Source organism: Bariatricus sp. HCP28S3_A4 (assembly GCF_052066395.1).
In the GTDB taxonomy this organism is placed as follows: Bacteria; Bacillota; Clostridia; order Lachnospirales; family Lachnospiraceae; genus Allocoprococcus.
Genome location: NZ_JBQHSE010000023.1, coordinates 1 through 57,290 on the forward strand (window position 1 = coordinate 1; position 57,290 = coordinate 57,290).

60 protein-coding genes, 1 pseudogene and 1 riboswitch are annotated in these 57,290 nt (G+C 45.9%); of the genes and pseudogenes, 54 read left to right on the top strand and 7 right to left on the bottom strand.

Annotation, left to right across the window (positions count from 1 at the left end; translation table 11 throughout):
- Window positions 1–212 precede the first annotated feature (212 nt).
- Window positions 213–569, top strand: a pseudogene (locus ACTNBF_RS11550) (DapH/DapD/GlmU-related protein); the annotation flags it as partial.
- Between the two features lie 43 nt (window positions 570–612).
- Here the strand turns inward: ACTNBF_RS11550 and truA are convergent.
- Window positions 613–1,356, bottom strand: coding sequence for a tRNA pseudouridine(38-40) synthase TruA (truA, locus tag ACTNBF_RS11555; RefSeq protein ID WP_441024814.1), 744 nt, complete (start codon window positions 1,354–1,356; stop codon window positions 613–615).
- Window positions 1,357–1,550: 194 nt separating this feature from the next.
- On the opposite strand from truA, the gene ACTNBF_RS11560 reads away from it, so the two are divergent.
- The 6 genes from ACTNBF_RS11560 to ACTNBF_RS11585 all read left to right on the top strand — a co-directional run bounded on the left by ACTNBF_RS11560 (window position 1,551) and on the right by ACTNBF_RS11585 (window position 7,887).
- Window positions 1,551–2,885, top strand: coding sequence for an MATE family efflux transporter (locus ACTNBF_RS11560; RefSeq protein WP_441089309.1), 1,335 nt, complete (start codon window positions 1,551–1,553; stop codon window positions 2,883–2,885).
- An 81-nt stretch (window positions 2,886–2,966) separates the two neighbouring features.
- Window positions 2,967–3,584: a flavodoxin family protein gene (locus ACTNBF_RS11565; RefSeq protein WP_427807108.1), complete on the top strand. Its 618-nt coding sequence runs from the start codon at window positions 2,967–2,969 to the stop codon at window positions 3,582–3,584.
- 192 nt (window positions 3,585–3,776) lie between these two features.
- Window positions 3,777–4,049, top strand: a complete 273-nt coding sequence (locus tag ACTNBF_RS11570) for a co-chaperone GroES (protein WP_427807107.1) — start codon at window positions 3,777–3,779, stop codon at window positions 4,047–4,049.
- 53 nt (window positions 4,050–4,102) lie between these two features.
- Complete coding sequence (groL, locus tag ACTNBF_RS11575) at window positions 4,103–5,716, top strand: chaperonin GroEL (RefSeq protein ID WP_441089310.1); 1,614 nt, start codon at window positions 4,103–4,105, stop codon at window positions 5,714–5,716.
- 223 nt (window positions 5,717–5,939) lie between these two features.
- Window positions 5,940–7,058, top strand: coding sequence for a hypothetical protein (locus ACTNBF_RS11580; protein WP_441024823.1), 1,119 nt, complete (start codon window positions 5,940–5,942; stop codon window positions 7,056–7,058).
- Window positions 7,059–7,074: 16 nt separating this feature from the next.
- Window positions 7,075–7,887 carry a TPM domain-containing protein gene (locus ACTNBF_RS11585; protein ID WP_441089311.1) on the top strand — a complete coding sequence of 271 codons (813 nt, stop codon included), beginning with the start codon at window positions 7,075–7,077 and terminating at the stop codon, window positions 7,885–7,887.
- A gap of 126 nt (window positions 7,888–8,013) precedes the next feature.
- Here ACTNBF_RS11585 and ACTNBF_RS11590 read toward each other — a convergent pair whose 3' ends face one another.
- The gene (locus ACTNBF_RS11590; protein WP_441024824.1) at window positions 8,014–8,598 is read right to left on the bottom strand and encodes a manganese efflux pump MntP; all 585 of its coding nucleotides are present in this window, start codon (window positions 8,596–8,598) and stop codon (window positions 8,014–8,016) included.
- A gap of 667 nt (window positions 8,599–9,265) precedes the next feature.
- Between ACTNBF_RS11590 and hdhA the strand changes: the two genes are divergently transcribed.
- The 23 genes from hdhA to ACTNBF_RS11705 all read left to right on the top strand — a co-directional run bounded on the left by hdhA (window position 9,266) and on the right by ACTNBF_RS11705 (window position 28,228).
- Window positions 9,266–10,063 carry a 7alpha-hydroxysteroid dehydrogenase gene (gene hdhA / locus ACTNBF_RS11595; RefSeq protein ID WP_427807101.1) on the top strand — a complete coding sequence of 266 codons (798 nt, stop codon included), beginning with the start codon at window positions 9,266–9,268 and terminating at the stop codon, window positions 10,061–10,063.
- A 317-nt stretch (window positions 10,064–10,380) separates the two neighbouring features.
- Window positions 10,381–11,496, top strand: coding sequence for a helix-turn-helix domain-containing protein (locus ACTNBF_RS11600; RefSeq protein WP_441089312.1), 1,116 nt, complete (start codon window positions 10,381–10,383; stop codon window positions 11,494–11,496).
- Window positions 11,497–11,522: 26 nt separating this feature from the next.
- Entirely contained in the window at window positions 11,523–11,726 is a 204-nt protein-coding gene (locus tag ACTNBF_RS11605; protein WP_441017345.1) for a PLDc N-terminal domain-containing protein, read from the top strand.
- A complete protein-coding gene (locus ACTNBF_RS11610; RefSeq protein ID WP_441024828.1) occupies window positions 11,727–12,629 on the top strand; it encodes an ATP-binding cassette domain-containing protein in 903 nt (300 codons plus the stop codon). It begins immediately after the preceding gene.
- Complete coding sequence (locus tag ACTNBF_RS11615; protein WP_427807099.1) at window positions 12,626–13,396, top strand: ABC transporter permease; 771 nt, start codon at window positions 12,626–12,628, stop codon at window positions 13,394–13,396. The genes ACTNBF_RS11610 and ACTNBF_RS11615 overlap by 4 nt, the downstream gene beginning before the upstream one ends.
- A gap of 99 nt (window positions 13,397–13,495) precedes the next feature.
- Window positions 13,496–13,663: a hypothetical protein gene (locus ACTNBF_RS11620; RefSeq protein ID WP_427807098.1), complete on the top strand. Its 168-nt coding sequence runs from the start codon at window positions 13,496–13,498 to the stop codon at window positions 13,661–13,663.
- Window positions 13,664–13,817: 154 nt separating this feature from the next.
- Window positions 13,818–14,594, top strand: a complete 777-nt coding sequence (locus tag ACTNBF_RS11625; RefSeq protein ID WP_427807097.1) for a GTP pyrophosphokinase — start codon at window positions 13,818–13,820, stop codon at window positions 14,592–14,594.
- Window positions 14,595–14,628: 34 nt separating this feature from the next.
- Window positions 14,629–15,312 carry a tRNA (N6-threonylcarbamoyladenosine(37)-N6)-methyltransferase TrmO gene (gene tsaA / locus ACTNBF_RS11630; protein ID WP_427819759.1) on the top strand — a complete coding sequence of 228 codons (684 nt, stop codon included), beginning with the start codon at window positions 14,629–14,631 and terminating at the stop codon, window positions 15,310–15,312.
- Window positions 15,309–16,250: a tRNA dihydrouridine synthase gene (locus ACTNBF_RS11635; protein WP_427819760.1), complete on the top strand. Its 942-nt coding sequence runs from the start codon at window positions 15,309–15,311 to the stop codon at window positions 16,248–16,250. The genes tsaA and ACTNBF_RS11635 overlap by 4 nt, the downstream gene beginning before the upstream one ends.
- A gap of 131 nt (window positions 16,251–16,381) precedes the next feature.
- Window positions 16,382–17,140 (top strand): amino acid kinase family protein, encoded by a 759-nt coding sequence (locus ACTNBF_RS11640; protein WP_427819761.1) that lies wholly within the window; start codon window positions 16,382–16,384, stop codon window positions 17,138–17,140.
- Between the two features lie 53 nt (window positions 17,141–17,193).
- Window positions 17,194–18,108, top strand: a complete 915-nt coding sequence (locus ACTNBF_RS11645; protein WP_427807092.1) for a DMT family transporter — start codon at window positions 17,194–17,196, stop codon at window positions 18,106–18,108.
- Window positions 18,109–18,234: 126 nt separating this feature from the next.
- The gene (gene pyrH, locus ACTNBF_RS11650; protein ID WP_427807091.1) at window positions 18,235–18,930 is read left to right on the top strand and encodes a UMP kinase; all 696 of its coding nucleotides are present in this window, start codon (window positions 18,235–18,237) and stop codon (window positions 18,928–18,930) included.
- Between the two features lie 28 nt (window positions 18,931–18,958).
- Window positions 18,959–19,510 (top strand): ribosome recycling factor, encoded by a 552-nt coding sequence (frr, locus tag ACTNBF_RS11655; RefSeq protein ID WP_427807090.1) that lies wholly within the window; start codon window positions 18,959–18,961, stop codon window positions 19,508–19,510.
- Between the two features lie 112 nt (window positions 19,511–19,622).
- Window positions 19,623–20,339, top strand: coding sequence for an isoprenyl transferase (locus ACTNBF_RS11660; RefSeq protein ID WP_427819763.1), 717 nt, complete (start codon window positions 19,623–19,625; stop codon window positions 20,337–20,339).
- Window positions 20,332–21,135: a phosphatidate cytidylyltransferase gene (locus ACTNBF_RS11665; RefSeq protein ID WP_427807088.1), complete on the top strand. Its 804-nt coding sequence runs from the start codon at window positions 20,332–20,334 to the stop codon at window positions 21,133–21,135. The genes ACTNBF_RS11660 and ACTNBF_RS11665 overlap by 8 nt, the downstream gene beginning before the upstream one ends.
- Window positions 21,136–21,195: 60 nt before the next feature.
- Complete coding sequence (gene dxr / locus ACTNBF_RS11670) at window positions 21,196–22,338, top strand: 1-deoxy-D-xylulose-5-phosphate reductoisomerase (protein WP_427807087.1); 1,143 nt, start codon at window positions 21,196–21,198, stop codon at window positions 22,336–22,338.
- 3 nt (window positions 22,339–22,341) lie between these two features.
- The gene (rseP, locus tag ACTNBF_RS11675; protein WP_427819766.1) at window positions 22,342–23,370 is read left to right on the top strand and encodes an RIP metalloprotease RseP; all 1,029 of its coding nucleotides are present in this window, start codon (window positions 22,342–22,344) and stop codon (window positions 23,368–23,370) included.
- Window positions 23,371–23,521: 151 nt separating this feature from the next.
- The gene (gene greA, locus ACTNBF_RS11680) at window positions 23,522–24,025 is read left to right on the top strand and encodes a transcription elongation factor GreA (protein ID WP_427819767.1); all 504 of its coding nucleotides are present in this window, start codon (window positions 23,522–23,524) and stop codon (window positions 24,023–24,025) included.
- Between the two features lie 75 nt (window positions 24,026–24,100).
- Window positions 24,101–24,505, top strand: a complete 405-nt coding sequence (locus ACTNBF_RS11685; RefSeq protein ID WP_427819768.1) for a hypothetical protein — start codon at window positions 24,101–24,103, stop codon at window positions 24,503–24,505.
- Between the two features lie 131 nt (window positions 24,506–24,636).
- Window positions 24,637–24,681, top strand: a riboswitch (PreQ1 riboswitch).
- Window positions 24,682–24,805: 124 nt separating this feature from the next.
- Window positions 24,806–25,780, top strand: a complete 975-nt coding sequence (locus ACTNBF_RS11690) for a nucleoside hydrolase (protein ID WP_441049753.1) — start codon at window positions 24,806–24,808, stop codon at window positions 25,778–25,780.
- 13 nt (window positions 25,781–25,793) lie between these two features.
- The gene (locus tag ACTNBF_RS11695; protein ID WP_441024836.1) at window positions 25,794–26,354 is read left to right on the top strand and encodes an ECF transporter S component; all 561 of its coding nucleotides are present in this window, start codon (window positions 25,794–25,796) and stop codon (window positions 26,352–26,354) included.
- A 2-nt stretch (window positions 26,355–26,356) separates the two neighbouring features.
- Window positions 26,357–27,010, top strand: a complete 654-nt coding sequence (locus tag ACTNBF_RS11700) for an SDR family NAD(P)-dependent oxidoreductase (protein ID WP_441089313.1) — start codon at window positions 26,357–26,359, stop codon at window positions 27,008–27,010.
- Between the two features lie 129 nt (window positions 27,011–27,139).
- Window positions 27,140–28,228, top strand: coding sequence for a phosphotransferase enzyme family protein (locus ACTNBF_RS11705; protein ID WP_441089314.1), 1,089 nt, complete (start codon window positions 27,140–27,142; stop codon window positions 28,226–28,228).
- Window positions 28,229–28,230: 2 nt separating this feature from the next.
- On the opposite strand, the gene ACTNBF_RS11710 is transcribed toward ACTNBF_RS11705, so the two are convergent.
- Window positions 28,231–29,298 carry an AAA family ATPase gene (locus ACTNBF_RS11710; RefSeq protein ID WP_441089315.1) on the bottom strand — a complete coding sequence of 356 codons (1,068 nt, stop codon included), beginning with the start codon at window positions 29,296–29,298 and terminating at the stop codon, window positions 28,231–28,233.
- 38 nt (window positions 29,299–29,336) lie between these two features.
- Between ACTNBF_RS11710 and ACTNBF_RS11715 the strand changes: the two genes are divergently transcribed.
- Window positions 29,337–29,549 (top strand): hypothetical protein, encoded by a 213-nt coding sequence (locus ACTNBF_RS11715; protein ID WP_441089316.1) that lies wholly within the window; start codon window positions 29,337–29,339, stop codon window positions 29,547–29,549.
- On the top strand, window positions 29,531–29,872 hold the full coding sequence (locus ACTNBF_RS11720) for a hypothetical protein (RefSeq protein ID WP_441089317.1): 342 nt from the start codon (window positions 29,531–29,533) through the stop codon (window positions 29,870–29,872). Before ACTNBF_RS11715 ends, ACTNBF_RS11720 begins: the two co-directional genes overlap by 19 nt.
- Window positions 29,873–29,918: 46 nt before the next feature.
- Here ACTNBF_RS11720 and ACTNBF_RS11725 read toward each other — a convergent pair whose 3' ends face one another.
- Complete coding sequence (locus tag ACTNBF_RS11725; protein ID WP_427819775.1) at window positions 29,919–30,716, bottom strand: ABC transporter permease; 798 nt, start codon at window positions 30,714–30,716, stop codon at window positions 29,919–29,921.
- Window positions 30,709–31,476, bottom strand: coding sequence for an ABC transporter ATP-binding protein (locus ACTNBF_RS11730; RefSeq protein ID WP_427807074.1), 768 nt, complete (start codon window positions 31,474–31,476; stop codon window positions 30,709–30,711). Before ACTNBF_RS11730 ends, ACTNBF_RS11725 begins: the two co-directional genes overlap by 8 nt.
- A gap of 179 nt (window positions 31,477–31,655) precedes the next feature.
- Between ACTNBF_RS11730 and ACTNBF_RS11735 the strand changes: the two genes are divergently transcribed.
- From ACTNBF_RS11735 to ACTNBF_RS11800, 14 genes are all read left to right on the top strand, one after another.
- Entirely contained in the window at window positions 31,656–32,261 is a 606-nt protein-coding gene (locus tag ACTNBF_RS11735) for an epoxyqueuosine reductase QueH (RefSeq protein WP_427819833.1), read from the top strand.
- 63 nt (window positions 32,262–32,324) lie between these two features.
- On the top strand, window positions 32,325–33,704 hold the full coding sequence (argH, locus tag ACTNBF_RS11740; protein ID WP_427807072.1) for an argininosuccinate lyase: 1,380 nt from the start codon (window positions 32,325–32,327) through the stop codon (window positions 33,702–33,704).
- 183 nt (window positions 33,705–33,887) lie between these two features.
- Window positions 33,888–34,973, top strand: a complete 1,086-nt coding sequence (gene asd / locus ACTNBF_RS11745; protein WP_427807071.1) for an aspartate-semialdehyde dehydrogenase — start codon at window positions 33,888–33,890, stop codon at window positions 34,971–34,973.
- Between the two features lie 109 nt (window positions 34,974–35,082).
- Window positions 35,083–37,197 (top strand): polyphosphate kinase 1, encoded by a 2,115-nt coding sequence (gene ppk1, locus ACTNBF_RS11750; RefSeq protein WP_441049749.1) that lies wholly within the window; start codon window positions 35,083–35,085, stop codon window positions 37,195–37,197.
- Window positions 37,198–37,224: 27 nt separating this feature from the next.
- Window positions 37,225–39,303, top strand: a complete 2,079-nt coding sequence (locus ACTNBF_RS11755; RefSeq protein WP_427819778.1) for a DNA topoisomerase — start codon at window positions 37,225–37,227, stop codon at window positions 39,301–39,303.
- Window positions 39,300–39,965, top strand: coding sequence for a UDP-N-acetylglucosamine pyrophosphorylase (locus ACTNBF_RS11760; RefSeq protein WP_427807068.1), 666 nt, complete (start codon window positions 39,300–39,302; stop codon window positions 39,963–39,965). The genes ACTNBF_RS11755 and ACTNBF_RS11760 overlap by 4 nt, the downstream gene beginning before the upstream one ends.
- 34 nt (window positions 39,966–39,999) lie before the next feature.
- Window positions 40,000–40,875, top strand: coding sequence for an HAD family hydrolase (locus tag ACTNBF_RS11765; RefSeq protein WP_441024847.1), 876 nt, complete (start codon window positions 40,000–40,002; stop codon window positions 40,873–40,875).
- Window positions 40,872–41,747: an NAD(P)-dependent oxidoreductase gene (locus tag ACTNBF_RS11770; RefSeq protein ID WP_441024849.1), complete on the top strand. Its 876-nt coding sequence runs from the start codon at window positions 40,872–40,874 to the stop codon at window positions 41,745–41,747. The genes ACTNBF_RS11765 and ACTNBF_RS11770 overlap by 4 nt, the downstream gene beginning before the upstream one ends.
- Window positions 41,748–41,749: 2 nt before the next feature.
- On the top strand, window positions 41,750–42,550 hold the full coding sequence (locus ACTNBF_RS11775; RefSeq protein WP_427807065.1) for an MBL fold metallo-hydrolase: 801 nt from the start codon (window positions 41,750–41,752) through the stop codon (window positions 42,548–42,550).
- 452 nt (window positions 42,551–43,002) lie between these two features.
- The gene (gene recA / locus ACTNBF_RS11780) at window positions 43,003–44,025 is read left to right on the top strand and encodes a recombinase RecA (RefSeq protein ID WP_441017398.1); all 1,023 of its coding nucleotides are present in this window, start codon (window positions 43,003–43,005) and stop codon (window positions 44,023–44,025) included.
- 18 nt (window positions 44,026–44,043) lie between these two features.
- Complete coding sequence (locus ACTNBF_RS11785; protein ID WP_441089318.1) at window positions 44,044–44,643, top strand: regulatory protein RecX; 600 nt, start codon at window positions 44,044–44,046, stop codon at window positions 44,641–44,643.
- 118 nt (window positions 44,644–44,761) lie between these two features.
- Window positions 44,762–46,306, top strand: coding sequence for a ribonuclease Y (rny, locus tag ACTNBF_RS11790; protein WP_427807063.1), 1,545 nt, complete (start codon window positions 44,762–44,764; stop codon window positions 46,304–46,306).
- Window positions 46,307–46,440: 134 nt separating this feature from the next.
- A complete protein-coding gene (locus ACTNBF_RS11795) occupies window positions 46,441–46,983 on the top strand; it encodes an NUDIX hydrolase (RefSeq protein WP_427807062.1) in 543 nt (180 codons plus the stop codon).
- Window positions 46,984–47,056: 73 nt separating this feature from the next.
- Window positions 47,057–47,599 (top strand): stage II sporulation protein M, encoded by a 543-nt coding sequence (locus tag ACTNBF_RS11800; protein WP_427819783.1) that lies wholly within the window; start codon window positions 47,057–47,059, stop codon window positions 47,597–47,599.
- A 15-nt stretch (window positions 47,600–47,614) separates the two neighbouring features.
- On the opposite strand, the gene ACTNBF_RS11805 is transcribed toward ACTNBF_RS11800, so the two are convergent.
- Window positions 47,615–48,937 (bottom strand): oligosaccharide flippase family protein, encoded by a 1,323-nt coding sequence (locus ACTNBF_RS11805; protein WP_441089319.1) that lies wholly within the window; start codon window positions 48,935–48,937, stop codon window positions 47,615–47,617.
- A 148-nt stretch (window positions 48,938–49,085) separates the two neighbouring features.
- On the opposite strand from ACTNBF_RS11805, the gene ACTNBF_RS11810 reads away from it, so the two are divergent.
- The 8 genes from ACTNBF_RS11810 (at window position 49,086) to tpiA (ending at window position 56,432) form a co-directional block, all read left to right on the top strand.
- Window positions 49,086–49,544, top strand: coding sequence for an RrF2 family transcriptional regulator (locus ACTNBF_RS11810; RefSeq protein WP_441024850.1), 459 nt, complete (start codon window positions 49,086–49,088; stop codon window positions 49,542–49,544).
- A 36-nt stretch (window positions 49,545–49,580) separates the two neighbouring features.
- Window positions 49,581–50,765, top strand: a complete 1,185-nt coding sequence (nifS, locus tag ACTNBF_RS11815; protein ID WP_427807058.1) for a cysteine desulfurase NifS — start codon at window positions 49,581–49,583, stop codon at window positions 50,763–50,765.
- A 16-nt stretch (window positions 50,766–50,781) separates the two neighbouring features.
- Window positions 50,782–51,225 carry a Fe-S cluster assembly scaffold protein NifU gene (gene nifU, locus ACTNBF_RS11820; RefSeq protein WP_427807057.1) on the top strand — a complete coding sequence of 148 codons (444 nt, stop codon included), beginning with the start codon at window positions 50,782–50,784 and terminating at the stop codon, window positions 51,223–51,225.
- A 29-nt stretch (window positions 51,226–51,254) separates the two neighbouring features.
- The gene (gene mnmA, locus ACTNBF_RS11825; RefSeq protein ID WP_441024853.1) at window positions 51,255–52,352 is read left to right on the top strand and encodes a tRNA 2-thiouridine(34) synthase MnmA; all 1,098 of its coding nucleotides are present in this window, start codon (window positions 51,255–51,257) and stop codon (window positions 52,350–52,352) included.
- Between the two features lie 32 nt (window positions 52,353–52,384).
- Entirely contained in the window at window positions 52,385–53,188 is an 804-nt protein-coding gene (locus ACTNBF_RS11830; RefSeq protein ID WP_427807055.1) for a histidinol-phosphatase HisJ family protein, read from the top strand.
- 161 nt (window positions 53,189–53,349) lie between these two features.
- Window positions 53,350–54,363, top strand: coding sequence for a type I glyceraldehyde-3-phosphate dehydrogenase (gene gap / locus ACTNBF_RS11835; RefSeq protein ID WP_427807053.1), 1,014 nt, complete (start codon window positions 53,350–53,352; stop codon window positions 54,361–54,363).
- 113 nt (window positions 54,364–54,476) lie between these two features.
- Window positions 54,477–55,670: a phosphoglycerate kinase gene (locus tag ACTNBF_RS11840; protein WP_427807051.1), complete on the top strand. Its 1,194-nt coding sequence runs from the start codon at window positions 54,477–54,479 to the stop codon at window positions 55,668–55,670.
- Window positions 55,671–55,682: 12 nt separating this feature from the next.
- A complete protein-coding gene (tpiA, locus tag ACTNBF_RS11845) occupies window positions 55,683–56,432 on the top strand; it encodes a triose-phosphate isomerase (protein ID WP_427807050.1) in 750 nt (249 codons plus the stop codon).
- A gap of 92 nt (window positions 56,433–56,524) precedes the next feature.
- Here tpiA and ACTNBF_RS11850 read toward each other — a convergent pair whose 3' ends face one another.
- Window positions 56,525–57,166, bottom strand: a complete 642-nt coding sequence (locus ACTNBF_RS11850; RefSeq protein WP_427807049.1) for a flavin reductase — start codon at window positions 57,164–57,166, stop codon at window positions 56,525–56,527.
- Between the last annotated feature and the right edge of the window lie 124 nt (window positions 57,167–57,290).

Genomic DNA, 57,290 nt, shown 5'->3' on the forward strand with positions numbered 1-57,290 from the left:
CTCATCGTCAGAGTAATCAAACAATTCTTTGATGATGCATGCTCCGATGATTACGTTAACAGGAGTGTTTGGCCGTGAAGCTTTATCACTATATAAAACAGCAAAAGGTTTTTCATCAATTTTAGGGAACACTTCTTCAGCGAAAACTTTTGCCCAGGAATTTTCTAACGCTTTTTGCTCACGTGCAGTGAGGTTTAAAAAACTATCGAACAGAGGTTAAGATCGGAGACAATTGCATGATGGCTTCGAATGTGGCGATCTATACTGCCGGGCACCCAATCCATCCGGATACCAGAAATACGGCATACGAATACGGGATTGAGGTGAACATCGGAAATAATGTCTGGATCGGCGGAAATTCCGTGATTTGTCCGGGTGTCACAATCGGGGATAATGTCGTGATCGGAGCGGGAAGCGTGGTCACGAAAGACATTCCGGATTGGTCCGTTGCGGCCGGGAACCCGTGCAGAGTCATCCGAAAGATCACCGAAGCGGACAGAAAACTCTATTTCAAGGACAGAGAATTCGATGAGGAAGCCTGGGAGCAGGTCACCGGGCAGGAAAGATAATAAATTCAAATACGATTCGGCGTACTTGCTCCAAAGCGGCAATCTACTGATAATCCACTTTAACCAGGCATAGTCCGCAGGCCGGTGCCATAAATCCGGCTGCTTTGCGGCTGGCGGCATCCAGCACGTCGTTCATGTTTTCCGGCTGTCGCATTCCGAAACCCACTTCCAGAAGGGTTCCGGTCAGAATGCGGACCATGTTCTGGAGGAATCCGTCGCCGTGGTAAGTAAATATAATATAAGGTCCTTTCTGGACGATCTGAATAGAATCAACCGTGCGAACGGTTGATTTTTTAAATCTGGGATTTCCACAAAAGCTTTTGAAATTATGCTGACCGGTCAGATATGCGGCAGCCTTCTGCATGCTTCGAATATCCGGATTCCGGTCGAGTATATAGACATAGTTCCGGTCAAATACCGGCTTGGCAGGTCCGGCATAGCAGGTGTATTCATATGTTTTCCCGACAGCCATGTAGCGGCTGTGGAAGCGCGGTGATGCTTCATGGACTTCCAGTATACTGATGTCGGCGGGCAAATACTGATTCATGTATTTCCGAATCTGCGCAGTCGATAGATCCGTGTCCAATACAGCATTTGCGGTCATTTCTTTTGCGTGCACACCGGCATCGGTACGGCCTGCACCCGTTACTTCCACGGACGAGCCGGTCATTCTGGAAAGCACGGCTTCCAGCTTTCTCTGGATCGTTGCATCGGTATTGCCCTGACTCTGCCAGCCCGAATAGCGGGTCCCGTCGTAGGCTATGGTAAATTTATAATTCTGATTCATAAAAAATGTCTCCTATAACTTATTCTGAACAGACTAATTATACCAAAAAGAAGAATTTAGGAAAAGACTGTAAACCAAAGTTAATTGCAACAGTCTGGCAATAAGGAACGGAAGAAAGCTAAAATACGCAGTTCACAAATGGTATCAAAGCGTTTATAATCGTTTTGTATGATTACGAATGTGAGGTGTCCGAAATGGAAAAGAACTTGACAAACGGAAGCGTATTTAAAACGATCTTATCTTTTTCACTGCCCTTCCTGTTATCTTATTTTTTACAGACACTGTATGGAATGGCAGATTTATTTATCATAGGTCAATATAACGGTGTGGCCAGCACAACGGCGGTGTCCATCGGAAGCCAGGTCATGCATATGATCACAGTCATGATCGTAGGTCTTGCCATGGGCTCCACGGTCATGATCGGTAAAGCGGTCGGGGCCGGGAAGAGAGAGGAGGCGTCAATGGCGATCGGAAATACGATCACGCTCTTCATGGGAGTATCGGTGACACTCACCGTCATCCTGCTTCTTTTGGTCCGCTCGATTGTTGCGGTGATGTCCACGCCGGAAGAAGCGGTGCAGGGGACGATCCTCTATCTTACCATCTGCTTTATCGGGATCCCGTTCATCACAGCCTATAATATCATCAGTTCCATTTTCCGCGGGATGGGGGATTCCAGAAGCCCGATGTGCTTTGTGGCAGTCGCCTGTGTGGCAAATATCATTCTGGATTATCTGTTCATCGGTGGTCTGGAACTGGGACCGGCGGGAGCTGCACTTGGAACGACGATTTCCCAGACGATCAGTGTGATCGTATTCCTGTGTATCATTCGAAAGCGGCAGAGCGGTATTGTGATGAAGAAATCTTATTTTCGTCCGAAGAAACTGATCATGGAACAATTGCTTAAGATAGGAATTCCGGTTGCGCTGCAGGACGGTTTCATACAGATTTCTTTCATCATTATAACGATCATCGTGAATCAGCGAGGGTTAAATGATGCGGCTGCGGTGGGAATTGTGGAGAAGATCATTGGCTTTTTGTTCCTGGTTCCATCTTCCATGCTGTCAACCGTTTCGGCACTGGCGGCACAGAATATCGGTGCCGGAAAACATGACCGCGCGAAGAAGACATTGTGGTATGCCATCACGATGTGTGTTTCCTTTGGACTTGCCACAGTGGTTGTCATGCAGTTTGCCGCGGGATGGTTTGTAGGACTATTTGCAACAGATACCGAGGTAATCCGTCTCGGCAGCGAATATATGCACGGCTATGTGTGGGACTGCGTATTTGCCGGAATTCATTTCTGTTTCAGCGGATATTTCTGCGCATATGGACGTTCATCCTTTTCGTTCCTGCACAATTCGATCTCGATCGTATGTGCCCGGGTTCCGCTTGCCTATCTGGCATCCAGGTATTTCCCGAATACGTTGCTCCCGATGGGGCTGGCAACAGCGACCGGATCCCTGGTGTCGGTTGTGATCTGTGTTGTGGTGTACCTGTGGATGCAAAGAAATGAAAATCTTACATAGCCAAATCGTTCTGAAAACTGATATAATGGATTTAATGAACCGTATGTTAAAAAACAATAATCATAAAGGAGGAAATACAAAATGAAAGTGTTATTGATCAATGGAAGCCCGCGCAAAGAAGGAAATACATTTATCGCATTAAACGAGATGAAACATGTGTTTGAGCAGGAGGGCATCGAAGCGGAGATCGTGCAGGTCGGAAATCAGGCCATCCGCGGCTGTGCAGCCTGCGGCGGATGTTCCAAATTAGGAAAATGTGTATTTGATGACTGTGTTAACGAAATTGCACCGAAGTTTGCAGAGTGTGACGGACTTGTGATCGGAAGCCCTGTTTATTATGCGTCTGCCAACGGGACCCTGATCTCGTTCCTGGATCGTCTGTTCTACAGCACTCCGTTCGACAAGACCATGAAAGTAGGAGCCAGTGTCGTGGCAGCCAGAAGAGGAGGGCTCTCCTCCACATTTGATGAGCTGAATAAGTATTTCACGATCAGCGGAATGCCGGTAGCATCCGGTCAGTACTGGAACAGCATTCACGGACGCCTGCCGGGAGAAGCAGCAGGAGATGCAGAAGGACTCCAGAGCATGAGGACACTGGCACGCAACATGAGCTTCCTTATGAAATCTATTGCACTCGGAAAAGAAAAGTATGGTCTGCCGGAGAAAGAAGCAAAGCAGGCTACGAATTTTATTCGTTAGTTACATGAAATTTAAGTTATAAAAAATCTATAAACTCTGTTGACAAACAATAATTAAGTGCTATAATAATTCAAAAATAAATAGTTTAAAAATAAAATATATTACTTCGAAAAAGAAGTAATATATTTTTGGAAACAATCTAAGCACTCAACGCAAAAGAGTGCTAACAAAAAGGAAGGCAGGTTATTTTTTATGAGATTAAAACCATTAGGAAACAGAGTTGTTTTGAAACATCAGGAAGCAGAAGAGAAGACACAATCTGGAATCATCCTGCCAGACAGTGCCAAGGAAAAACCACAGACAGCAGTTGTCATTGCAGTCGGCCCCGGGACAGACGGAAAAGAGATGCAGGTCAAGGAAGGAGACAGAGTCATCTGTACCCAGTATGCGGGAACCGAGATCAAGGTGGACGACGAAGAATATGTGATCGTATCACAGAATGATATCATTGCAATCGTTGAATAAGAAAAGAATAAAATCAGATTGAATTTGAGAAAGTAAGAAAGAAGGAATAAATCATGGCAAAGGATATTACATATGACATTGATGCAAGAAAGAAAATGGAGACAGGTGTCAATAAACTGGCAGACACCGTAAAAGTAACACTTGGACCAAAAGGAAGGAATGTGGTTCTGGATCAGTCCTACGGTACACCACTGATTACGAATGACGGTGTTACTATTGCGAAGGAGATTGAACTGGAAGATCGTTATGAGAACATGGGAGCACAGCTGGTCAAAGAAGTTGCTACCAAGACGAACGATATCGCAGGAGACGGAACTACGACCGCAACAGTTCTCGCTCAGGCTTTGGTGAATCAGGGAATGAAAAATATCGCAGCAGGAGCTAACCCGGTCATCCTTAGAAAAGGAATGAAGAAAGCTTCCGACGTGGCTGTCTCTGTTCTGGAAGAAATGAGCCGCCCGGTAACCGGCAAAGAACACATTGCAAAAGTTGCCGCCATTTCCGCAGGAAATGAAGAAGTCGGTGAAATGATTGCAGATGCAATGGAAAAAGTCGGTGAGAACGGTGTGATCACCATCGAAGAATCCAAAACAATGCAGACGGACATCGATGTAGTAGAAGGTATGCAGTTTGATAACGGATACCTTTCCGGATATATGTGTGACGACAAGGAAAAGATGGTCTGCAATATGGAAAATCCTTACATCCTGATGACAGACCGTAAGATTTCCAATATTCAGGATATCCTTCCGATTCTTGAAAATATTATGAGAGAAGGAAGAGAGCTCTTGATTCTTGCAGAAGATGTAGAAGGAGAAGCCCTTACGACATTGATCGTAAACCGTCTCAGAGGAACACTTAAAGTGGTTGCTGTGAAAGCTCCTGGTTATGGTGATAACCGGAAAGAAATGCTGCAGGATATCGCGGCGCTTACCGGCGGACAGGTTATCATGGAAGACATCGGAATCCAGCTTAAGGACGCAACAATGGATATGTTAGGCCGTGCAAAATCTGTAAAGGTAACAAAAGAAAATACAACGATCGTAGACGGCGCCGGAAATAAAACAGATGTAGAAGCTAGAATCGAAAATCTGAAGAGACGGATGGCAGAGACTACATCCGATTTCGATAAAGAGAAACTGATGGATCGTATCGCAAAAATGGGCGGCGGTGTTGCAGTGATCCGTGTCGGAGCGGCAACAGAAACCGAGATGAAAGAAGCAAAATATCGTATGGAAGATGCCATGAATGCCACAAGGGCAGCGGTAGCAGAAGGAGTTATTTTCGGAGGCGGTTCCGCATACATTCATGCACAGAAGAAAGTGGATGAATTTGCGGCAACACTGACCGGTGATGAGAAGACCGGAGCAGAAATCATTGCAAAAGCTCTGGAAGCGCCACTCTATGCGATCGTTGACAATGCCGGACTGGAAGGTGCAGTTGTGATCAATAAAGTGAAAGAAAGTGAAGTAGGAATCGGATTCGATGCGGTTCACGAAACCTATGTAGATATGATGGAAGCAGGAATCATTGATCCTGTCAAAGTAACCAAGAATGCACTTGCCAATGCGGTTAGTGTAGCAGCAACCCTTCTTACAACAGAAGCAGCAGTAGCAGACATTAAGGAACCGGCTCCGGCAGCACAGCCGTCACCGGATATGTACTAATTACATATGTACGAATTGCATATGATATATCCCTCTCTAAAACAAGATACCCGTCCCGTTTAAGGGGCGGGTGTTTTGTTGTAAAAAGGTTTCAAAGTGTTTCCGTGATTAGAAATTGCTTAATGCAAAAACTGGTGGTAAACTGAATATATAGGAAACGTCATAAAGCAAAAGACGTCCGGCAGATCCTCCCGGAGATGCCGCGTGAAAGGAGATGAGAACTATGTCTGATATGATGGAATACAAATGCCCGGCCTGCGGCGGTGCCATGGAATTCGACAGTAAGTCGCAGAAGATGAAGTGCCCCTACTGCGATACCGAAATCGCGGTGGAAGAATTTCAGAAAATGCAGGAAAACAAACAGCAGACAGCTTCAGATGGGGTATATAGCGAGAATCAAAGTGGAAGTCAGGACAAAGTAGACTGGCAGGCGGCCAACGACAATCAGTGGGCAGAAGGTGAGACCGATGGAATGCGGGTCTATGTATGTGAGTCCTGCGGCGGTGAGATCATTGCAGAAGAGACAACGGGAGCGACCACCTGTCCGTATTGCGGGAACCGAGTTGTCATGAAGGGACAATTTACCGGTGATCAGAAGCCGGATTATGTCATTCCGTTTAAGAAAGATAAGAAAGCTGCAAAGGCGGCATATTACAGCCATCTGAAAGGCAAGCCGTTCCTTCCGAAGGTATTTAAGGATGAGAACCATATTGATGAGATCAAGGGCGTATACGTTCCGTTCTGGCTGTTTGATGCTGATACCAAGTCCCATTTTATGTATGATGCGAGAAATCTCCGTGTCTGGGAGAACGGCGACACCGAATATACGGAACATGAACATTATTTGGTAGAGCGCGGCGGCTCGGTCCGGTTCGAACGGATTCCGGCGGACGGTTCCGAGAAAATGGATGATACACTGATGGAATCCATTGAGCCATTTGATTTCTCCGAGGCGGTACCATTTACCCCGGCATATCTGGCGGGATTTGTGGCAGACCGCTACGATGTGGATATGGAAGAATGTTTGGAGCGTGCGAAAGAACGAATCACGAGCAGTGCGGAAACTGTTTTTGGAAATACTGTAACCGGATATCAGATGATTACGACGACAGGAAGCAATGTCAATATTTACAATGCAAAATATTTATATGCATTGTATCCGGTATGGATCCTTAATACAACATGGGAAGGAAAGAAATACACCTTCGCTATGAACGGACAGACCGGCAAGATGGTGGGTGATCTCCCGATGGATAAAAAAGCCTACTGGCGTTATGTGGCGACCCGAAGTGTGATCTTCGGAGTGATCATCAGTGTTTTGATGTGGATTTTCATGCTGTGATGGGAGGGGTGGACAAATGAAGAAACGATTTTTGGCAGTTATAATTACGATTCTTTTGGCAATGTCTGCGGTTCTTCCGGCATCAGCCGAGGGAGCGTATCTGAGGGAGGCACCGCTTGTGGCGGATCATGCTGACCTTTTAGATGACGATGAAGAGAGCAAATTAACAGAATTACTGGAAGAGATCAGCGAACGGCAGAGGTGTGATGTGGTCGTAGTCACGACGGATACATTGGAAGGCAAGAGTGCCATGGAGTATGCGGATGACTACTATGACTATAACGGATACGGATATGGCGAGGACCGTGACGGAATCCTGCTTCTCGTCAGCATGGAAGATCGTGACTACTGGATCAGTACCTGCGGCTTTGGAATTACAGCATTTACCGACGCGGGGATCGAATACATATCCGATGAATTTGTGCCGTATCTCAGTGATGGCGATTATGAGACAGCGTTTATAGAATATGCGTCACTCTGCGATAAATTTCTGACCCAGGCCTATGAAGAAGAGCCTTATGACGTGGGAAATATGCCGCGCAGATCCATGCCGATCTTCTGGATTTTCGGATCGTTTGTTGTCGGATTCATCATTGCGCTTATCATGGCAAGTGCGAAAAAATCAGCACTTAAGACGGTGCGCAGAAAACCGGAGGCCAGAGACTATGAGGTTCCGGGCAGCTTTTCACTGTCCCTGCAGAAAGACCGGCTTGTCAACCGGTTTGTGACGACTCGAAAAATTGAACGGCAAAGCAGCAGTTCCGGCGGAAGCAGCACCCACGCCAGCTCTTCCGGTTCAACACACGGCGGTGGCGGCGGCAAATTCTGATATTTCATAACAATTCCATAACAAATTGCGTATGAACATTCAGAGCTTTTGGACGAATAGGAGTAAAGTAAAACCGGAGGGAACGTATCTGTTCTCTCTGGTGAACTATTGCAAACGATATTGTATTTAGAAGACTCCGGTAATGAAAATCTCAAGTCCGATGAAAATCAGGATGACACCGCCAAGAATGGTTGCTTTCCCGGAAAGCTTCGTTCCGGCACCTTTCCCGATTACCAGCCCTCCCATACAAATGATAAAAGTAACAACTGCGATGATGAATGCACAAATCGCAGCAGAAAGAAGATCATAATCCGCAATCGTGAATCCAACGGAAAGTGCGTCGATAGAAGTTGCAATTCCCTGAATCATCAGCGCGGCAAATCCCACACCCGGTTTCTCGCAAGGTTCTTCTTTACTGGTAAGTCCCTCATGCAGCATCGATCCCCCGATATATCCAAGAAGGATGAGTGCGATCCACGGGATGAATTTCTCAAAAGACTGAAAATATTCCACGATCGTATGAACACAAATCCATCCAATCATCGGCATAACTGCCTGAAAAATCGCGAAAACACCGGCAATCCGGCACATTTTTCTGGGTTTCATACAAGGTTCGTTCAATCCATTGGCAAGAGAGACAGAAAATGCATCCATGGCAAGTCCGACTCCCAGCAGAATACTGTTAAAAAAGAATACAAATCCAAGCACCATACATGATTCCTCCGTAATATAATGACTGCGCATTGGTAATAATAAAATGTGAAAATGTTAATTAAAAAATGAATAAAAACGGTCATAAAAAAACCAGATACGGTGAAAACCATACCTGGTGTCAGGACAAAAAAACAGACTCCATGTATAGCTTCACAGTTACACATGAGTCTCGCAATTTAAAACAAGCCAGGCCAGACGGCCAGTATGTTGACTTGCTACACAAAGGATTTGCGCTCGCTACTCCCTCACAACAGTTGTGATTTTATCATGTGGTGAAAAGATTGTCAATCGGTATTGAGAAAAAATGTCATTTTATAAAAAAGAGACCTATCTTGAAGAATTATGGCATTTAAAAGGGGAACAATGATATCGTGTAAATAGCACGTAACAAGTACCCGATATATAATGATTATGAAACATTCTGTTATTGAACAATTCATCCTTCATAAACTCTATAATGTATCAAATTAATAAAGGAACATATAAAGACGTGTATGTTACAAGATTATCAAAATGTTAAAATATACACAATAATGACAAAATAATAACATAAAAAAATATATAATACACAAAAAAGATATTTATTTTTCCTTAAATTGTGGTATCATAGTGTACAACGCTGTTGAATTACATAACAGCAATCGGAAAGGAGATTAGAATAGATATGAGATTAGATGGAAAAGTAGCAATCGTAACTGCAGCGACAAGAGGTATCGGACTGGCATGTGCACAGCGTCTGGCACGCGAGGGCGCAGTCGTTTATATCGGCGCAAGAAATATGGAGAGGGCTGCTGAGCGTGCGGACGAGCTGAACAAGGAAGGCTGCAATGTTAAGACTGTTTATAATGATGCTTCCAAGAAGGAAACATATGCATCCATGGTGGAGGAAGTGATCAAGAATGAGGGCAAGATTGATATTCTGGTAAATAACTTCGGAACATCCAATCCGAAGAAGGATCTTGACATTAAGTCTACTGAATATGACGAGTATATTCGTACAATCGATATGAATCTTGCAAGCGTGTTCCTCAGTGCACAGGCAGTGATCCCACATATGGCAGCAAATGGCGGCGGAAGTATCATCAATATTTCTTCTGTAGGTGGCATCCGCCCGGATATTTCCCAGATTGCATACGGAACCAGCAAAGCAGCAATCAACTATCTGACCAAGCTGATTGCAACACAGTGTGCAAGAGACAATATCCGCTGCAACGCAGTGCTTCCGGGAATGACGGCAACCGAAGCTGTATCCGGAAATCTGACACCGGAATTCCAGGAATTTTTCCTGAAGCATACACCGATCCGCAGAATGGGTAAACCGGAAGAAATTGCAGGAACGGTACTGTATTTCGCAAGTGACGATGCAGCATACACAACGGGACAGATCGTGGATGTATCCGGAGGTTTCGGCATGCCGACACCGGTATTTGGCGACATGATTGAAATGAAGAACAGACGGTAGAATATGTAGTCGTATACAAATCGGTTAATTCATTGCAACTTAAATAAGTATAATCAGGCTGTGATACTTTGATGATTTTGATTCAATCAAGGTATTGCAGTCTTTTTTTGTGTGGTGAGTTTGGGGCCATTTGTTAACCATTTAATAGCATTTGGAGCCAGCTTAGCTCCATTTCCTCGATTCCAAAGCTCTGAATTTGAAAAAAGTATCGTGGCAGTTGATAAAAAATCGCAAAGTATCGTAAGCCTCCATTGTTTCTCATAGCATTTTCCAATAAAATGATATTAAACAAACCGGACTAAAGGAGGGAAAATATATTGAACACCTTACAGTTTGCCGATAATCTGACCAGGCTTCGGCGGGAGAAGAAGGTTACACAGGAAGAACTGGCGGATTTTATCGGGGTGACCAAGGCATCGGTTTCCAAATGGGAGACCAGGCAGAGTCTGCCGGATATTTTGATTCTTCCGCAGCTGGCGTCCTTTTTTAACGTGACGGTAGATGAACTTCTGGGCTATTCTCCGCAGTTAAGTAAAGAACAGATCCAGAAGCAGTACTACCGTCTGGCGGGAGAATTTGCATCCAGACCATTTGAAGATGTGATAAAGGAGAGTGAAGAACTGGTACGGAAATACTATTCCTGTTATTCTTTTTTATATCAGATCTGCCTTTTGTGGCTGAACCATTTTATGCTGGCCGGTGATGAAAAGCGGGGTCAGGAGATTTTGAAAAAAGCGGATCAGTTGTGCGGTCATATACTGGATGACTGCAAAGACATACGAATCTGTAATGAAACGGTCATGATTCGTGCCGTCATTCGGCTGATGCAGGGAAGGGTAAATGAAGTGATCGAGCAGTTGGAAGAATTGGATCAGACACAGCGGATGGAAAGGACGGCGGATTCTTTGCTGATACAGGCTTATCAGATGGCCGGAGAGAAAGAGAAGGCGATCCGGCGTACACAGGTCAGTATGTTCACTCATCTTATGTTACTGATTGACGGGGCGACGTTATATCTGGATATTCAGAAAGAAGAGATGGAGCTTTGCAGTGAGATCATACGAAGAACGGATGAAATCTGCAAACTCTTTGCTGTAGAACGTCTGGTTCCGAACTCTGCCGCACTCTTTCATCTGGAGGCCGCTATGGTGTATACCATGCATCATCATACGGAAGAAGCGCTGGAAAGAGTCAGACTGTATGGAACGGTCATCGACTGGATGTTGAAAGAAGAGAACCTGGAGCGGCACGGAGATGATTATTTTGACACCATTTCCAAATGGTATGACAGCTTCGATCTGGGAGGAAGAGCGCCCAGAGATAAGAAAACGATCCGCGACAGCGCAGTTCAGGGGCTTATGCATCCTGCGTTTGACGAAATCAGGGAACAGGAAATTTTTCGAAATACTATCCGAATATTGAAAGAAGAATAACATCCAAACAAGGAAGGAGAACCATTATGAATAATCTAAATGAAATGCTACCGTTTCTTATACCGCTTGTGATTGTCCAGTTCGGACTTCTGGGCTACACCATTTACCATATTCTTACACACAAGAACTATAAAAGAGGAAATCGGGCGATCTGGCTTGTCGTAACCATTATCGGAATGGAATTTATCGGTCCGGTGCTGTATTTCCTTCTGGGAAAAGAGGAGAGTTAGATGGATACACTGACAGTTTCGCACGTGAAAAAATCATTTGGTAGCCAGGAGATCATTCGCGATCTGAGTTTCCGGGTCCCGGAGCATTCGGTGTTCGGGTTTATCGGCGAGAATGGGGCCGGTAAAACGACGACTATGAAAATGATTCTGGGTCTGCTGCGGATGGACGGCGGAGAAATTCTGGTGGAGGGAGAGGCGGTGTGCTACGGGCAGACACGAACCAACCGGTATGTCGGCTATCTGCCGGATGTCCCGGAATATTATGGATTTATGACTCCGCGAGAATATTTGAGGCTCTGCGCTGAAGTGTCCGGGATCACCCGGAAAGAAGCGGACAAAAGAGCGGATGAACTGCTGGAGATGGTCGGACTGACGAAAGCTGATAAAAGGATACACGGATTTTCAAGAGGGATGAAGCAAAGGCTTGGGATTGCACAGGCACTGCTTGGAAAACCGAAGCTCTTGATCTGCGATGAGCCGACCTCTGCTCTGGACCCACTGGGGCGCAAGGAAATACTGGACATCCTGTCTGCCGTCAGAGAGAGCACGACTGTTTTGTTTTCCACGCATATCTTGTCTGATGTGGAGCGGATCTGCGATCAGATTGCGCTGCTTCATCATGGAGAAATTGCGCTGCAGGGAACCATGGACGACATTCATGCGATGCACAAAGGCGCCGGTTTCGAGATTGAATTTCACAGGAAAGAGGATCTGGAGGCATTTTCCGGATATTTTTCGGGAGGTGTGCCGGCAGGAAATATGCAACTGGATTTTCCGGACTGTGACAGACGGGATATGCTAAGAGCGCTGCACACCCTCGCAGAACGGGATATTCCGATCCAGCGCATCGAGCAGAAAGAACCGTCTCTGGAAGCATTATTTATGGAGGTGATCGGGAAATGAGCGCATTTACAGCATTTATAAAGAAAGAATTTCTCGGACTATTCCGGAGCGGGAAAGCGGTTATTCTTCTGCTGATCTCGGTTTTGTTCGGAATCATGAATCCGGCCATCGCCAAACTGACACCCTGGATGATGGAAAGTATGGCAGATAGTATGGCGGAAACCGGGCTTGTAGTGACCGCGGTGGAAGTGGATGCTATGACTTCATGGACACAATTTTACAAAAATGCACCCATGGCGCTGATCGTATTTCTCCTGATGTTTGCAGGAATCCTCACGTCTGAATATCAGAGCGGAACGCTGATCGGCATGGTGACAAAAGGAATTTCCAGATGGAAAATACTCGCCGCAAAAAAAATCATGGTTCTCATAGTCTGGACAGTTTTCTTTTGGCTGATGTACGGGATCACATTTGGATATAACCAGTATTTCTGGGATCAAAGCAAGATCGAACATCCGCTGTTTGCTGCAGGTTGCTTCTATATTTTAGGTGTGTGGCTGGTAAGCCTGATCTTCCTCAGTTCCGTACTTGCCCGGACAAACACGGCTGTACTGGGAATGACAGGTGGCGTTTTCCTCATTTCCTATCTTCTGGGAATGTATCACGGCATCAGCAAATATCTTCCCACCGAACTTCTCGGGGTTACGAATGTTTTAACGAAATCTGCAGAAATCAAAGATTACCAGGCATCACTCATTGTGATTACGTTTCTGATCCTGATTCAGACCATCGCAGCAGTGACCGGATTCAATAAAAAGGCACTGTAAAATGCTGGAAAGTCTAAAGAATTTGGTCATAATATTAAAAAACCCTAAAGTCCATTGACATTCGCATTTTAAATTTTATAATTAATTTCAGCGTTTATAATGGAGGATGCGAAAGAAGAGGTGGAATATGCGGGATTGGTTAAAAAAGGCGGGGCAGTTGCTGGTGAATATTCTGATTTCACCGATTACATTAGTACTTTCATTGATTATGGGGATCAACCTATTAAAGAACGAAATAAAGAAACGGAAAGACAGGGCATAGCATGAAAATGTTGTGCCTTTTATCTTGAAAAAAATTTAAGCTTTTGGCATTGCGAATACAACAGTTTACAAAAAACTGCTTTCTTTGTATAATAAAACCAACAGAAAAAGAGCAAAGGGCGCTCCTCGTGGCAAAAGGAACGTCCTTAAGGAGCGATAAATGATAGATAAAAAAGAATTTTTGGAAACATATAATCTGTCCGAGGAGGAGTTCCGGGAAGCGCAGATTTCATGGGAAGAGCTGACTGCGATCTACGAGGATTATCAGGGAATCGAGGGACATTTGCGCGATATCGGCAAAGATTTTGTGGACGATTATTTATATGATATTGAAAAAGCGGGAATCCATTCATACCGATACCGTACCAAGGAGCCGGGGCATCTTCTGGAGAAGATCATCCGGAAACGGAGAGAAAACATGGGGAAATTCTCCCGCCTGGACCGGACGAACTACCACAAGTTTATTACAGATCTGATTGGGATTCGGGTGTTTTTCCTGTACCGGGAAGATTGGGTGTATTTCCACAATTATTTGACCAGTGTGTTTGAAAATAAACCGGAGCAGTATGTTGAAAATCGAATTGAGGATTTTGATGACGACATCAATCATTATTATATCGCGGAACGCCCGAAAGTCTATAAGCGTTCCGGAGACACAAAGATTTATGACCGGAATCTGATCGAGATCCGGGCAGACGGGATTTACCGTTCACTCCACTATATTGTGAAATATAAAGGCTATTATGTAGAAATTCAGGGAAGAACGCTCTTCGAGGAAGGCTGGAGCGAGATCGACCATGACATTGTCTATCCTTATTATAAAGACGATGAGATGCTGACCGACTTCTCGAAACTTCTGAACCGGCTGTCGGGCATGGCGGATGAGATGAGTTCCTATTTCCGGCGCATGAAAGAGGAGCGGGAGGAGAAGGAATAGAAATAGAAATGGGAATGGGAGGGATAGGTGTGAAATGGAATTGAAGAAAATAGCCGTGATCCATACGGATTTTCCAGAGAAATTCGGGATTCCGAGGCAGAGTAATTTGGCGGACACGCGCGGAAGAATTGTTTTAGAAGAAGAATACCGAAGAGAAGAGGCGGTCCGGGGGCTGGAAGACTATTCATATCTTTGGCTGATATGGGAATTCTCCGAAGGAAAACGGGAAGAATGGAGTCCTACCGTACGTCCACCGCGGCTCGGAGGAAACTGCCGGATGGGAGTCTTTGCGACCAGATCACCTTTTCGCCCGAATCCCCTCGGGCTTTCCAGTGTGAAACTTGATCGAATTGAAGTAACAGAAAAGGAAGGTCCTGTTCTTTATGTGACCGGAGCCGATCTGCTTGACGGGACGCCGATTTACGATATCAAGCCTTATTTGCCATATGTGGACAGCCATCCGGAAGCGAAAAGCGGATTCGCCGGGAAAGTGCAGGACTATGCTCTTTCCGTGTGTGATGAAAATGGAGTGTTGGATGGAATCGGAGAAGAAGATAGAAAGGTGCTTTTTCAGATTCTTGAACAGGATCCGCGGCCATCTTATCAGAATGATCCGGAGCGGATCTATGGAATGGCTTACGCGGGGATGAATGTGAAGTTTCGTGTGGAGGGGGAGAAATTGTTTATCGTTGGGGTGGAAAGTGAGGACACCATATGAAATACTATATGGCACCACTGGAAGGAATCACGGGATACATTTACCGGAGAACATACCATGAATTGTTCGAACCGGCTGACAAATACTTCATTCCCTTTCTGACACCGAATCAGAAAGGGAAATTCAGTTCCAGGGAGCTGAATGATATTTTGCCGGAGCATAATAAAGGAATGTATACTGTTCCGCAGATTCTGACGAATCGGTCGGAAGAGTTTATTTTTTGTGCGCAGAAACTGGAGGAGGAATTCGGATATCAGGAAGTGAATCTTAATCTGGGTTGTCCGTCCAAAACAGTGGTATCCCGATACCGCGGATCGGGTTTCCTGATCAAAACGGATGACCTGGAACGCTTCCTGGATGAAATATTTGAAGCGCTGGATATGAGGATTTCCGTCAAGACCAGGATCGGAAAATGGGATGAGGAAGAGTTTGATGAACTGCTTCGGATCTACAATCGTTTTCCAATGGAAGAACTGATCGTTCATCCGAGGCTCCAACAGGATTATTATAAGAATACTCCGAATCTGGAAGCTTTCGAAAAAGCGACAGAAGAGAGCGCAAACCGGCTTTGTTATAACGGCGATATTTTTACGGTTGAAGATTATGCAAAATGGAAAGAACGATTTCCGCGGACGGAAATGCTTATGATGGGGCGGGGGATTTTAAGGAATCCCGGACTGATCGGAATGATAAAAGGTAAAGGGGCTCCGGAAAAAGAAAGAATTCATGAGTTTCACGACCGCCTTTTGAAAGAATATATAGAAGTGAACTCCGGGGATACGCCGGTTCTATTTAAAATGAAAGAACTCTGGGCATACATGGGAGAAATGTTTCCGGATTCCGGTAAATATCTGAAAAAAATAAAAAAGGCACAGAAGGTGGAGATTTATGAGAAGGCTGTAGACGAATTGTTTCTGGCGTGCGATATGAAGATCTGAGAAAAGAAAACATGAGTTGAGAAATTCTGAGATAAGGAAATATGAAATAAGAAATTCTTTGTGTATGGGAAGAGTTTATGATATGATAGTCCTGATTGTGAAATTTAAAGAATAAAAGTGAGGTGTCACAAATGGATAAATACTTAGAAGAAGTGGAGAAGAAGGCGGCGATTCTGATCGATGCGCTTCCGTATATCCGCGATTTCAGCCAGAAAATTATCGTGATCGAATACGGCTGCAGCGAGTGGCTGAGCGGGATGGAAGAACAGCAGTTGATGAAGGACATCGTTCTTCTTAAAAGCGTAGGCATGTATCCGGTCGTTGTGCATGACACGCGAATGGGAATGGACAAGTTCCGTGAGAACAAGCGGATCGCAAAGCTCTTGGAACTCTGTGGAGTGAAGGCAATCGGCGTTTGCGGAATCGACGTGCAGACGTTACATATGATTCTGGATAACGATTACATTCCGGTCATCGTTCCGAATGATATTGATAATGAATCCGAGTATATTGACCCGAAGGAGACGGCATTGGAAATTGCAGTCCGGCTTGGGGCAGATAAGCTGATCTATCTTTCTAAATATCCCGGAATCTATATAGATGAAAGCCGCAAGGAGGTCTATCCGCGCCTTACCGTGCCGGCAGTGCGTTCGCTGGAAAAAGAAAGAAATTTCCCGGAGGGACTCAGGAAAATTCTGGACTTTGCATTGCTTGCGACAGAACAGGGAGTTAACCGGGTACATATGCTGGACGGCAGGATCCGCCATGTGCTTCTTCTGGAATTTTTCAGCGTTGCAGGTGCGGGAACGATCATCATCAAAGATGAAAACAAACTCTATGATCACGAGCTGAAGAATAAGAATATCATTGAGTATAAAGAAAAAGAGTAACTGGATCGTTACGGGAAAAAATAGAATCTAAAGGATACACAAGGTAACTAATCATGAAGAAAATGAGTTTGAAAAATATTACAATGCTGTTTCTGACGGCATTTATCTGGGGCGTCGCGTTCGTGGCGCAGAGCGTGGGGATGAATTACATCGGGCCATTCACGTTCAGCTGCGTGCGGTCGATCCTGGGAGGAATCGTGCTGATTCCGTGCATCTGGTTTCTGGATCGTTTGAAAATGAAAGAAGAAGGGGTAACGGAAAAGCGCACGATGTCAGAAAAAGAGAAGAAGACCCTTCTCATAGGAGGAATTTGCTGTGGGATTGCGTTGTGTGTGGCATCCAATCTGCAGCAGTTTGGTGTGAAATACACGACCGTCGGAAAGGCAGGTTTTATCACCGCATTATACATCGTGCTGGTGCCGATCTTTGGAATTTTCCTGAAGAAAAAAGTAGGAGTGAAGGTGTGGATCAGCGTGGCAATCTCAGTCGTGGGACTGTACCTGCTCTGCATGACCGAGAAACTTTCTATCAGCAAAGGTGATTTTCTGGTACTTCTATGTGCCATTGTATTTTCCATCCATATCCTAGTGATCGATCATTTCTCACCGCTGGTGGACGGCGTGCGTATGTCCTGCATCCAGTTCTGGATTACGGGAATTCTCTCCGCGATCCCGATGTTTCTCTTTGAAAAGCCATCACTGTCCGCCATTTTTGCGGCTGCGGTTCCGCTGCTTTATGCAGGTGTGATGTCCAGTGGAGTTGCCTATACACTTCAGATCGTGGCCCAGAAAGATGCGGACCCGACGGTGGCTTCCCTGATCCTGAGTCTTGAATCCGTGTTCTCCGTGCTGGCCGGATGGGCGGTACTCGGACAGGTGATGAGCATGCGAGAAATCTGCGGATGCGTGCTGATGTTTGCCGCGATCATACTTGCACAGCTTCCGGAAAGAAAAACAGTTCAGCCGTAAGGATGAATCGGTGACTGGAAAGAGAACCAGGAAAGAAATAGAACTTCCATTTTAAAAACAGGTATGATATACTATTTACATAGTGCGAGCTATATGCAAACTGAAAAGACAGGAGCAAGAAGACAGATGAAGAGAGTACTTTTAAAATTAAGCGGAGAAGCGCTTGCAGGTGATAAGAAGACAGGGTTTGACGAAGCAACATGTATCGGGGTTGCCGAGCAGGTGAAGAAGATTGTGGACCAGGGCATTCAGGTGGCGATCGTGACCGGAGGAGGTAACTTCTGGAGAGGAAGAACCAGCGAGACGATCGACAGAACGAAGGCAGACCAGATTGGTATGTTGGCAACGGTCATGAACTGTATCTATGTATCCGATATTTTCCGTCATGTGGGTATGAAGACAGAAGTATTTACCCCGTTCGTCTGCGGTGCATTTACCACTTTATTTTCCAAGGATGCCGCAGTAGAAGCACTGAACGAAGGAAAGGTTGTTTTCTTCGCAGGAGGAACGGGACATCCGTATTTTTCAACGGATACAGGAGCAGTATTAAGAGCAATCGAGATCGAAGCGGATGCGATGCTCCTTGCAAAGGCAATTGACGGAATCTATGACAGTGATCCGAAGGTAAACCCAGAGGCGAAGAAGTACGATGAGATTTCCATTCAGGAGATCATCGATAAGAAGCTGATGGCAGTGGATCTGACCGCATCCATTATGTGTCTTGAGAATAAGATGCCGATGCTGGTATTCGGACTGAACGAAGAAAATAGTATTGTTGAGACTATGAGCGGACACTTTACCGGCACGAAAGTTACGGTATAGGACGCTTGAATTAGAGGAGGAAGAAACCATGAATGAAAGATGTAAAGTATACGAGGAGAAGATGCAGAAGACACTGAAGAATCTGGATGGAGAGCTTGCATCAATCCGTGCAGGAAGAGCGAATCCGAATATTTTGAATAAACTGACGGTTGATTATTACGGAACACCGACTCCGATTCAGCAGGTAGCGAACATCTCCGTACCGGAAGCACGTTTGATCCAGATTCAGCCATGGGAGAAGAAGCTGATCCGTGAAATTGAGAAGGCAATCCAGATGTCAGACATCGGAATCAACCCGACAAACGACGGCAGTGTGATTCGCCTGGTATTTCCGGAACTGACCGAGGAACGAAGAAAAGAACTCGTGAAGGATGTTAAGAAGAAAGGTGAGGCAGCTAAAGTGGCAGTCCGCAATATCCGCCGCGACGGCAACGATGCATTTAAGAAATTAAAAGGCACCGAAGTTTCAGAGGATGAGATCAAGGATATGGAAGAAGATCTGCAGAAACTGACCGATAAATATATCAAGGAAGTTGATAAATCTGTAGAAGCGAAATCCAAGGAAGTTATGACTGTATAACAAGTTGTGATAGAAAGAGGAGGGGCAGCAAAGAAACCTGCAGCCCCTTTATTCTGTTTTATAGAAAGTGCATAGGACGGAATTTTATCTGGAATGCACGGGAGGAAAAAGTATGAACGTACCACAGCATATCGCAATTATCCTGGATGGCAACGGCCGCTGGGCGAAGTCGAAAGGGATGCCGAGAAATTACGGTCATGCTCAGGGGAGTAAGAATGTAGAGAAGATCTGTGAAGTGGCATATAAGATGGGAGTCAAATATCTGACCGTCTATGCATTTTCCACAGAGAACTGGAACCGTCCGCAAAGTGAAGTGGACGCACTGATGACACTGCTTCGCAATTATATGAAGACCTGTCTGAAAACGGCGGAGAAGAACCGCATGAAGGTACGGGTGATCGGAGACAAGACCCGTCTGGATGACGATATCCGTACCCGGATCGAAGAACTGGAAGAGGCATCGAAGAATAACGACGGGCTGAATTTTCAGATTGCGATCAACTACGGCAGCCGCGACGAGATGGTCCGTGCCATGCGGAAAATGATGAAAGACTGTGAGGCAGGAAAGATTACTTCCGATGAAGTGACCGAAGAAGTATTTGAAAGCTATCTGGACACCCACGGAATTCCGGACCCGGATCTGCTGATCCGGACCAGCGGCGAACTCAGATTATCCAATTATCTGTTATGGCAGCTGGCTTATACCGAATTCTATTTCACCGACGTTCCGTGGCCGGATTTCACAAAAGAAGAATTAGAAAAGGCTATTATGCAATATAATAACAGAGACAGACGTTACGGTAAGATAAAGGAGGAAGAAGATGTTTAAGACAAGACTTCTCAGCGGAATTGTACTGGTCATCATCGCATTTCTGACCATTTATAGCGGAGGATATGTGTTATGGACTACACTGGCTCTGGTCAGCCTGATCGGACTCAGAGAACTCTATCAGGTCGTCAAATGTGAGAAGAATCCGCTTGGAATCGCAGGATATCTGGCTGCGATCGCCTACTACGTGGTGCTCCTTGCAGCTTCCGGTAATTTCCAGCTTCAGGTTATGGTATTCATCGCCGCACTGGTCGTTGTGATGGCAGTCTATGTATTTTCATTTCCGAAATTCAAATCAGATCAGGTTACGATGGTATACTTCGGGATCCTCTATGTGGCAGTTATGCTGTCCTTCATTTACCAGACGAGAAATCTGGAAGACGGACTGTTCCTCGTGGGACTCGTGTTCCTCTGCTCCTGGGGATGTGACACCTGTGCCTACTGTGTCGGAGTACTGATTGGAAAGCACAAAATGGCTCCGAAGCTGAGCCCGAAGAAATCCATCGAGGGCGCGGTCGGCGGTCTTGCGGGAGCCGCACTTCTCGGAGCACTTTACGCACTCGCCATCAACAGATGGGGCGGCACGACGGTCAGTCCGGCCGAATTTGCACTGATCTGTTTCGTGGGAGGCATGATCTCCATGATCGGAGATCTGGCAGCGTCAGCGATCAAACGAGACCACGATATTAAAGATTACGGAAAACTGATCCCGGGACACGGCGGTATCCTGGATCGATTTGACAGCGTGATTTTCACAGCACCTGTTATTTACTTTATGGCAATGGCAATCATGTAGTGCTGCACGGCGGACCGTAACAAGTTTGGAAATAGAAAGCCATACAGGCAGGAGGCGCAAATGAAAAAAATAGCAATACTTGGATCTACAGGGTCGATCGGAACACAGACCCTGGAAGTCGTAAGAGAGAATAAAGATATCGAAGTGCTTGCTCTTGCAGCCGGAAATAATATCACATTGCTGGAGCAGCAGATCCGCGAATTCCATCCCAGACTCGTCGGCGTATGGGCCGAGGAGAAAGCCGAAGAACTGAAAAGCCGGATCCGCGACACCGGTACAAAGGTCGTAAGCGGAATGGACGGACTTCTGGAAATCGCACAGATCGAAGGAAGCGAGATACTGGTCACGGCGATCGTCGGAATGATCGGCATCCGGCCTACGATCGCAGCCATCGAAGCGGGCAAGGATATCGCACTGGCAAATAAAGAAACACTGGTAACGGCAGGGCACATCATCATGCCGCTGGCTAAGAAAATGGGTGTGAAGATCCTTCCGGTGGACAGCGAACACAGCGCGATCTTCCAATCCCTGCAGGGAAGCAGAAGGAGCGAAGTGAAGAAAATCCTTCTGACCGCATCAGGCGGACCGTTCCGCGGAAAGAAACAGGAGGATCTGCTGAATATCCGCGTTGAAGATGCACTGAAGCATCCGAACTGGGCAATGGGACGCAAGATCACCATCGATTCTTCTACCATGGTCAACAAAGGACTCGAAGTGATGGAGGCAAAATGGCTTTTCGATGTCGATATCGATGATGTACAGGTGGTCGTTCAGCCACAGAGCGTAATCCATTCCATGGTTGAATTCGTAGACGGCGCGGTGATCGCACAGCTCGGCACGCCCGATATGAAGCTGCCGATCCAGTACGCACTTTATTATCCGGAGAGACGATACCTTCCCGGAGACCGAGTCGATTTCTGGAAGATCGGACATCTGGATTTCGAAGAACCGGATATGGATACGTTTTATGGTCTGGAACTCGCCTACGAGGCAGGACGGACAGGGGGAACACTGCCGACCGTATTTAACGCGGCAAATGAGCTGGCAGTCAGCCAGTTTTTGAACCGGGAGATCAAATACCTGGAAATTATAGAGATTATCGAGGATTGTATGAGAGCGCATAAGACGATTGAAAACCCGACTGTGGAACAAATACTGGAAACAGAAGCGGCAACCTATGAAAGAATCAGAAGCAGGAGGTAGTAAATGGGAATCGTACTTGCGATTTTTATCTTTGGTTTTATCGTGTTCTTCCATGAACTGGGACATTTTATCCTGGCCAGAAAGAACGGAATCGACGTAGATGAGTTCTGGATCGGAATGGGTCCGACTCTTCTGCACAAAAAAATCGGCAATACCGATTATTGTCTGAAACTCCTTCCCATCGGAGGCGCATGTATGATGGGAGAAGATGAAGTCGATGATTTGAGCGAGGGAAGCTTCAACAGCAAATCCCCGTGGCGGCGGATCTCCGTCATTGCGGCAGGACCGGCCTTTAACTTCATACTTGCATTCATCTGCAGTATCATTTTTATCGGCATCATCGGTGTCGATAAGCCGGTCGCAGGAAGCGTAACCGAAGGAAGCCCGGCCTATGAAGCAGGACTTCAGGCGGGAGATAAGATCGTGAAGATCGGCAGCAAACACATATATATTTTCCGTGATATCTCTGTCTACGAACAGCTTCACGCGGGAGAAGAACAGGAGATCGCTTATATTCGTGACGGAGAAAAGCATTCCGTCATTCTCACTCCGGTACAAAATGAAAACGGATACTATATGATCGGGATAACAAGCACCGGATATGAGAAAGCCGGTATTTTCGATATGCTCAAATACAGTGTCTTTGAAGTTCGCTATTGGATCGATTCCACGATCAGCGGCCTGCGGATGCTGTTCACCGGCAAAGTCGGAGTGAGCGAACTCTCCGGACCGGTAGGAGTCGTCAATATTGTAGATAATACCTACAAACAGTCCAAATCAGGCGGCGCTCTGCTGGTGTTTGTCAATATGCTGCGACTTGCCATACTCCTTTCCGCCAACCTGGGTGTTATGAACCTGCTGCCGATTCCGGCACTGGACGGAGGAAGACTGTTGTTCCTGATCGTCGAAGTCATACGAGGCAAACGTATACCGCCGGAAAAAGAAGGATATGTACACTTGACAGGAATGGTATTCCTGCTCGGACTCATGGCATTTGTCATGTTCAATGATGTAAGGAAGATCTTCTTTTAAAATGAAATTCGATGGTGTGTGGAGAAAATGATATCACACAGCATCGGATTTTCTATTTGCGGTAGCGTGTGGATGTAAAATGGAGTGAACTTTTTATTATTCAGATGAAGGTAAAAGAAAACAATATATATAATAGAAAGGAAGAGATATCATGCGAGAGCAGCTGACAGAAAGTGATGTTAAAAAAATCCGGGAGGAAATCGAATACCGTAAGCTTGTTGTCCGGAAGGAAGCGATAGAAGCAGTAAAAGAAGCAAGAGCACACGGGGATTTAAGCGAAAATTTCGAATATCATGCGGCAAAGAAAGATAAAAACCGAAACGAAAGCCGAATCCGCTATCTGGAAAGAATGCTGAAAACAGCAGTGATCGTATCGGATCAATCAGAAGATGGAGTAGCCGGAATCAATAACAGGATCACCGTTTATTTTCCGGAAGATGACGAGGAAGAAACATTCAAACTGGTCACTTCCATTCGCGGAAATTCGCTGAACGGATATATCAGCACCGAATCTCCAATCGGAAAAGCAATATTCGGACATAAGGTTGGCGATACCGTATCGGTGAAAGTCAGTGACGACTATTCTTATGATATAAAGATTGTTAAAATTGAGAATACGACGGATGATGAAGAGGATAGGATTCGGGCGTATTAGTTGTGGTATAGTTCAGGTGCCTGTCACTGTAAAAAAAACATAAACTGATGTCGACTAAAAACAGGATGTGGAAAAATGGACAATACAAGATTATGTGAACAAAGGAAGGAAACGTTGCATGCGCTACAAGAGTGCAGTTCTGAAGAGAATCTCTGGAACTGTATCGTTGCGTATCAGGATTATCCGTTTTATACCAGTACCGGGCTTCCATTTCGATATACATTGAAAATCGGGCGTAATGGAGAATATACAAAAGAATTATTTATCGATCGAAGGGAGAACAGTAAGTCGTTGTCGTGGAGTTCGGTGAGAATTGCATTTGGAAAAGCGGCTGTGAAGAAAGGGTATGTATTTAAACGTCCGAAAGAGATCGCTGATGTGCGGGGAATCAGTTATGTTTATAGTCTGCTGTGGCGTTTTGGGGTTATAATGGTACCGGAAGATGTGGAAGGAAGCTGCGAGGGAGTGTATGAGCCATGAACTCAGACATCAAGAACAAACAAGATCAAAAGGACGATGAGGCCACCAGTTAGAATATGGCAGAGAAAGGAAGTAGATAAAGGATAGAAATTATGGATTGCCATAAATGGGAAACTGTGGTACACTATTTCTCGAAACTGGTTCGAAAACCTCCCAGTATAAAAAACTAGGCAAAGTAAATCAGAATATATTCAGGCTGCAGGAAAGCAGCCTGGTTCATGATGCTTTTGTTTATGGAGGTTTCTGTAAACAAAAGCTATTTTTTTGCCTTTGAAAATAATAAGGAAAGGGAAAAAGAAGATGGAACGAAGAAAAGTGATTATTGACTGTGATCCTGGAATTGATGACAGTCTTGCGATCATGCTGGCGCTTAAATCAGAAGAGATCGAAGTGATCGGAATTACGATCGTGTGTGGAAATGCTCCTGTGGAGATGGGATTTGGAAATGCAAAGAAGGTCCTGCGGCAGATGGGCAGACTGGATGTACCGATTTTTGTCGGGGAAAAGAGACCGGTCAGGCGGGAATATGTGAATGCGCTTGACACTCATGGAGAAGATGGACTTGGTGAAAGCTATTTGTCGGAAGTGGATGGCTATGAACAGCAGATGGATGCTGTTGATTTTATGGCATCGGTGCTGAAAGCGGAGAAGGTTTCGGTGATCGCGTTGGGGCCGATGACGAATCTTGCAGTGTTGATTGATCGGGATATGGATGCATTTCTCAACATAGAAGAGCTGGTGTCCATGGGCGGAACGTTTAAAAGTCATGGAAACTGTTCGCCGGTGGCGGAATATAACTACTGGTGTGATCCGGATGCGGCGGCGCTTGTGTACGATACAATGTATGAGAACGGCAAAAAGATTCATATGATAGGTCTTGATGTGACGCGGAAAATTGTTCTGACACCGACGATTTTGGAATATATTTGCCGGCTGAATCCTGAAACAGGTGATTTTATCAGGAAGATTACAAAGTTTTATTTTGATTTTCACTGGCAGTGGGAGCATATCATCGGGTGTGTGATCAATGATCCGCTTACAGTGGCGTATTTTATCGACCGAAATATTTGCCAGGGCTTTGATTCTTATGTACAGATCGAGACACAGGGGATTTCTCTGGGGCAGTCTGTGGTAGATTCGATGAATTTCTACAGAAAAGAGGCCAATGCAAAAGTGATGACAGAAGTAGATGTCCTGCGCTTTTTCCGGTTATTCCTTTCCAGAATTCTGGACGTGAAGCCGGAAGAACTGGATATTTTGCAGGATATCATATAGGAGGATTTTGGGAATGAATGTAAAGTCAAGAAAAACATCAGCATATAAAATTTGCATGATTGCATTTGCTATCTGCATCAATTTGATCGGAGGCCAGATCGCGCTGTTTCTGAAACTTCCGATTTATCTGGACAGTATTGGAACTGTTTTGATTGCTTCGGTTATGGGGCCATTCTATGGAATGCTCCCGAATCTGATCAGTGGACTGCTTATGGGAATAACGGTTGATATTTATTCCCTGTATTATGCACCGGTTGGGATCATACTTGGGCTTGTGACCGGCCTTGTATACAGGAAATACCATCCGAAGAAGTGGTGGATTCTGGTGGCGGCGCTTGTAATCACCATTCCGTCTACGATTGCAAGTTCTTGCATTACGGCGTTTTTGTTTGGCGGAATTACGTCTTCGGGTTCCACGATCCTTGTTCAGGTGCTGGCCAGAACACCGCTTGGACTGGTGGGAAGCTGTTTTGTTGTGCAATTTATTACGGATTATATCGACCGAGTGATTTGTTTGTACGTTGTTGCGATCCTGAACAAGGCATTGAAGAAATATTTGAAGGAGAGTTTGTAAAGATGAATGTATTGATTACCGGGACCGGCTCCGGGATTGGGAAAGGGTGTGCGGAATATTTCTTAAAGGAAGGGCATCGCGTGTTTGGATTTGACAGGAAGGAGTCTGCAATTGTGGATGAGAATTATACCCATTATTGCCTGGATATCCGAGAAGAATCTGCCTATCCGGAACTTCCGGAGATTCAGGTGCTGATCAACAATGCCGGTGTCCAGAATGACAATGATATTGACGTGAATCTAAAGGGAACGATATCGATAACCGAGCATTATGGGATTCAGCCGGAGATTCGCTCGATTGTCATGATCGGATCAGCAAGCGGGCATACCGGTTCGGAATTTCCGGAATATGCGGCAAGCAAGGGAGGCGTCCTTGCTTATACCAAGAATGTAGCTATGCGGATCGCAGCGTATCAGGCTACTTGCAACAGCCTGGATTTCGGAGGGGTTATGACCGAATTGAACAGACCGGTGATGGAAGATGAAACACTGTGGAATGAGATTATGGAACTGACTCCTCTGAAGCGGTGGATGACGGTGGAAGAAGCGGCGGAATGGATCTATTTTATGGCGGTTACGAACGGGTTTTGCACCGGGCAGAATATTTTGATCGATGGGCTGGAAGCGGGAAACTGCAATTTTGTCTGGCCAAAGTGACATATCGCTTGTTTATAGAAAAGAATGATTGCGAATCATGGCTTCGTGTGATAACATTATCCTAAAGTGGATAGATTTCATGTATGGCAGATAGGGGAAGGCTACCCTGCCACCTAAGGAGGAAATGATATGTTTGAAACACTGAAGATTGTCGGAGAGAAGTTCCGGCTTCCCGGCGAGCTGTATTTTTACCATGTGATTGCAATGGGAAATATTAATTCTACTTATAAAGTAACTTATACGAATGAGAAGACGTTCAAGTCTTATCTGTTCCAGAAAGTCAATACGAATGTATTTAAGAGTCCGGTTGAGATTATGGAGAATATCGATCATGTGACGTCGTTCATCCGCGCGAAGTATCCGGATCAGATCACCCTTCATTTTCATCATACGAATGAGGGGACGAATTATTATATTGACGGGGATGATGCGTTCTGGCGTGTGATCAATTATGTGGATTCGGTGACGTTTAATGCTTCGGATGATCTGCATGTGATCGAGGCGACGGGGAAGGCGTTTGGTAATTTTCAGACACAGCTTTCTGATTTTGACGGTTCGATTCTGCATGAGACGATTCCGGATTTTCATAATACGAAAAAGCGGTTGGATACGCTGTTTGCGGATGTGGAAATGGATGAATGTGGCCGTGTGAAGGAAGTATCTGAGGAGATCGCGTATATTGAGTCGGTCAGAGAGCAGGCGGCGGAGCTTAGTGTGAGATTTGAAAATGGTGAGATCCCGAAGCGTGTCACGCACAATGACACGAAATGTAATAATGTGCTGTTTGACAGTGTGACGAAAGAGCCTATCGTGGCGATCGATTTGGATACGATCATGCCGGGTATGTCGATGTATGATTTCGCGGATGCGGTCCGGTTTATTGCCAATACGGCGGTGGAGGACGAGCCGGATACTTCGAAGGTGTTCTTTGATACAGCGAAATTCCGTGCGTTTGCAAATGGTTTTATCGGGGCAACGAAGGACTCTCTTACGGAGATTGAGATTGAAAATCTTGTGAAGGCGACGTTTTCGATTACGATCGAGCTTGCGTCCAGATTCCTGGATGATTATATTACCGGGGATAAATATTTCCGGTGTGAGTACCCGAAACATAATCTGGTCCGGACCCGCTGTCAGTTGCAGTTGGCGAAGGATATTGCGCGGAAGACGGATGAGCTGGAATGGATCATCCGGGATGTTCTGGAGAAACGTTCCTAAGTTTATTTATAATAAATTTTTCCAAGCAGACGATCCAGATTGTCTGTATTAATCTGTTCGATCAGTTCGCCTTGTGCGTAATAAATACTGATCACGGATTCGCATAAGGTCCGGCAGATGCGTTCCAGATCGCGGACGCCGTCTTCCGGACAGAGGCGGATCAGTTTTTTTATCGCATCTTCTTTCAGTTCAAGGCCCTGTGGATGTGCCAGCTCATTTTCCAGAGGATCACAGAGATAATCCAGAGAGTCCAGATGATATTCGGTGATCAGCTTCGGCCAGACGTAGCCTTCCACGATTTGTTCTTTATCAAACGGTGTGTAGGATGGAAGCTCCACGATATCAAGCCGGTCTTTCAGGACCGGAGAGAGCGGCTCAAGGCTGTTGGCTGTCGCGATGAAAATTGCATTGGACAGATCCAGCGGAAATCCGAGATAGTTGTCCACAAACCGAGAACGGTCGCTGTCCAGAAGGTCGAGCAGTACATTCTCTGGGCAGCCGTGTTCCAGTGAATCCCCCATTTTATCGATTTCATCGAGAAGAATCACCGGGCAGAAGCTCTTGGAGCGGATCAATGCATCCACGATCCGTCCGGGTCTTGCGTTATGGAAAATGGTCTGGGTGCCGCGAAGAAACAGCGCATCGGAGATCCCTGCCAGGGAAATCTTGACGCATGGCCTTCCCATTGCCCTTGCGATGGAGGCGGCGATGGAGGTTTTTCCGACGCCCGGAGCCCCTGCGAGAAGTAGAACGGCACCATAATTCTTGCCAAGATGCTTCTGGCAGGCCATGTAGCGGAGGATTTTCTCCTTCACATCCGTCATGGCATAGTGGGAGCAGTCCAGAATCCGTTTCGCCTGTGTCAGATTAATATCCGGGACTTTGTCACCTGCCTGCCACGGAATCTTCAGCATCGTGGTAAGGTAGGCTTCTTTTATATCAGCCGGATCCAGTTCAATAAGAAAATTCTGTATTTCTTCCGGCATACATTCAAATAACTCCGGCGCGATCCGGTTCCGAAGGCGGTATTTCAGTTGGTTGTGACGGGAGAGTGTTTCTGTTTCATTCATGATCTTGTACTCCAATTTTATCTGTATTTGTTTGTTGGATGTATTATAATATATTTGTAGGGATTTTTTCAATAGGATGGAAGTTAATAATGGGGAGAATAGGGGGAGTTTCATTTTCAATTACAGATTCATTGAAAAATGATATTGTGTATGCTAACATAACGGAAACGGGATACTTTGAAACAGGAATTGTGCTTGGAATAGAATCATATGAATCAGGAGCGAAGAAATTGTGGCAGAAAGAATCATAGAAATTATAAAAATCATACTTACGAACGTACTGACAGCATTGTACCAGCCGCTTGGCTTTGCAATGATATTAGCAGTGCTGTTTATGTTCCTATATTTATATGCGCGGGAGTACGGGTGGAAGGAGGCGGCCGGAATGTGGTGGAATGCGTTCAAAGCGGATTCCTTTTTCCGCAAGCTGTTTGTGCTGGCATTTTACACGGCGATGCTTCTTTTTCGGACGCTGCTGAACCGGGATATCTGGGCAAATCCGCTTTCGGATGTGATCGGAGGGGCGATTTGCTGGATTGGATATAAAGTGAAGTCTAATAACAAACCGCTGTAACCTTAAAAAAGCCTACAGCGGTTCCAGGTTCTGGTGCATTGGTGCGCTAGCGTTTCTTCAGGCAATACTTTTCAACGGCACTGATGATCCCATAAAGTCCCAGAGCGATGAAACACAGGATACAGATCGAAAGAATGAGAAGATCCAGTTTGAATACCTGGCTTCCGTAGATGATCATGTATCCCAGTCCTTCCCGCCCGCCGATAAATTCGCCGATGACGACGCCGACCAGGCAGAGGCCGATGTTGACTTTCATGGTGCTGATGATGGCGGGGATGCAGCTTGGGATGACAACTTTGGTCAGGGCATGATAACGATTGCCGTGCAGGGTGTAGATCAGGGTGAGTTTATCGGGATCGACGGTGACGAAGTTGGCGTAAAGATTTAAGATGCTGCCGAAGATGGCAACGGACATTCCCGCGACGATGATCGTGGTCTTGTTGGCACCGAGCCATACGATGAGCAGGGGAGCCAATGCGGATTTGGGCAGGCTGTTCAGAATGACCAGGTAAGGATCGAGAACCTCGGAAAGCCCCGGGCTGAACCAGAGCAGGATTGCGATGATGAGACTCAGGATGATTACAAGGGCGAAGCTCAGGAGCGTTTCATAAAGGGTCACGCCGATGTGCAGGAAAATGCTTCCGTCCAGAATCATGTCCCTGAGACAGAGGGCGATGCGGGAGGGACTGCTGAAAATGAAGGAGTCGATGATTCCGGTATTGGCCGTGAATTCCCACAGAAACAGGAATCCGAGCAGGATGGCGGCGCGGGAGAAACGGACGATCTTCTTACGGCGGCGCTGTTTGTTCAGGTAGTAGATCTGGCCTTGGGACAGTTCATTCATTGGGGTTTAACTCCTTCCATATGAGATTGAAATAGGATTTGAATTCCGGGGCATTGCGCCGTTTCAGAGGTGTTAGATCCGGCTCCTGGAATGTGATGGGGACGGTCTGTAGTATGGTGGCGGGGCGGGCGGTGAGGACGATCACGCGATCGGCAAGGCTAATGGCTTCCGCCAGATCGTGTGTGACCAGAATTGCGCTTTTTTTCTCTTTTCGGATGATCTGGCCGATGTCGTCCCCGACCGTCAGTCTTGTCTGGTAGTCGAGCGCCGAGAAAGGTTCATCCAGCAGGAGAAGATCCGGCTCCATAACCAGTGTGCGCACGAGGGCGGCCCTCTGCCGCATTCCTCCGGAGAGTTCCGAAGGGCGGGAATTAGCGAATTGATCCAGTCCGTAGATGTCCAGCAGTTCGCGTGCTTTTTCTTTGGCACGGGCGGTCATGCTGTGCTGGATTTCCAGACCGAGGAGTACGTTGTGATAGACGGTGCGCCATTCCAGAAGTTCATCCTTCTGAAGCATATAGCCGATGTTGGTGGCGCTGCCGCGTAAGTATTTTCCATTTAGCAGGATCAGCCCTTTTTCGGGTTCCAGAAGACCTGCAATCAGGTGTAAGAGTGTGGATTTTCCACAGCCGGACGGACCGACGATGGCGAGAAAGTCGCCTTCTTTCATAGAGAACGAAATGTGTTCCAGCGCTTTGGTTTCGCCGTCCATGTTGTGATAGGCATAATTGATATCTTTGACTTCCAGCAGATATTCCATAGGTAACCTCCAGTCTCATGAATGATACGGGGAAAGATTCTATATATTATTTTATGAAAAGATACACATATCTGTTCGGAAACGGTAATATTTGATAAGAAATACGAAGAAACATATAAGATCCGGGAAGGAAAGAAGAGAGGAGTAGGGAAGAAGTGAACAGGAATTATCAGAAGGAGATGGAGAAGGTGATCGGATGCCTGGAAGAGGAAGAAAAGGTCCCGAAGCTTCTGCTCCACAGCTGTTGTGCACCGTGCAGCAGTTATGTACTGGAATATTTATCGCAGTATTTTGAGATCACGGTGTTTTACTATAATCCGAATATTTTTCCGGAAGAGGAATTCTATAAGAGAATCCGGGAACAGGAGCGGCTGATCCGGGAAATGCCTGCGAAGTATCCGGTTCATTTTCTTGCGGGAAATTATGACAGTGAGAAATTTTATGCCATGGCAAAAGGGCTGGAGCAGGTGCCGGAGGGCGGCGAGCGCTGTTTTAAATGTTATGAGCTGAGACTCAGGGAAGCGGCAAAGGTGGCGGCAGCGGGCGGATTTGACTATTTTACCACGACGCTCAGCATCAGTCCGCTGAAAAATGCCGCAAAGCTCAATGAAATCGGCGAGCGTCTGGCGGCGGAATATCAGGTTGCGTATCTTCCGTCTGATTTTAAAAAGAAGAACGGATATAAGCGTTCTACCGAGCTCTCCAGAGAGTATGGATTATACAGGCAGGATTACTGTGGCTGTATTTTCTCGAAAAAAGAGCGGATGGAAACTTTACAGAAGTAGGAAAACTGTGGTACACTCAAAAAGGTTTACTAAGTGATGAAAAGGCAGAAAAGAGGGAAAGCGATGGCACAGTTATGGGGAGGACGCTTTACGAAGGAGACGGATCAGCTCGTTTATAACTTTAATGCGTCCATTTCATTCGACAAACGGTTTTACGAACAGGATATTAAGGGAAGTATCGCCCATGTGATGATGCTTTGTAAGCAGGGAATCCTGTTTGAGGAAGAGAAGAAAGAAATTATTGCAGGTCTGGAAAGTATTCTCCGCGATGTGGAGAGCGGCAGACTTGAGATTACAGATAAATATGAAGATATACACAGTTTTGTGGAGGCTAATCTGATCGAGCGGATCGGGGATGTGGGTAAGATGCTCCACACCGGGCGCAGCAGGAATGACCAGGTGGCACTGGACATGAAGATGTATATCCGGAGTGAGATTATTTCCCTGCAGGGACTGGTGGTGGATCTTTTGCGGGAGCTTCTGGAGATCATGAAGCAGAACGTTGATACGATCATGCCGGGATTTACACATATGCAGAAAGCGCAGCCGACGACGCTGGCGCATCATATGGGAGCTTATTTTGAAATGTTCAAGCGGGATCATTCGCGTTTGAAGGATATTTATAAACGGATGAACACCTGTCCGCTGGGAGCAGGAGCGCTTGCGGGAACGACTTATCCGCTGGATCGGAACTATACGGCAGAGCTTCTTGGATTTGACGGGCCGACGCTCAACAGTATGGATTCCGTTTCCGACCGGGATTATCTGATCGAACTGATGAGTGCGCTTTCCACGATCATGATGCATCTGAGCCGGTTTTCGGAAGAGGTGATCATCTGGAATTCGAATGAGTACCAGTTTGTCGAGATTGATGACAGCTACAGTACGGGAAGCAGCATCATGCCGCAGAAGAAGAATCCGGACATTGCCGAGCTGGTGCGCGGTAAGACGGGACGTGTCTACGGTGCATTGATGTCGATTCTGACAACGATGAAAGGAATCCCTTTGGCATATAATAAGGATATGCAGGAGGATAAGGAACTGATCTTTGATGCGATCGACACGGCGAAGGGCTGTCTGGCCCTATTTACCGGAATGATCTCTACAATGAAGTTCAACAAAGAGCGGATGAACGAGAGTTCACGCCACGGTTTCACCAATGCCACAGATGCGGCGGATTACCTGGTGAATCATGGAGTGCCGTTCAGGGATGCACACGGGATCGTAGGTCAGTTGGTTCTCTACTGTATCGATAAGGGAATTGCGCTGGATGATATGTCTCTGGAAGAATACAAAGCGATCTCACCGGTATTTGGGGAAGACATCTATGACGCAATCAGCATGGAGACCTGTGTGAACAAGCGGAAGACGATCGGAGCACCGGGACCGGATGCGATGCGTAAGGTCATTGAGATCTATACGAAATATCTGGAAGAGTGCTAATATAGTTACTGTTCACACAGTAGCCAGCATTTACTGCCGGCTACGTGCCAACAGCGTACATGGCACGCGGATTTGGAATGGAAAATAGCTTGCATTTCTTAGGGAAATGGGTTATTATACTTGGGACACGTACAAATGTGTTCCGACTAAAGACAAAATAGAGAAAAGAAATGAGGAAAAGCGATGAAAAAGAAATTAAAAGTTGGGATTCTTGGAGCGACCGGAATGGTTGGACAGCGTTTTATCGCCCTTCTGGAGAATCACCCATGGTTTGAGGTTGTCACTGTAGCAGCAAGCCCGCGTTCTGCAGGCAAAACATATGAAGAGGCAGTTGGAGACCGTTGGAAAATGGACACTCCGATGCCGAAGAAAGTAAAGAAACTGATCGTACATAATATTAATGAAGTAGAGGAAGTTGCATCTACTGTTGATTTTGTTTTCAGTGCGGTCGATATGACGAAAGAAGAGATCCGTGCGATCGAAGATGCTTATGCTAAGGCAGAGACACCGGTTGTTTCCAATAACAGTGCACATCGCTGGACACCGGATGTACCGATGGTTGTACCGGAGATCAACCCGGAGCATTTTGAAGTGATTGAGGCTCAGAGAAAACGTCTCGGAACAAAACGCGGATTCGTAGCCGTAAAACCGAACTGCTCGATCCAGAGCTATGCACCGGTGCTTACCGCCTGGAAAGAATTCCAACCGACCGAAGTTGTAGCTACAACGTATCAGGCAATTTCAGGAGCCGGAAAAACCTTTAAAGACTGGCCGGAAATGGTAGAAAATATTATTCCGTATATCGGCGGCGAAGAAGAGAAGAGTGAACAGGAACCGCTTCGTCTCTGGGGCAGAGTGGAAAACGGACAGATCGTGAAAGCGAAAGAGCCTGTGATCACGACCCAGTGTATCCGTGTTCCGGTTCTGAACGGACATACCGCAGCGGTATTTGTAAACTTTGCAAAGAGCCCGACAAAAGAAGAGCTTCTTGAAAAACTGGAAAACTTTAAGGGTCTTCCGCAGGAACTGGAGCTTCCAAGTGCGCCGAAGCAGTTTATCCGTTATCTCGAAGAAGATAACCGTCCGCAGGTAAAACTGGATGTGGATTATGAGAATGGAATGGGAATCACGGTCGGACGTCTGAGAGAAGACACATTGTTTGACTGGAAATTCGTAGGACTTTCCCACAACACAGTACGTGGAGCGGCAGGCGGAGCAATCCTGTGTGCAGAGACACTTGTTGCGAAGGAATATATCAAGGCAAAATAAGAGAACATCTGATAGGCCGTTTCATTTGAACAAATGTTACGGCCTTTTTAAACTTATTTTATAGGGGAAGATATTTGCCACGGTATCAGGCAAGACAGGGGGAAGGATTATGGACAAAGAAATGCTGAATTATACACAGAACAGAGAGCTTTCCTGGCTGAAATTCAATCACCGGGTTCTGGAAGAGGCACAGGATCCGACGGTTCCGCTTCTGGAGCGGATGAAATTTGTTGCGATCTTTACCAGCAATCTGGATGAGTTCTTTATGATCCGTGTTGGGAGCCTGTATGACATGGCCCAGACGGATCATACGGCGGTTGACAGTCGTTCGGGCATGACGCCGAAAGAACAGCTGGATGCGATTTTTGCGGCAGTGGCACCGCTATATAAGGAGCGCGACAAGACATACTCTGAGATTAAAAAGCTGCTGAGCCCGTATGGTGTCTGCGGGCTTTCCATAAAGGAACTGGAAGCACAGGAAAAGAAGTACGTTAAGAAGTATTTTAAAGATCAGATTCTGCCGATCCTTTCGCCACAGATCGTGGACGCGAATCATCCGTTTCCTCATCTTCTGAATAAAGCCTTGTATGTAATCGCCAATCTGAAGCAGGACAACAAGTCCATGCTGGGAATCGTGCCGGTACCGCAGTTTGTATCCGACATTCTGTATTTGCCGGGGCATGACATCCGTTATATCCGGATGGAGAAGGTGCTGATGGAATATTTGGATCTGATCTTTGAAAAATACGAGGTTACAGACCGGAACTATATCTGCGTGACGAGAAATGCGGATATTTCCCCGGATGACGAATCCCTGGAGATCAACGATGATTTCCGGTTTCGTATGCAGGAGACGCTTCATAAACGTCGCAGAATGGCGGTCGTTCGTCTGGAGACGGCAGAGCCGCTTCCCAAAGATGCGGAAAAGTATTTCTGTGATAAATTTAAGATCACCCCGGCTCAGATCTTCCGGACCAAAATGCCGATGAAGCTGGATTACATTTTCTCGATTATGGATAAAGTGCCGTCTTCCATGAAGCGTCCGCTGGTGGATGAACCGTTCACCCCGCAGCCGTGCCGTTACCTGACCGACGACAGTGTGATGAAGCAGGTAAAAAAGAAGGATGTTCTTTTATCCTTTCCATATGAGAGTATGGATCCGTTTCTGCGTCTGATTAAAGAGGCTTCTCAGGACCCGTCGGTTCTAACCATCAAGATCACGATCTACCGTCTTGCAAAGAAAGCAAGACTGGTGGAATATCTCTGTGCGGCGGCTGAAAACGGGAAGGAGGTCACGGTACTGATCGAGCTTCGTGCACGGTTCGACGAGCAGAATAACATTGACTGGTCGGAACGGCTTGAGGAGGCAGGCTGCAGGGTGATCTATGGATTTGATGGTTACAAGGTGCATTCGAAAATCTGTCTGATCACATACCGGAACAAGAATGAAATTCAGTATATCACGCAGGTGGGTACGGGAAATTACAACGAGAAGACGGCTGCAATGTACACCGATGTTTCACTGATTACGGCAAATAAGAGCATCGGAAATGATGCGTCCGTATTTTTCAAAAATATGTCGATCGGCAATCTCAACGGGAGCTATGAGAATCTGATCGTATCGCCGACAAGCCTGAAACCGAAGATCCTGCATCTCATAGATGAGGAAATCAAAAAGGGTGCCTCCGGGCGGATCGTCATGAAAATGAATTCGGTGACGGATGTGGATTTTATCCGCAAAATATCGGAAGCGTCTCAGGCCGGAGTGAAGATCGATCTGATCGTCCGGGGAATCTGCTGTATCCTTCCGGGCGTGCCGGGTTATACGGAAAATCTGAAAGTGACCAGCATTGTTGGACGTTTTCTGGAACATCCCAGGATTTTCTGTTTTGGAGAAGGACCGGATCAGAAGGTATACATCGGCTCAGCGGACATGATGACGAGAAATACCGAAAAACGTGTGGAAGTGGCCTGCCCGGTTTACGACAGCCGGATCAAAGACCAGCTGGTACATATGCTGGAAATCATGCTGGAGGATAACCAGAAAGCACGTGAGCTGCAAAGTGACGGCAGCTATAAAAAGAAAGAAAAAGGGACCAAAAAAGTCTGTGCTCAGGAGTATTTCATGAAGGAAGCGCTTACGGTAAAGAGACCGAAAAAGGCGGATGAAGCAGGTCTGTGGGTGCGGATTCTAAAATGGTTCTTTGGAAAACAACATCGATAGGACGGACAGGAGTATTTGTAATTATTTATGGGTAAAAAATCAGTTTATATAGCCGAAAAACCGAGTGTTGCGCAGGAATTTGCCAAGGCGCTGCACCTGAATTTAAAAAGAAAGGACGGGTATCTGGAGGCGGATGAAGCCATCGTGACCTGGTGTGTGGGGCATCTGGTGACCATGAGTTATCCGGAAGCTTATGATGAGAAATACAAACGCTGGAGCCTTCAGACGCTCCCTTTTATTCCTAAGGAATATAAATATGAAGTAATCCCGGCTGTGAAGAAACAGTTTGAGATTGTGAAAGGTGTGCTCACCCGGGAAGATGTGGAGCGGATCTATGTCTGTACCGACTCCGGACGGGAAGGAGAATATATTTACCGGCTGGTGGAGCAGATGGCTCATGTGAAGGGAAAAGAACGCCGCAGGGTCTGGATTGATTCCCAGACGGAGGAAGAGATCCTGAGAGGGATCCGGGAGGCGAAGGATCTGTCCGAGTATGACAATCTCTCGGCTTCCGCTTATCTTCGGGCCAAGGAAGATTATCTGATGGGAATTAATTTTTCCCGACTTCTTACACTCAAATACGGGAACAGCATTTCCGGTTATCTGGGAAATAACTACACCGTCATTTCCGTAGGACGCGTGATGACCTGTGTACTGGGGATGGTGGTGCGCCGCGAGCGTGAGATTCGTGAATTCGTCAAAACTCCGTTCTACCGTGTCCTGCAGAGTGTGGATGTGGACGGGCACAGCTTTGACGGTGAGTGGAGAGCGGTGAAGGACTCCCTTTATTTTGAATCGCCGAAACTGTATAAAGAAAATGGATTTAAGAAGCGGGAGGATGCCGAGAACCTGATCGCACACCTAAATGAAGGGCCTGCGGAGACGAAGATCCTTTCCATCGAAAAGAAAAAAGAAAAGAAGAATCCGCCTCTTTTATTTAACCTGGCAGAGTTGCAGAATGAATGTTCCAAACGGTTCAAGATCAGTCCCGACGAAACGCTGCGCATTGTGCAGGAATTATATGAGAAGAAGCTGGTGACTTATCCGAGAACGGATGCCCGTGTGCTTTCCACTGCGGTTGCGAAGGAAATCACGAAGAATCTGAACGGGCTGAGCAAATATCCTGTGGCGGCGCCTTATATGCAGGACATTCTGAATTTCGGCAGCTACAAGAATCTCGCGAAGACACGGTATGTCAATGATAAACAGATTACGGACCATTATGCGATCATTCCCACCGGACAGGGGCTGCCGGCTTTGAATTCGGTTGCGCCGGTGGCGAAAAACGTATATGATGTAATTGTACGGAGATTTCTCAGTATTTTCTATCCGCCTGCAGTATATCAGAAAGTGGCTGTGACGACACAGATGCAGGAAGAACAGTTTTTTGCAAGCTTCCGTGTGCTGGCTGAAGAGGGATATCTGAAGGTGGCAGGGATCCCGGGGAAGAAAGCGGCATCGCCAAAGGGAACTGCCGTCGATGCGGAGTCTTCTGAAAATCCGGCTTCGGATGGGGAGAATGAAACACAGGATCTGGATGCGGCGTTTTTTGAATGTATTCAGAAGCTGAAAAAGGGAATGGTTCTTCCTGTGAAAGGCCTTGCGATCAAGGAAGGAGAAACCTCTCCTCCGAAACGATATAATTCGGGTTCTATGATCCTTGCGATGGAAAATGCGGGGCAGTTGATCGAGGATGAAGAGCTGCGCGCACAGATCAAAGGTAGCGGAATCGGTACCAGTGCCACACGCGCGGAGATTCTGAAGAAATTATTTAACATCAAATACCTGGCGCTGAACAAGAAGACACAGGTGATCACACCGACACTTCTCGGCGAGATGATCTATGATGTGGTGGACCATTCTATCAAGTCACTTTTGAATCCGGAACTGACTGCGAGCTGGGAAAAGGGGCTCACATATGTTGCAGACGGTGATATCACGCCGGATGAATATATGAGAAAGCTGGAGCAGTTCATTATAACCCGTACAAACGGCGTGCTGGGTTTAAATAACCAATATCAACTGAGAGGCTGTTATGACAAGGCGGCTGAGTTTTATAAAAAACCTGTGAAGAACACAGAAAAAGGGAAAGGGAAAAAAGAATGAAAGAAATGACTGTAAAAGAAATGTACACATTGGAAGAGACGATTGCGAAAGACATTTTTGAAGGTGTTACCTATCCATGGGAAGTACTGCCGAAGATCAGCAGCTTTATTTTAGAACTGGGTGCCACACTTCCGGAGGAAGAATATGAAAAGCGCGGTGAAAATGTGTGGGTGGCAAAGTCCGCAAAGGTGGCTCCGACTGCATTTATCGGCGGCCCGGCGATCATCGGAAAGGAAGCGGAGATCCGTCATTGTGCATTTATCCGCGGAAATGCGATTGTAGGGGAAGGCGCTGTTGTGGGAAATTCCACTGAGCTTAAGAATGTCATTCTTTTCAACAAAGTGCAGGTTCCACATTATAATTACGTCGGTGATTCGGTTCTCGGATATAAATCCCACATGGGTGCCGGTTCGATTACGTCCAATGTGAAATCTGATAAGAAGCTGGTTGTGATCAAGACTCCGGAGGGAGGTATTGAGACCGGTATGAAGAAATTCGGCGCGATGCTGGGAGATAATGTGGAAGTCGGATGCGGAACGGTTCTGAATCCGGGAAGCGTGGTTGGAAAAGGAACGAATATTTATCCACTTTCCATGGTAAGAGGCTATGTTCCGGCAAACAGTATTTATAAAAAGCAGGGCGAGGTCGTAGAAAAGAGATAATTTCTTCGGTTTCCGGGAAGTTTGGAGAAACAAGATGAGATACAAATGTGTAGTTTCCGATCTGGATAAAACGCTTCTGAATGAGGAGAGTACGCTTTCTGCGACGACGCGGGATGCGCTTGAACGGCTGATCGAGGCGGGAATCCTGGTGGTCCCGGCAAGCGGGAGGCCGTTTGGGGCATTTCCGGAGTGCATCACGAAAATGGACGGGATCCGGTATGCGATCACTTCCAACGGCGTGGTACTGATGGATGTCGAGAAACGGGAACAGATCTGGTCCCTGAAGCTTCAAAGCCAGGTGGTCAGGAGTGTGTTTGCACTTTTAGAACATTATTCTGTGACTTACGAGGCATTCATCGACGGAAAGGCGTACACCGGTCAGGACTATTTTGACTGCCCTGAGATGTTTGGTGTACGGCCTGAGATTCGCGGTTACATTCAAAGTACCCGTCATGCAGTACCGGATATCCGGAGCTTTCTCAAGGAGCATGAGAAGGAACTGGACTGCATGGATGTGATCGCAAATCCAAAAGAAAAAGACGAGATCCTGAAGCTGGTTCGGGAAACGATTCCCGGAATCTATGTGACGACCAGTGCCCCGCATCTGATCGAAATATCGGACGAGGCGGCGGGTAAACATGCCGGACTTAAGAAACTTCTGGAAATGCTGAAGATCGACCCGTCGGAGGCCATCGCGTTCGGTGACGGGGACAATGACAGCGAAATGCTTCGGGAAGCAGGACTTGGAGTAGCGGTATCTAATGCGGGTGAGCTTTGCAGGGCGGCTGCCGATATGATCACAGCTTCCAATGAGGAAGATGGTGTGGCAGAGGCGCTTTATCGGGTTTTCCCGGAAATATTTGGGAGTAAAACAGGCGGAATCGGGAAAAGGAAAGGAATCAAGAAATGAGAAAAGTAGGATTTATCGGTGTAGGGATCATGGGAAAATCCATGGTGCGTAATTTGATGAAGGCAGGATTTGAACTGCATATTTATGCGAGAAATCGTGCAAAGGTGGAAGATGTAATCGGGGAAGGAGCCCTGTTTCATGACTCAATTGCTGCCTGCGTAAAGGGATGCGAGGCGGTCATTACGATCGTTGGTTTTCCGCAGGATGTGGAAGAAGTATACTTCGATGAAGGAGGCATTCTGGAATCTGCAGATGCCGGTGCTTATCTGATTGATATGACGACGACCAGTCCACAGATCTCTGTGAAGATTAGTAAAGAAGGGGAAGAAAAAGGATTTCATGTGCTGGATGCGCCGGTCACCGGAGGGGATACCGGGGCGAAGGCCGGAACCTTATCCATTCTGGTCGGCGGAAAGGAAGAAGATTTCGAGGCATGTATGCCACTTTTTGAGGCCGTGGGAACCAATATCAACTATCAGGGTGAAGCAGGCTGCGGCCAGCATGCGAAGCTTGCCAACCAGATTATGATCGCGGGAACCCTTACAGGAGTCTGCGAGGCTCTGAGCTATGCGAAAGCGAAAGGTCTGGATATGCCGACTTTATTAAAATCGGTTTCCACAGGAGCAGCGGGAAGCAAACAGCTCGACACCTTCGGACCGAAGATCCTGGAGGAGGATTATGCACCGGGATTCTTTATGAAGCATTTCATCAAAGATATGAAGCTGGCGCTGGTGGAGGCAAATATCAGTGGACTCAGTCTGGAGATGCTCAGTCTTGTTCTTGCAAATTACGAGGAGCTTGAGGCAGAAGGGCTGGGAGATCTCGGAACTCAGGCACTGATGAAGTACTACGAAGTACAAGAGGAGGAATAACCATGAAACTTACGGTGTTAGGGACTGGAAATGCAGCGGTGACGGAATATTTTAACACCTGTTTCGTATTGTCAGATAAACACAGGCATTTTCTGGTAGACGGTGGCGGTGGAAACCGCATCTTAAAAGCGCTGAAGGACGCACAGGTACCGTTGGAAGAAATCCACGATATTTTCCTGACTCACGAACATCTTGATCATATTCTTGGCGTTATCTGGCTGATCCGTATGATTGGACAGAAGATGAATCAGGGGAAATATGAGGGTGATCTCAGAATCTACTGCCATTCGGATCTGGTAAATAAGGTGGTGACGATCGCGGAGCTCACTATTCAGAAGAAGGTGACAAAGCATATCGGAGAAAGGATTCAGATGATTCCTCTGGAAAACGGGGACCGGAAGATGATCATGGATTGTCCGGTCACCTTCTTTGATATCCAGTCGACGAAAGCGAAACAGTACGGATTCTCCATGATCCTACCCGGCGGCACAAAGCTCTCCTGCTGCGGAGACGAACCCTATAACCCATGCGAATACGAGTATGTAAAGGACAGCGACTGGCTGATGCATGAGGCATTCTGCCTATATAGCGAGGCCGATCGATACAAACCTTACGAGAAACACCATAGCACGGTGCGGGAAGCATGTGAACTTGCCGAACGGCTGGGCGTGGCAAATTTGATTTTGTATCACACTGAGGAAGACCATCTGAAGAACAGGAAGGAATTGTATACGGCTGAGGGAAAAGCGTATTATCACGGAAATCTGTATGTTCCGGAGGATATGGAATGGTTTGAAATTTAGTGCGGGAAATCTTTGGATAGAATGATTTCTTATATTTGATTTGGAAGCAACACTTTGGCTCTGCGGCTGAAGTGTTGCTTCTTTCTGGTACAGCTTTTTATCGCAACAGGATCCGTGAAATTGCTTGTAAAGAAGATTTTGGTATGGTATCATTCAAAGAGGTAAGGATCAGAGTATTTTGATCCTTTCCGTTTTCAGTTGCCATGCATATGAGAAAATGGTTCGGTGGACCATTTTTGAGTGGCACATTTTCAGAGAGATGACGATGGCATTGTGGTTCGGTTCTGCAATAGATCATTCGTCATAATAAGAACAAAACTGCTTGACAAAACAGAACGTATGTACTATTATTGATTTACGACAAACATTCGTTCGATAGAGTCGGAATTCCAAAAGTAAACTTTGATGAGAAAATTCAGTAAAGATAAAGGAGAATTTGAATTATGGCAGCAATGAGTGATGAGAATAAAAAGAAAGCGCTGGATGCAGCGATTGCAAAACTGGAGAAGGATTTTGGAAAAGGAACTGTGATGAAGCTGGGGGATCCGGCCGCACAGGTTCAGGTGGAGACTGTACCGACAGGATCCCTGAGTCTCGATATTGCGCTCGGAATGGGCGGCGTACCGAAGGGACGTATCGTGGAGATCTACGGACCGGAGTCCAGTGGTAAGACGACGGTCGCACTTCATATGATCGCCGAAGTCCAGAAGCGCGGAGGAATTGCAGGATTCATTGATGCGGAGCACGCGCTGGATCCTGTGTATGCGAAGAATATCGGTGTGGATATTGATGAATTATATATTTCCCAGCCGGACAGCGGTGACCAGGCACTGGAGATCACGGAGACGATGGTGCGCTCCGGAGCGATCGATATCATTGTTGTGGACTCCGTAGCTGCACTTGTACCGAAACAGGAGATCGAAGGTGACATGGGAGACAGTCATGTCGGGCTTCAGGCGCGTCTGATGTCCCAGGCACTCAGAAAACTGACGCCGGTAATCAGTAAGTCGAACTGTGTAGTGATCTTCATCAACCAGCTTCGTGAGAAGGTCGGTGTGATGTTCGGTAATCCGGAGACCACTACGGGAGGTAGAGCTCTGAAGTTCTATGCTTCTGTGCGTATGGATGTAAGAAGGATCGAGACTCTGAAGCAGGGCGGTGAGATGGTAGGAAACCGTGTCCGTGTCAAGATTGTGAAGAATAAGATCGCGCCGCCGTTCAAAGAAGCGGAGTTTGATATCATGTTCGGAAAAGGAATTTCCAGAGAAGGAGATATCCTTGATCTTGCCGCAAACGTGGATGTGATCAATAAGAGCGGTGCATGGTATGCATATAACGGAGAGAAGATCGGACAGGGCAGGGAAAATGCAAAGACTTATCTTGCTTCTCATCCGGAGATTATGGAAGAAGTAGAAGAAAAGGTCAGAGAGCATTACGGACTTGGCGAGGGTGCCCCGGAGACACAGGAAGACTGATTCGGCAGGTGAGAATGCATGATTATTACGGAAATAGAGTCGGTCACAAAGACAAAATTCAGGATGTATTTAGATGGAGAATATGTATGTATGCTCTATAAAACGGATCTGAAGAGTTATGGCCTTGAGAAAGGCAGCGAAATTACGGATGAGATCTGGAGCAGACTGAAAGAGGAAGTACTTCTGAAACAGGCAAAGCTGAGAGCCATGCATTTGTTGACGGATATGGCGAGAACGGAGGAGCAGCTTAGGCAGAAGCTCAGACAGAGCGGATATCCGGAGGACGTGACGGAAGCGGCGATTGCGTATGTGAAGTCTTTTGGATACATAAATGACGAGAACTATGTCCGAAATTTCATTGAGAGCAGGAAGGGCAAGAAGAGTCGCCGTGAGATCGAAGCACTTCTTGCACAGAAGAACGTGTCCGGAGAACTCGTTGACAAGGTTCTGGAAGAAGTTTATGCAGAGCATTCGGATCGGGAGGCAATTCGGGAGATCATGCATAAAAAGCACTGGAATCCGGAAGAGATGGATCCTGTCAGCTTGCAGAAAGCATATGCCAGTCTGGCACGCAAAGGCTTTCGCTATACGGACATAAAAAAGGCGTTTGAGCCCTAATCGTCAAGTGATACAAGTTTTGGCACGGAATGCTTGACATATTTGTGAAAACAGTATAGAATTTAAGTGTTGTATTTGTACAATGAAAACTAAATAAGGAGGTGCTCCTGTGCCAATAATGAGTATAATTATTGCTGTGGTTGTCACACTTATTGTGGCGGTGCCGATTACTTATTTTGCTACCGTGTCGAAGTTAAAAAGTGATGCGGATTCTAAAATCGGAAATGCTGATACAAAAGCAAGAGAAATCATAGATGATGCATTGAAGACGGCAGAAGCAAAAAAGAAGGAAGCTCTCTTGGAAGTAAAAGAGGAATCGATCAGAACGAAGAACGAACTCGAGAAGGAAACCAAAGAACGTCGGGCAGAGTTACAACGTTATGAGAAGCGAGTCCTTTCTAAAGAGGAATCCGTTGACAAGCGTTCGGAAGCAATGGAACGCAGGGAAGCGGCATTTACTTCGAGAGAAGAAGCGATTAAGCAGCGCGAAGCAAAGGTAGAAGAACTTAGCAAACAAAGAGTACAGGAACTAGAAAGAATCTCAGGACTTACCTCCGAACAGGCAAAAGATTATCTGTTGAAAACTGTTGAAGATGATGTGAAACATGACACTGCGAAAATGATTAAAGAGCTGGAGAATCAGGCGAAGGAAGAGGCTGATAAGAAAGCGAAGGAATGCGTCGTGACGGCGATTCAGAGATGTGCTGCAGATCATGTTGCTGAAACTACAATTTCTGTAGTACAGCTTCCGAGTGATGAGATGAAGGGAAGAATTATCGGACGTGAAGGTCGGAATATCCGTACCCTCGAAACATTGACCGGTGTGGAGTTAATTATTGACGATACTCCGGAAGCGGTTGTTTTATCCGGATTTGACCCGATCCGCAGAGAAGTGGCAAGAATTGCCCTGGAGCGTTTGATTGTTGACGGACGAATTCATCCGGCGAGAATCGAAGAAATGGTAGAAAAAGCACAAAAAGAAGTGGATACAATGATCCGCGAGGAAGGTGAAGCAGCAGCGCTGGAAGTTGGTGTACATGGTATTCATCCGGAACTGATTCGACTTCTTGGACGAATGAAGTTCAGAACAAGCTATGGACAGAATGCACTCAAGCATTCTATTGAAGTAGCACAACTTTCCGGACTTCTCGCAGGTGAGATCGGACTTGATGTCCGTTTGGCTAAGAGAGCCGGACTTTTACATGACATTGGTAAATCAATTGATCATGATGTAGAGGGCTCACACATTCAGATTGGTGTGGATTTATGTAGAAAGTATAAAGAATCACCTACAATTATCAATGCAGTAGAAGCGCATCACGGTGATGTAGAACCAGAGACTCTGATTGCATGCATCGTTCAGGCGGCAGACACGATCTCTGCGGCAAGACCGGGTGCGAGAAGAGAAACATTGGAAACATATACAAACAGATTAAAACAGTTAGAAGATATCACGAACCAGTTTAAGGGCGTTGATAAATCTTTTGCAATTCAAGCAGGTAGAGAGATTCGTGTAATGGTAGTTCCAGAACAAGTATCTGATGACGATATGGTATTGCTGGCAAGAGATATTTCAAAACAGATTGAATTCGAATTGGAATATCCGGGACAGATAAAAGTAAACGTAATTCGCGAATCAAGAGTTACGGATTACGCAAAATAAGCAGGAAATAACAGCTATTCAGAAGGGGTACCTTCGGGATAGCTGTTTTTTGCTGGATAGAATGGGCTCAGAGTAATCCTGCATGATGTGGTGGGATTGAGTTATGATAATACGGGAAAAGAGGGATGGATCATATGGAAAAAGAAATGACCAGAGTGAAACGAATACGAATGTATCAGGGCGCGATCGTAGATGTTTATCGTGACTATATGCAGTTTTCCAATGGAAATACAGAGGAGTGGGATTATATTCATCACCGGGGAGCAGCTGCAGTAGTGCCTGTAACGGATGACGGGCGTATTATTATGGTTCGTCAGTATCGGAATGCTCTGGAACGGTTTACACTGGAGATCCCGGCAGGGGCACTGGATGATCCGGAAGAGCCGGGAATCAACTGTTCGGCAAGAGAATTGGAGGAGGAGACAGGATACCGGTCAGAGAACCTGGAATGGCTGATTACATTAAGAACAACCGTTGCATTCTGCAATGAGCGGATTGAAGTATATGTGGCAAAAAATCTTGTACCATCGAAACAGCATCTGGATCCGAATGAATTCGTCAATGTGGAATTACATACAGTAGAAGAACTGAAACAGATGATATTTGACGGTGAGATTGAAGACTCTAAAACAGTGGCCTCTATTCTGGCTTACGATGCAAAGTATAATCGGAAATAAGTGAGTAAAATGTGAATCAGCGAGGAAAACCCGACATATAATGGAATATCTTGAAAAAAGGGAGGCCATGGGAGTGCAGCTTCATCAAAGTAAGCAGCAGCTGGTGCTTGTTTTCGTGTCCGGGTTCCTCTTGGGAATCGTCTATGCCAATCTCGCTGCGGACAGTTTTAGTACAGTAACAGGAGTGTTTCATGAATCATTTTTTACCCAGTATGCACAGTCGGAGATTGATATAGGAGAGTATTTCCCGTATTTGTTGCGATACAGGATGTTGCCTGCAGTGTTCCTGGGACTTGCGGGGGGTACAAAGTTTAAGAAAACAGCGGCGATCGGGACATTGCTCTGGACAGGCTTTTCGGCAGGAATCGTAGCTGCTGCGTCTGTGCTCCGTCTTGGTGCCCGGGGTATGCTTCTGTGTATAGCCGGAATGTTACCACATTTCTTTTTTTACAGCCTGGCCTACATAGTGATTCTGTGGTATTTGTATCATTATCCACAGTCAGAGTGGAATGCGGGAAAAACAGGATTTGTGGCCATCATGATTCTGGCAGGGATCATGACAGAAGCGTATCTGAATCCGGGAATCGTAAAATGGTTTCTGAAATTGATCTGTTAAAAGAGTCTGGCTTGGCTAGTCAGACTCTTTTCGCTTGCCATAATGGAGAAGTCCGTAAAGAGAAAGTGCAGATATGAGAAACTGGCTGGCAAGAAGCCCGTGCAGATATGCGAGGATCCCATATTTGGGGATCAGAAAATACACGCTGCAGATTCGCATCAAGAGTCCGGCTGTGTTGGTAAGAAATGTGAACGATGTTTTGCCGAGACCGTTCAATATACTGATTAATGCTGTGTTGGTATATAAGAACGGACAAATAAAAGCCAGTGTTATAATGAAATTGCCGGCCTCGCTGTTGTGGAAAATAAGATTTCCCATAATATTTCCGAGAACGAAGAACCCGGCCATGCAGAGAAAACCAAGAGAAAAACAGCAGAAGACAACCTTTCGTATCAATTTGGGCAGATTATGTCGCAAATCAGAGACCTGGAGCTCCGCGACGGTCGGAAGAAGCATGGTGGAGACGGAATTTGTGATCGCAGATGGAAACAGGATGCAGGGGAGCGCCATACCGGTCAGAACCCCGTATGTACTTAAGGAGTCGGATAAAGTCAGTCCATACATTTGAAGACGCAACGGAATCAGGATTGCTTCCGCACTCTGAAGAAGATTGAGTAACACCCGGTTTGCCGTCAAGGGAATAGAAAGGTGAAGCAGTTCCCTTGCCGGTATAAGAAAATCCTGAAGTTTCCCGGACGGAGAAAACAGAGTTTCGTGCAGCATAAAGATGCTGTAAATTGCTGAGACTATTTCTCCGCAGACCATGCCCAGTACTGCGATGGTAACAGGGGTTCCCATGGAAAAATGCAGGCCGATCTGACAGAAAAAAACAACGGAAAGTACTCTGAACAGCTGCTCCAGAAGCTGGGACACGGCTGGTACTTCTGTTTTTTTCATTCCAAGATAATATCCACAAATACAGCTGTGGATTGCAGCAAAGGGAAAAGCAAGGGACATGGAGGTTAGCAGTTCTGCGCATCGCGGTTCCTGTAATATGATAGAAGCAATCGGTTCTGCGCGCTTTTGAACGACAATCAGTGCAGCAAAAGAGAGAATCATACTGAGAAACAGTGCGGTTTTCAAAGCATTTTGGCAGGTTTTCTCCTGATTCAGAGCCTTGTACTTGGCAACAATGCGCGAAAGCGCAGTCTGAATCCCTGCGGAGGTGAGAGAAAAGCATAGGGCGTAGACCGGAAAAATAAGCTGATACAGGCCTACTCCTTCGGCCTGAAAGGTTCGGCTCAGGAAAATCCTGTAAAAGAATCCAATCACTCTTGTAAGTAATCCTGTAAAGGTTAATATAAAAGTTCCTCTGATAATGGTTTGCTTCCTGGACATAATGACTCCTAGAAGGATATTTGTTAAAGCTTATTCGGAAAAGTGACTTGACAGAACATCTGTATAGTGATATTCTCTTTATGAATTAATCCTAGCAAAAAACTAGGAATAAAACAGGATATACTGGTAATGAATAGAAGGTGATGGCGTGAAACTATCCACAAAAGGAAGATATGGACTGCGTGCATTTATAGATCTGGCAGAATATGAAGGGGTGGGGCCGGTGTCGATCAGCAGCATTTCCGAACGACAGGATATTTCCGAACGATATCTGGAACAACTGATGGCCAAGATGAAGAAGGCAGGTCTGGTCAAAAGTGTAAGAGGAGCCGGAGGCGGTTACATACTGGCCAGAAAGGCATCGGAAATATCGGTTGGAGATGTGCTTCGGGCATTGGAAGGAAGTGTTGAGCCGGTAACGTGTGCAGCATTTCACCCGGAAGAGACCTGTACCGTCAAAGACCGTTGTGTTGCGAAATACGTCTGGCAGAAAGTCAATGAGAGTGTAACTGCTACAGTAGACGGCATTATGATCGATACTCTCATAAAAGAAACGAACCAGAAAGAAACGAATCAAAAAGAAGAAAATGAAAAATATAGAATGTAAAAGATGGAATATAAAGACAAGAAGGAGGAAGAACTTATGAATAAAGTCATATATTTGGATAATGCTGCAACTACAAAGACAGCCCCGGAGGTAGTGGAGGCGATGCTGCCTTATTTTACAGAGTATTACGGCAATCCCTCAAGTGTGTACAGCTTTGCATCCGGTAACAAAGAGAAGATCAATGAGCAGAGAGAACGCATTGCAGAGATGCTCGGAGCTGCTCCCAATGAGATCTATTTTACGGCAGGCGGATCGGAATCCGACAACTGGGCACTGAAGGCAACGGCGGAAGCGTATGCAGAGAAAGGAAAGCATATTATCACGACGAAGATTGAGCATCATGCGATTCTTCATACCGGGGAATATCTCCAGAAACGCGGCTATGAAGTGACGTATTTGGATGTGGATGAGAACGGACTTGTGAAGTTGGATGAGCTGGAAGCGGCGATTCGCCCGGATACGATCCTGATTTCCGTTATGTTCGCCAACAATGAGATCGGTACCATCGAACCGATCAAAGAGATCGGTGCCATCGCGAAAAAGCATGGTGTGCTGTTCCATACGGATGCAGTTCAGGCATTTGGACAGGTACCGATCGATGTAAATGAGTGTCAGATCGATATGCTGAGTGCCAGCGGTCATAAGCTGAACGGACCGAAAGGAATCGGGTTCCTTTATATCCGCAAGGGTGTTAAGATCCGCTCCTTTATTCATGGCGGCGCACAGGAGAGAAAGCGCCGTGCCGGAACGGAAAATGTACCGGGAATTATCGGGCTTGGAACAGCAGCAGCAAGGGCAGCGGCTACCATGGAGGAACGTGCAAAGAAAGAGATTGAAATGCGTGACTATCTGATCAGCCGGGTGCTTGATGAAATCCCGTATACAAAGCTGAATGGACACCCGGAAAAGAGGCTTCCGAATAATGCAAACTTCAGTTTCCGGTTTATCGAAGGGGAATCCCTTCTGATCCGTCTGGATATGGCAGGTATCTGTGGATCAAGCGGTTCTGCCTGCACTTCGGGATCTCTGGATCCGTCCCATGTGCTGATGGCGATCGGACTTCCACACGAGATCGCGCATGGATCGCTGCGGCTGACACTGAATGAAGAGATCACCAGAGAAGAGATCGACTATGTCGTAGAACAATTGAAAACGATCGTAAGTGATCTGAGAAATATGTCACCGCTTTATGAAGACTTTATGAAAAAACAGGAGAAATAACAGGAGGTAAATATAGATGTATTCAGAAAAAGTAATGGATCATTTTCAGCACCCGAGAAATATGGGTGAGATTGAAAATGCCAGTGGAGTGGGAACAGTAGGTAATGCGAAATGTGGAGATATCATGAGAATTTATCTTGATATTGACGATAACGGTATCATCAGGGATGTCAAATTCAAGACTTTCGGGTGCGGAGCTGCCGTTGCGACCAGTAGTATGGCGACGGAGCTTGTGAAAGGCAAGAATATTCAGGAGGCAATGCAGATCACGAATAAAGCCGTTATGGAAGCACTTGACGGTCTTCCGCCGGTAAAGGTACATTGTTCTCTTCTGGCGGAAGAAGCAATTCATGCAGCACTCTGGGATTATGCGCAGAAGAATGGAATTAAGATCGAAGGACTTGAAAAACCGAAGTCCGATATTCATGAAGGAGAAGAGGACGAGGAAGAAGAGTACTAGTATACTAGACTTTGCCGCGGAGAAGAAGGATGGAGAAAAAGAAAGTTGTTGTTGGAATGTCCGGCGGTGTGGATTCTTCCGTTGCTGCCTACCTGCTAAAGGAACAGGGATATGATGTGATCGGTGTCACAATGCAGATCTGGCAGGATGAAGAAGAAACGGTGCAGGAGGAAAACGGTGGATGCTGTGGCCTCAGTGCAGTGGAAGACGCGCGCCGGGTAGCTGCCGCACTGGATATTCCGTACTATGTGATGAATTTTAAGAAAGAATTTCAGAAATATGTCATTGACTATTTTATGGATGAGTATCTGAACGGACGGACTCCGAATCCGTGTATTGCGTGCAACCGGTATGTGAAATGGGAAGCACTTCTTACGCGAAGTATGGAAATCGGTGCTGATTATATTGCGACAGGGCATTACGCAAGAATCGATGTACTTCCAAACGGAAGATATGCGATTAAGCATTCGGCAACCAGAATGAAGGACCAGACATATGCACTTTACAATCTGACACAGGATCAGCTGAAACGGACTCTGATGCCGGTGGGAGAGTATTCCAAGGAAGAGATCCGTGCTATTGCAGAGAATATCCATCTCAAAGTGGCCAGTAAACCGGACAGTCAGGATATCTGCTTTGTACCGGACGGGGATTACGCGGAATTTATCCGAAGAGAAAGCAAAAAAGAAGTACCCGAGGGGAATTTTGTCAGTACCGACGGGAAAATCCTTGGAAGACATAAAGGAATTACACATTATACCGTCGGACAGCGCAAGGGCCTGGGCCTCTCTCTCGGACACCCCGCATTTGTTCTGGAGATTCGACCGGAAACGAACGAAGTCGTAATAGGAACGAATGAAGAATCCATGACACGGTTCGTGAAGGCAAATCGTCTGAACTTTATGGCAGTTGAAGATATCGAAGGCGAGATGCGTGCATTTGGCAAAATACGATACAATCATAAAGGTGCACCGTGTACGGTCAAAAGAACGGGTGAAGATGAAATCCTTTGCACATTTGACGAACCGGTAAGGGCGGTGACGCCGGGGCAGGCATTGGTTCTTTATGACGGAGATTACGTGCTGGGAGGCGGAACGATCATTACAGACAGAAACACATCCCTGTAGTACAAGACGGCATCGTTCCGGAAAGGAGAAAAATGTGCAGCGACTCACATATGCATACACGCTTTTCGGGGGATTCCGAAGCAGACCCGGAGAGCATGATTCTTGCGTCCATATCGAAAGGACTCGAAAGTATCTGCATCACAGACCATGAAGATATGGACTATGTCTGTGAAGGAATCGAATTTATATTTGGCAGAGAAGAATATTTCCGCACATTTTCAGAGCTTCGGGAAAAATATAAGGATCAGATCGATCTGCGAATCGGTGTGGAAATCGGACTTCAGCCGCATCTCCCGGAAAGAATTCACTCTTTCCTGAAAGGATATTCTTTTGATTATGTGATCGGATCCGTACATGTGATTCGGGGAAAGGATCCATATTACAGAGACTTCTTTGATGGGCGGACGGATAGGGAAGCATATCGGGAAGTGCTGGATGAGACGCTGACCGATATCAGCTGTTGTCCGGATTTTGATGCGCTGGGGCACCTGGATTACTCCGTGCGCTACGGTACACATAGAGAAGAAGAGTATTCCTACCAGGCATTCTCGGATCAGATCGACGAAATACTGCGTTTTCTGATCGAACATGGAAAGGGGCTTGAATTGAATACGGCTGGACTTAAGTATGGTCTTCCCTTTGCACATCCACATCCGGATATCCTGAAACGTTACCGGGAACTGGGAGGCGAGATCGTGACGATTGGCTCAGATGCCCACAGGGAAGAGCATATCGCTTATGGATTTGACAAGGTTTCCGGGATCCTCGAAGACTGCGGATTTCGATATTATGCAGAGTTTAAAAATAGGGAGCCGGTTTTCAGGAGAATTAAATAAAAAATGGAAAACAGCCCACAAAAATGCAAAAGACACTTGAATTTTTGTTCGGGATTTAGTACAATAAAACATGGTTGATGAATCTTTAACAATGTTAATCATTTATCATTTCTGTAGCTGTAACAAACAGTAATACAATTAAACTTTAGGAGGACTAAATCATGGCAGTAAAAGTAGCAATCAATGGATTTGGACGTATCGGACGTCTTGCGTTCAGACAAATGTTCGGAGCAGAAGGATATGAGATCGTTGCAATCAACGACCTTACATCTCCTAAAATGTTAGCTCACTTATTAAAATACGATTCTACTCAGGGAAAATACGCATTAGCTGATACTGTAACAGCTGGCGAAGATTCTATCACTGTTGATGGAAAAGAAATCAAAATCTACGCTGAAGCTAAAGCTGAAAACCTTCCATGGGGAGAACTTGATGTAGATGTAGTTCTTGAATGTACAGGATTCTACACATCTAAAGCAAAAGCAGAAGCACATATCACAGCAGGTGCTAAGAATGTTATCATCTCAGCTCCGGCAGGAAATGACCTTCCGACTATCGTTTACAATGTAAACCATGAAAAGATTACAAAAGATGATCATATCATTTCAGCAGCTTCTTGTACAACAAACTGTCTGGCACCGATGGCTAAGGCACTGAACGATCTTGCACCGATCAAATCTGGTATCATGTGTACAATCCATGCTTACACAGGTGATCAGATGACTCTTGACGGACCGCAGAGAAAAGGCGATCTCAGAAGATCTCGTGCAGCAGCATGCAACATCGTTCCAAACAGCACAGGAGCAGCTAAAGCTATTGGTTTAGTAATTCCTGAATTAAATGGAAAATTAATCGGATCTGCTCAGCGTGTTCCGACCCCGACAGGTTCTACTACAATCCTTACAGCAGTTGTTGAAGGAAATGTAACTGTAGATCAGATCAATGCAGCTATGAAAGCAGCTTCTAACGAATCTTTCGGATACAATACAGATGAAATCGTTTCAAGCGATATCGTTGGTATGACATATGGTTCATTATTCGATGCTACACAGACAATGGCTATGCCGCTTGACAACGGAACTACAGAAGTTCAGGTTGTTTCTTGGTATGACAATGAAAATTCTTACACAAGCCAGATGGTAAGAACAATCAAACACTTCGGAACATTACTGTAAGCCGGATGTTTGGCAATTGAATCTGACGGATTATTTCCAGAATAGACTCACAAAGGGTCCGGTCTTATTTGGGACCGGACCTTATTTTTTAAGAAATTAAGGAGGCATATGACATGCTTAACAAAAAATCAGTAGATGACATTAATGTTAAGGGCAAAAGAGTCCTTGTAAGATGCGATTTTAACGTACCGCTCATCGATGGAAAGATCACAGACGAGAACCGTCTTGTCGCAGCACTTCCGACCATCAAGAAATTGATCGCTGACGGCGGAAAGATCATTCTTTGCTCTCATCTTGGAAAACCGAAGGGAGAACCGAAACCGGAATTATCTCTTGCGCCGGTAGCTGTAAGACTTTCTGAACTTCTTGGACAGGAAGTAAAATTTGCTGCAGATCCAGAAGTAGTAGGACCGAACGCGAGAGCTGCAGTAGAAGCTATGAAAGACGGCGATGTGATCCTTCTTGAAAATACACGTTACAGAATTGAAGAGACAAAGAACGGCGAAGCATTCTCCAAAGAACTCGCTTCTCTTTGTGATGTATTTGTAAACGATGCATTTGGTACTGCTCATCGTGCACACTGCTCTAACGTAGGTGTTACTCAGTTTGTTGATACAGCAGTTGTAGGATACTTAATGCAGAAAGAAATCGATTTCCTTGGAAACGCAGTCAACAATCCGGAAAGACCGTTTGTTGCTATTCTTGGCGGAGCAAAAGTTTCCAGCAAGATCTCTGTAATTGAGAACCTGCTTGAAAAAGTTGATACACTGATTATCGGTGGTGGTATGTCTTACACATTCAGCAAAGCTCAGGGCGGATCTGTTGGTAATTCTCTTCTGGAAGAAGATTATTGTGAATATGCTCTGAATATGATCAAGAAAGCAGAAGAAAAGGGCGTTAAGTTATTACTTCCGGTTGATAATGTGATTGCGGACGACTTCTCTAACGATGCAAATACCAAGATCGTTGGACGCGGCGAGATCCCGGATGGATGGGAAGGTCTTGATATCGGACCGGAAACTGCTAAATTATATGCAGAAGCTGTTAAAGAAGCTAAGACGGTTGTATGGAACGGACCGATGGGAGCATTCGAAATGCCGAAGTTTGCTGCAGGAACAGAAGCTGTAGCGAAAGCTTTAGCTGAGACAGATGCTGTTACGATCATTGGTGGCGGCGACAGCGCAGCAGCTGTTAACCAGCTTGGATATGGTGACAAGATGACTCATATTTCAACAGGTGGCGGAGCTTCTCTTGAATTCCTTGAAGGAAAAGAACTTCCGGGCGTAGCTGCAGCGAACGATAAATAGGAGGAACATAAAATGGCTAGAAAGAAAATCATTGCCGGAAACTGGAAGATGAACATGACTCCGTCTGAAGCAGTTGAACTGGTAAATACATTAAAACCACTGGTAGCAACAGAAGACGCAGATGTTGTATTCTGTGTACCTGCTATCGACATCATTCCTGTTATGGAAGCTGCTAAAGGAAGCAACATCCAGGTAGGTGCTGAGAATATGTACTTTGAAGAGAAAGGTGCATATACAGGAGAAATCTCTCCGGCAATGCTTACAGATGTAGGAGTTAAATATGTGGTTCTCGGACATTCTGAGAGAAGAGAATATTTTGCAGAGACGAATGAGACCGTTAATAAGAAAATGCTGAAGGCATTTGAACATGGAATTACACCGATCATGTGCTGTGGAGAGACTCTGGAACAGAGGGAACAGGGTGTAACAATGGATTTCATCCGCCAGCAGGTTAAAGTTGGATTCCTGAATGTTACTGCGGATCAGGCAAAGACAGCCGTAATCGCTTATGAACCGATCTGGGCGATCGGAACCGGCAAGACTGCTACGACAGAGCAGGCACAGGAAGTTTGCAAGGCAATCCGTGAATGCATCGCTGAGATCTATGATGAAGCGACAGCAGAAGCAATCCGTATTCAGTACGGCGGATCTGTAAATGCTGCTACTGCACCGGAATTATTTGCTCAGCCGGATATTGACGGCGGCTTAGTAGGCGGCGCAGCTCTGAAACCGGATTTCGGAAAGATCGTTAACTGGAAATAAGAGAACGATCCATCTTAAAGAATATTATTAAAGAACATAATAAAAATCCCGCTCCGGCGATAAACCGGAGGCGGGATTTTTTAGTGAGATTATTAATCAACTTTTTTGAATTTATCGGCTCCCTGCTTGCAAATCGGGCAGATGAAATCAGCCGGAAGTTCATCCCCTTCATATACGTAGCCGCAGATCTGGCAGACATATTTTGATACAGCCTGTTTTGGAGCTTCTTCTTCTTCCGGAAGATAGGTTGGTGCGTTTTTCGGGCTCTTTCCTTTTACTACTTTATGATAATAAGAATAGGTCATTTCCGGAACAGAAGTATCGTATACTTCGGCAGCGATCACTTCGCCAAGGAATACGGTGTGCGTGGAAGTTTCCATCTTATCTACTACCTTACAGACAACATATCCGCAGGTCTGCTTTAAAACAGGAGCACCGGATACGAGTTCGAAATCAACCCCATCGAATTTGTTAATCTCTTTTCCGGACTGAAAACCGAATTTTCCGATCAGTTCGGCCGGTGATGCTTCTGATAAGATAGAAAAAGAGAAGACGCCTGCTTTTTCGATACATTCGTTTGTGTAGTTGTCATGGTTGATACTTGCAGCAATGGTAGCCGGAGAAGACGTGATCTGCATCACGCTGTTTGCAACGCATCCGGTCGGGCGATCACCGTCCATCGTTCCAACGATGTATACGCCATATGACATGTTTCTGAAAATTTTCGTATTCATGAAATACCTCCTTGATAAAAACGATAATTATTACTGATATTAATTATACCATTTTATTTACATTTGTCAATTAAGAGTTTGTTGAAAAATGGTCAAATAATTCACAATGTATTGCAAGTATAGG

Bases quoted from the DNA above. Each gene is read 5' to 3' on its own strand.
- nifU (WP_427807057.1), top strand. From the start codon at position 50,782: ATGTATTCAGAAAAAGTAATGGATCATTTTCAGCACCCGAGAAATATG.
- ACTNBF_RS11685 (WP_427819768.1), top strand. From the start codon at position 24,101: ATGGACAATACAAGATTATGTGAACAAAGGAAGGAAACGTTGCATGCG.
- ACTNBF_RS11705 (WP_441089314.1), top strand. From the start codon at position 27,140: ATGTTTGAAACACTGAAGATTGTCGGAGAGAAGTTCCGGCTTCCCGGC.
- ACTNBF_RS11660 (WP_427819763.1), top strand. From the start codon at position 19,623: ATGAACGTACCACAGCATATCGCAATTATCCTGGATGGCAACGGCCGC.
- ACTNBF_RS11635 (WP_427819760.1), top strand. From the start codon at position 15,309: ATGAAATACTATATGGCACCACTGGAAGGAATCACGGGATACATTTAC.
- ACTNBF_RS11620 (WP_427807098.1), top strand. From the start codon at position 13,496: ATGGAGGATGCGAAAGAAGAGGTGGAATATGCGGGATTGGTTAAAAAA.
- ACTNBF_RS11760 (WP_427807068.1), top strand. From the start codon at position 39,300: ATGAAAGAAATGACTGTAAAAGAAATGTACACATTGGAAGAGACGATT.
- hdhA (WP_427807101.1), top strand. From the start codon at position 9,266: ATGAGATTAGATGGAAAAGTAGCAATCGTAACTGCAGCGACAAGAGGT.
- ACTNBF_RS11755 (WP_427819778.1), top strand. From the start codon at position 37,225: ATGGGTAAAAAATCAGTTTATATAGCCGAAAAACCGAGTGTTGCGCAG.
- ACTNBF_RS11570 (WP_427807107.1), top strand. From the start codon at position 3,777: ATGAGATTAAAACCATTAGGAAACAGAGTTGTTTTGAAACATCAGGAA.
- ACTNBF_RS11560 (WP_441089309.1), top strand. From the start codon at position 1,551: ATGGAAAAGAACTTGACAAACGGAAGCGTATTTAAAACGATCTTATCT.
- recA (WP_441017398.1), top strand. From the start codon at position 43,003: ATGAGTGATGAGAATAAAAAGAAAGCGCTGGATGCAGCGATTGCAAAA.
- tpiA (WP_427807050.1), top strand. From the start codon at position 55,683: ATGGCTAGAAAGAAAATCATTGCCGGAAACTGGAAGATGAACATGACT.
- ACTNBF_RS11590 (WP_441024824.1), bottom strand. From the start codon at position 8,598: ATGGTGCTTGGATTTGTATTCTTTTTTAACAGTATTCTGCTGGGAGTC.
- ACTNBF_RS11610 (WP_441024828.1), top strand. From the start codon at position 11,727: ATGGATACACTGACAGTTTCGCACGTGAAAAAATCATTTGGTAGCCAG.
- ACTNBF_RS11765 (WP_441024847.1), top strand. From the start codon at position 40,000: ATGAGATACAAATGTGTAGTTTCCGATCTGGATAAAACGCTTCTGAAT.
- ACTNBF_RS11770 (WP_441024849.1), top strand. From the start codon at position 40,872: ATGAGAAAAGTAGGATTTATCGGTGTAGGGATCATGGGAAAATCCATG.
- groL (WP_441089310.1), top strand. From the start codon at position 4,103: ATGGCAAAGGATATTACATATGACATTGATGCAAGAAAGAAAATGGAG.
- gap (WP_427807053.1), top strand. From the start codon at position 53,350: ATGGCAGTAAAAGTAGCAATCAATGGATTTGGACGTATCGGACGTCTT.
- ACTNBF_RS11615 (WP_427807099.1), top strand. From the start codon at position 12,626: ATGAGCGCATTTACAGCATTTATAAAGAAAGAATTTCTCGGACTATTC.
- ACTNBF_RS11585 (WP_441089311.1), top strand. From the start codon at position 7,075: ATGAAGAAACGATTTTTGGCAGTTATAATTACGATTCTTTTGGCAATG.
- ACTNBF_RS11700 (WP_441089313.1), top strand. From the start codon at position 26,357: ATGAATGTATTGATTACCGGGACCGGCTCCGGGATTGGGAAAGGGTGT.
- ACTNBF_RS11665 (WP_427807088.1), top strand. From the start codon at position 20,332: ATGTTTAAGACAAGACTTCTCAGCGGAATTGTACTGGTCATCATCGCA.
- ACTNBF_RS11730 (WP_427807074.1), bottom strand. From the start codon at position 31,476: ATGGAATATCTGCTGGAAGTCAAAGATATCAATTATGCCTATCACAAC.
- ACTNBF_RS11830 (WP_427807055.1), top strand. From the start codon at position 52,385: ATGTGCAGCGACTCACATATGCATACACGCTTTTCGGGGGATTCCGAA.
- ACTNBF_RS11640 (WP_427819761.1), top strand. From the start codon at position 16,382: ATGGATAAATACTTAGAAGAAGTGGAGAAGAAGGCGGCGATTCTGATC.
- truA (WP_441024814.1), bottom strand. From the start codon at position 1,356: ATGAATCAGAATTATAAATTTACCATAGCCTACGACGGGACCCGCTAT.
- ACTNBF_RS11645 (WP_427807092.1), top strand. From the start codon at position 17,194: ATGAAGAAAATGAGTTTGAAAAATATTACAATGCTGTTTCTGACGGCA.
- dxr (WP_427807087.1), top strand. From the start codon at position 21,196: ATGAAAAAAATAGCAATACTTGGATCTACAGGGTCGATCGGAACACAG.
- ACTNBF_RS11805 (WP_441089319.1), bottom strand. From the start codon at position 48,937: ATGTCCAGGAAGCAAACCATTATCAGAGGAACTTTTATATTAACCTTT.
- pyrH (WP_427807091.1), top strand. From the start codon at position 18,235: ATGAAGAGAGTACTTTTAAAATTAAGCGGAGAAGCGCTTGCAGGTGAT.
- asd (WP_427807071.1), top strand. From the start codon at position 33,888: ATGAAAAAGAAATTAAAAGTTGGGATTCTTGGAGCGACCGGAATGGTT.
- ACTNBF_RS11735 (WP_427819833.1), top strand. From the start codon at position 31,656: ATGGAGAAGGTGATCGGATGCCTGGAAGAGGAAGAAAAGGTCCCGAAG.
- rny (WP_427807063.1), top strand. From the start codon at position 44,762: ATGAGTATAATTATTGCTGTGGTTGTCACACTTATTGTGGCGGTGCCG.
- ACTNBF_RS11775 (WP_427807065.1), top strand. From the start codon at position 41,750: ATGAAACTTACGGTGTTAGGGACTGGAAATGCAGCGGTGACGGAATAT.
- nifS (WP_427807058.1), top strand. From the start codon at position 49,581: ATGAATAAAGTCATATATTTGGATAATGCTGCAACTACAAAGACAGCC.
- ACTNBF_RS11605 (WP_441017345.1), top strand. From the start codon at position 11,523: ATGAATAATCTAAATGAAATGCTACCGTTTCTTATACCGCTTGTGATT.
- ACTNBF_RS11580 (WP_441024823.1), top strand. From the start codon at position 5,940: ATGTCTGATATGATGGAATACAAATGCCCGGCCTGCGGCGGTGCCATG.
- ACTNBF_RS11715 (WP_441089316.1), top strand. From the start codon at position 29,337: ATGTATTATAATATATTTGTAGGGATTTTTTCAATAGGATGGAAGTTA.
- tsaA (WP_427819759.1), top strand. From the start codon at position 14,629: ATGGAATTGAAGAAAATAGCCGTGATCCATACGGATTTTCCAGAGAAA.
- ACTNBF_RS11625 (WP_427807097.1), top strand. From the start codon at position 13,818: ATGATAGATAAAAAAGAATTTTTGGAAACATATAATCTGTCCGAGGAG.
- rseP (WP_427819766.1), top strand. From the start codon at position 22,342: ATGGGAATCGTACTTGCGATTTTTATCTTTGGTTTTATCGTGTTCTTC.
- ACTNBF_RS11785 (WP_441089318.1), top strand. From the start codon at position 44,044: ATGATTATTACGGAAATAGAGTCGGTCACAAAGACAAAATTCAGGATG.
- greA (WP_427819767.1), top strand. From the start codon at position 23,522: ATGCGAGAGCAGCTGACAGAAAGTGATGTTAAAAAAATCCGGGAGGAA.
- ACTNBF_RS11795 (WP_427807062.1), top strand. From the start codon at position 46,441: ATGGAAAAAGAAATGACCAGAGTGAAACGAATACGAATGTATCAGGGC.
- ACTNBF_RS11850 (WP_427807049.1), bottom strand. From the start codon at position 57,166: ATGAATACGAAAATTTTCAGAAACATGTCATATGGCGTATACATCGTT.
- ppk1 (WP_441049749.1), top strand. From the start codon at position 35,083: ATGGACAAAGAAATGCTGAATTATACACAGAACAGAGAGCTTTCCTGG.
- ACTNBF_RS11565 (WP_427807108.1), top strand. From the start codon at position 2,967: ATGAAAGTGTTATTGATCAATGGAAGCCCGCGCAAAGAAGGAAATACA.
- mnmA (WP_441024853.1), top strand. From the start codon at position 51,255: ATGGAGAAAAAGAAAGTTGTTGTTGGAATGTCCGGCGGTGTGGATTCT.
- ACTNBF_RS11690 (WP_441049753.1), top strand. From the start codon at position 24,806: ATGGAACGAAGAAAAGTGATTATTGACTGTGATCCTGGAATTGATGAC.
- ACTNBF_RS11695 (WP_441024836.1), top strand. From the start codon at position 25,794: ATGAATGTAAAGTCAAGAAAAACATCAGCATATAAAATTTGCATGATT.
- argH (WP_427807072.1), top strand. From the start codon at position 32,325: ATGGCACAGTTATGGGGAGGACGCTTTACGAAGGAGACGGATCAGCTC.
- ACTNBF_RS11840 (WP_427807051.1), top strand. From the start codon at position 54,477: ATGCTTAACAAAAAATCAGTAGATGACATTAATGTTAAGGGCAAAAGA.
- frr (WP_427807090.1), top strand. From the start codon at position 18,959: ATGAATGAAAGATGTAAAGTATACGAGGAGAAGATGCAGAAGACACTG.
- ACTNBF_RS11710 (WP_441089315.1), bottom strand. From the start codon at position 29,298: ATGAATGAAACAGAAACACTCTCCCGTCACAACCAACTGAAATACCGC.
- ACTNBF_RS11725 (WP_427819775.1), bottom strand. From the start codon at position 30,716: ATGAATGAACTGTCCCAAGGCCAGATCTACTACCTGAACAAACAGCGC.